Annotated in this window: 52 protein-coding genes, 1 pseudogene and 1 riboswitch (2 of these 54 cut by a window edge); of the genes and pseudogenes, 19 read left to right on the top strand and 34 right to left on the bottom strand. The window is 43.7% G+C overall.

Going from position 1 to position 57,671, the window contains the following annotated elements; genetic code table 11:
- A protein-coding gene (locus E2H97_RS18240) for an SURF1 family protein (protein WP_246029028.1) crosses the window boundary here: on the bottom strand, nt 1-287 show its start. It extends 541 nt beyond the left edge of the window; 287 of the gene's 828 nt are visible here — the first part of the coding sequence; its start codon is at nt 285-287; the stop codon falls past the left edge of the window.
- Between E2H97_RS18240 and E2H97_RS18235 the strand changes: the two genes are divergently transcribed.
- Nucleotides 235-453 carry a DUF2909 domain-containing protein gene (locus tag E2H97_RS18235; RefSeq protein WP_121839499.1) on the top strand — a complete coding sequence of 73 codons (219 nt, stop codon included), beginning with the start codon at nt 235-237 and terminating at the stop codon, nt 451-453. The genes E2H97_RS18240 and E2H97_RS18235 overlap by 53 nt on opposite strands.
- A 130-nt stretch (nt 454-583) precedes the next feature.
- On the opposite strand, the gene E2H97_RS18230 is transcribed toward E2H97_RS18235, so the two are convergent.
- The 6 genes and pseudogenes from E2H97_RS18230 to lexA all read right to left on the bottom strand — a co-directional run bounded on the left by E2H97_RS18230 (nt 584) and on the right by lexA (nt 6,495).
- Nucleotides 584-1,462, bottom strand: coding sequence for a cytochrome c oxidase subunit 3 (locus E2H97_RS18230; protein ID WP_133408439.1), 879 nt, complete (start codon nt 1,460-1,462; stop codon nt 584-586).
- Nucleotides 1,459-2,037 carry a cytochrome c oxidase assembly protein gene (locus tag E2H97_RS18225; protein ID WP_133408438.1) on the bottom strand — a complete coding sequence of 193 codons (579 nt, stop codon included), beginning with the start codon at nt 2,035-2,037 and terminating at the stop codon, nt 1,459-1,461. Before E2H97_RS18225 ends, E2H97_RS18230 begins: the two co-directional genes overlap by 4 nt.
- Before the next feature lies 1 nt (nt 2,038).
- A complete protein-coding gene (gene ctaD / locus E2H97_RS18220; RefSeq protein ID WP_133408437.1) occupies nt 2,039-3,655 on the bottom strand; it encodes a cytochrome c oxidase subunit I in 1,617 nt (538 codons plus the stop codon).
- Nucleotides 3,656-3,676: 21 nt separating this feature from the next.
- A pseudogene (gene coxB / locus E2H97_RS18215) lies at nt 3,677-4,786 on the bottom strand (cytochrome c oxidase subunit II); the annotation flags it as partial.
- Between the two features lie 621 nt (nt 4,787-5,407).
- A complete protein-coding gene (locus E2H97_RS18210; RefSeq protein WP_133408435.1) occupies nt 5,408-5,881 on the bottom strand; it encodes a cell division inhibitor SulA in 474 nt (157 codons plus the stop codon).
- Complete coding sequence (gene lexA / locus E2H97_RS18205; RefSeq protein WP_133408434.1) at nt 5,878-6,495, bottom strand: transcriptional repressor LexA; 618 nt, start codon at nt 6,493-6,495, stop codon at nt 5,878-5,880. Before lexA ends, E2H97_RS18210 begins: the two co-directional genes overlap by 4 nt.
- 253 nt (nt 6,496-6,748) lie before the next feature.
- Here lexA and E2H97_RS18200 point away from each other — a divergent pair, with 253 nt between their 5' ends.
- Both E2H97_RS18200 and E2H97_RS18195 read left to right on the top strand, forming a co-directional pair.
- Complete coding sequence (locus E2H97_RS18200; RefSeq protein WP_133408433.1) at nt 6,749-9,388, top strand: TonB-dependent receptor; 2,640 nt, start codon at nt 6,749-6,751, stop codon at nt 9,386-9,388.
- Between the two features lie 203 nt (nt 9,389-9,591).
- Nucleotides 9,592-10,083, top strand: a complete 492-nt coding sequence (locus E2H97_RS18195) for a hypothetical protein (protein WP_133408432.1) — start codon at nt 9,592-9,594, stop codon at nt 10,081-10,083.
- Between the two features lie 33 nt (nt 10,084-10,116).
- Here the strand turns inward: E2H97_RS18195 and E2H97_RS18190 are convergent, their stop codons facing one another.
- Nucleotides 10,117-13,704: an ankyrin repeat domain-containing protein gene (locus tag E2H97_RS18190; protein WP_133408431.1), complete on the bottom strand. Its 3,588-nt coding sequence runs from the start codon at nt 13,702-13,704 to the stop codon at nt 10,117-10,119.
- A gap of 259 nt (nt 13,705-13,963) precedes the next feature.
- On the opposite strand from E2H97_RS18190, the gene plsB reads away from it, so the two are divergent.
- Together plsB and E2H97_RS18180 are read left to right on the top strand one after the other, a co-directional pair.
- Nucleotides 13,964-16,402, top strand: a complete 2,439-nt coding sequence (plsB, locus tag E2H97_RS18185) for a glycerol-3-phosphate 1-O-acyltransferase PlsB (protein ID WP_133408430.1) — start codon at nt 13,964-13,966, stop codon at nt 16,400-16,402.
- Nucleotides 16,402-17,643, top strand: coding sequence for an aromatic amino acid transport family protein (locus tag E2H97_RS18180; RefSeq protein ID WP_133408429.1), 1,242 nt, complete (start codon nt 16,402-16,404; stop codon nt 17,641-17,643). The genes plsB and E2H97_RS18180 overlap by 1 nt, the downstream gene beginning before the upstream one ends.
- 225 nt (nt 17,644-17,868) lie before the next feature.
- Here E2H97_RS18180 and E2H97_RS18175 read toward each other — a convergent pair whose 3' ends face one another.
- The 4 genes from E2H97_RS18175 to rsmD all read right to left on the bottom strand — a co-directional run bounded on the left by E2H97_RS18175 (nt 17,869) and on the right by rsmD (nt 23,308).
- A complete protein-coding gene (locus E2H97_RS18175) occupies nt 17,869-21,000 on the bottom strand; it encodes an efflux RND transporter permease subunit (protein ID WP_133408428.1) in 3,132 nt (1,043 codons plus the stop codon).
- A 9-nt stretch (nt 21,001-21,009) separates the two neighbouring features.
- Nucleotides 21,010-22,224 carry a heavy metal-binding domain-containing protein gene (locus E2H97_RS18170; protein WP_246029027.1) on the bottom strand — a complete coding sequence of 405 codons (1,215 nt, stop codon included), beginning with the start codon at nt 22,222-22,224 and terminating at the stop codon, nt 21,010-21,012.
- Between the two features lie 63 nt (nt 22,225-22,287).
- Complete coding sequence (locus tag E2H97_RS18165; protein WP_133408427.1) at nt 22,288-22,656, bottom strand: hypothetical protein; 369 nt, start codon at nt 22,654-22,656, stop codon at nt 22,288-22,290.
- 73 nt (nt 22,657-22,729) lie between these two features.
- The gene (gene rsmD / locus E2H97_RS18160) at nt 22,730-23,308 is read right to left on the bottom strand and encodes a 16S rRNA (guanine(966)-N(2))-methyltransferase RsmD (protein ID WP_133408426.1); all 579 of its coding nucleotides are present in this window, start codon (nt 23,306-23,308) and stop codon (nt 22,730-22,732) included.
- 249 nt (nt 23,309-23,557) lie between these two features.
- Here rsmD and ftsY point away from each other — a divergent pair, with 249 nt between their 5' ends.
- The 4 genes from ftsY to rpoH all read left to right on the top strand — a co-directional run bounded on the left by ftsY (nt 23,558) and on the right by rpoH (nt 28,000).
- Nucleotides 23,558-25,162 (top strand): signal recognition particle-docking protein FtsY, encoded by a 1,605-nt coding sequence (ftsY, locus tag E2H97_RS18155; RefSeq protein WP_133408425.1) that lies wholly within the window; start codon nt 23,558-23,560, stop codon nt 25,160-25,162.
- A 188-nt stretch (nt 25,163-25,350) separates the two neighbouring features.
- Nucleotides 25,351-26,016 carry a cell division ATP-binding protein FtsE gene (ftsE, locus tag E2H97_RS18150; RefSeq protein ID WP_133408424.1) on the top strand — a complete coding sequence of 222 codons (666 nt, stop codon included), beginning with the start codon at nt 25,351-25,353 and terminating at the stop codon, nt 26,014-26,016.
- Nucleotides 26,009-26,986: a permease-like cell division protein FtsX gene (ftsX, locus tag E2H97_RS18145; protein ID WP_133408423.1), complete on the top strand. Its 978-nt coding sequence runs from the start codon at nt 26,009-26,011 to the stop codon at nt 26,984-26,986. Before ftsE ends, ftsX begins: the two co-directional genes overlap by 8 nt.
- A 150-nt stretch (nt 26,987-27,136) precedes the next feature.
- Nucleotides 27,137-28,000 carry an RNA polymerase sigma factor RpoH gene (gene rpoH, locus E2H97_RS18140; protein WP_133408422.1) on the top strand — a complete coding sequence of 288 codons (864 nt, stop codon included), beginning with the start codon at nt 27,137-27,139 and terminating at the stop codon, nt 27,998-28,000.
- A 64-nt stretch (nt 28,001-28,064) separates the two neighbouring features.
- Here rpoH and E2H97_RS18135 read toward each other — a convergent pair whose 3' ends face one another.
- Entirely contained in the window at nt 28,065-28,496 is a 432-nt protein-coding gene (locus E2H97_RS18135; RefSeq protein WP_133408421.1) for an Lrp/AsnC family transcriptional regulator, read from the bottom strand.
- A 213-nt stretch (nt 28,497-28,709) separates the two neighbouring features.
- Here E2H97_RS18135 and yjeH point away from each other — a divergent pair, with 213 nt between their 5' ends.
- Nucleotides 28,710-29,951 (top strand): L-methionine/branched-chain amino acid transporter, encoded by a 1,242-nt coding sequence (gene yjeH / locus E2H97_RS18130; RefSeq protein WP_133408420.1) that lies wholly within the window; start codon nt 28,710-28,712, stop codon nt 29,949-29,951.
- Between the two features lie 308 nt (nt 29,952-30,259).
- Here yjeH and E2H97_RS18125 read toward each other — a convergent pair whose 3' ends face one another.
- The 6 genes from E2H97_RS18125 to E2H97_RS18100 form a co-directional block, all read right to left on the bottom strand.
- Nucleotides 30,260-30,553, bottom strand: coding sequence for a DUF3325 family protein (locus tag E2H97_RS18125; RefSeq protein ID WP_133408419.1), 294 nt, complete (start codon nt 30,551-30,553; stop codon nt 30,260-30,262).
- The gene (locus tag E2H97_RS18120) at nt 30,547-32,088 is read right to left on the bottom strand and encodes a PepSY-associated TM helix domain-containing protein (protein ID WP_133408418.1); all 1,542 of its coding nucleotides are present in this window, start codon (nt 32,086-32,088) and stop codon (nt 30,547-30,549) included. Before E2H97_RS18120 ends, E2H97_RS18125 begins: the two co-directional genes overlap by 7 nt.
- Nucleotides 32,085-32,375: a hypothetical protein gene (locus E2H97_RS18115; protein WP_133408417.1), complete on the bottom strand. Its 291-nt coding sequence runs from the start codon at nt 32,373-32,375 to the stop codon at nt 32,085-32,087. Before E2H97_RS18115 ends, E2H97_RS18120 begins: the two co-directional genes overlap by 4 nt.
- Nucleotides 32,376-32,398: 23 nt before the next feature.
- Nucleotides 32,399-33,070, bottom strand: a complete 672-nt coding sequence (locus tag E2H97_RS18110; protein WP_133408416.1) for a Fe2+-dependent dioxygenase — start codon at nt 33,068-33,070, stop codon at nt 32,399-32,401.
- Nucleotides 33,071-33,179: 109 nt separating this feature from the next.
- Nucleotides 33,180-35,396, bottom strand: coding sequence for a TonB-dependent siderophore receptor (locus E2H97_RS18105; RefSeq protein WP_170308355.1), 2,217 nt, complete (start codon nt 35,394-35,396; stop codon nt 33,180-33,182).
- A gap of 320 nt (nt 35,397-35,716) precedes the next feature.
- A complete protein-coding gene (locus E2H97_RS18100; protein WP_133408414.1) occupies nt 35,717-36,343 on the bottom strand; it encodes an energy transducer TonB in 627 nt (208 codons plus the stop codon).
- 234 nt (nt 36,344-36,577) lie between these two features.
- Here E2H97_RS18100 and E2H97_RS18095 point away from each other — a divergent pair, with 234 nt between their 5' ends.
- From E2H97_RS18095 to glnG, 5 genes are all read left to right on the top strand, one after another.
- A complete protein-coding gene (locus tag E2H97_RS18095; protein WP_133408413.1) occupies nt 36,578-37,300 on the top strand; it encodes a hypothetical protein in 723 nt (240 codons plus the stop codon).
- Nucleotides 37,300-38,457: an iron-containing alcohol dehydrogenase gene (locus E2H97_RS18090; protein ID WP_133408412.1), complete on the top strand. Its 1,158-nt coding sequence runs from the start codon at nt 37,300-37,302 to the stop codon at nt 38,455-38,457. The genes E2H97_RS18095 and E2H97_RS18090 overlap by 1 nt, the downstream gene beginning before the upstream one ends.
- 183 nt (nt 38,458-38,640) lie before the next feature.
- Nucleotides 38,641-39,180, top strand: a complete 540-nt coding sequence (locus E2H97_RS18085) for a DUF4124 domain-containing protein (protein WP_170308354.1) — start codon at nt 38,641-38,643, stop codon at nt 39,178-39,180.
- Between the two features lie 84 nt (nt 39,181-39,264).
- A complete protein-coding gene (glnL, locus tag E2H97_RS18080; protein ID WP_133408410.1) occupies nt 39,265-40,317 on the top strand; it encodes a nitrogen regulation protein NR(II) in 1,053 nt (350 codons plus the stop codon).
- Nucleotides 40,314-41,699, top strand: coding sequence for a nitrogen regulation protein NR(I) (gene glnG, locus E2H97_RS18075; protein ID WP_133408409.1), 1,386 nt, complete (start codon nt 40,314-40,316; stop codon nt 41,697-41,699). The genes glnL and glnG overlap by 4 nt, the downstream gene beginning before the upstream one ends.
- Before the next feature lie 49 nt (nt 41,700-41,748).
- Here the strand turns inward: glnG and E2H97_RS18070 are convergent, their stop codons facing one another.
- Nucleotides 41,749-42,954: a multidrug effflux MFS transporter gene (locus E2H97_RS18070; protein WP_133408408.1), complete on the bottom strand. Its 1,206-nt coding sequence runs from the start codon at nt 42,952-42,954 to the stop codon at nt 41,749-41,751.
- A 347-nt stretch (nt 42,955-43,301) separates the two neighbouring features.
- On the opposite strand from E2H97_RS18070, the gene E2H97_RS18065 reads away from it, so the two are divergent.
- From E2H97_RS18065 to E2H97_RS18050, 4 genes are all read left to right on the top strand, one after another.
- Nucleotides 43,302-43,880, top strand: a complete 579-nt coding sequence (locus E2H97_RS18065) for a uracil-DNA glycosylase family protein (RefSeq protein ID WP_133408407.1) — start codon at nt 43,302-43,304, stop codon at nt 43,878-43,880.
- A 147-nt stretch (nt 43,881-44,027) separates the two neighbouring features.
- Nucleotides 44,028-44,747, top strand: a complete 720-nt coding sequence (gene ompR, locus E2H97_RS18060; RefSeq protein ID WP_133408406.1) for an osmolarity response regulator transcription factor OmpR — start codon at nt 44,028-44,030, stop codon at nt 44,745-44,747.
- Between the two features lie 5 nt (nt 44,748-44,752).
- Nucleotides 44,753-46,072, top strand: coding sequence for a two-component system sensor histidine kinase EnvZ (envZ, locus tag E2H97_RS18055; RefSeq protein ID WP_133408405.1), 1,320 nt, complete (start codon nt 44,753-44,755; stop codon nt 46,070-46,072).
- A gap of 580 nt (nt 46,073-46,652) precedes the next feature.
- The gene (locus tag E2H97_RS18050; protein WP_133408404.1) at nt 46,653-47,153 is read left to right on the top strand and encodes a hypothetical protein; all 501 of its coding nucleotides are present in this window, start codon (nt 46,653-46,655) and stop codon (nt 47,151-47,153) included.
- A gap of 60 nt (nt 47,154-47,213) precedes the next feature.
- Here the strand turns inward: E2H97_RS18050 and E2H97_RS18045 are convergent, their stop codons facing one another.
- The 14 genes from E2H97_RS18045 to moaA form a co-directional block, all read right to left on the bottom strand.
- Nucleotides 47,214-47,960: a class I SAM-dependent methyltransferase gene (locus tag E2H97_RS18045; protein WP_133408403.1), complete on the bottom strand. Its 747-nt coding sequence runs from the start codon at nt 47,958-47,960 to the stop codon at nt 47,214-47,216.
- 66 nt (nt 47,961-48,026) lie between these two features.
- The gene (locus tag E2H97_RS18040) at nt 48,027-48,596 is read right to left on the bottom strand and encodes a LemA family protein (protein WP_133408402.1); all 570 of its coding nucleotides are present in this window, start codon (nt 48,594-48,596) and stop codon (nt 48,027-48,029) included.
- Between the two features lie 211 nt (nt 48,597-48,807).
- Nucleotides 48,808-49,488: a TIGR01621 family pseudouridine synthase gene (locus E2H97_RS18035; RefSeq protein ID WP_133408401.1), complete on the bottom strand. Its 681-nt coding sequence runs from the start codon at nt 49,486-49,488 to the stop codon at nt 48,808-48,810.
- Between the two features lie 14 nt (nt 49,489-49,502).
- A complete protein-coding gene (locus E2H97_RS18030; protein ID WP_133408704.1) occupies nt 49,503-50,759 on the bottom strand; it encodes a sensor histidine kinase in 1,257 nt (418 codons plus the stop codon).
- Nucleotides 50,760-50,808: 49 nt separating this feature from the next.
- The gene (locus E2H97_RS18025; RefSeq protein WP_121838020.1) at nt 50,809-51,486 is read right to left on the bottom strand and encodes a response regulator transcription factor; all 678 of its coding nucleotides are present in this window, start codon (nt 51,484-51,486) and stop codon (nt 50,809-50,811) included.
- A gap of 8 nt (nt 51,487-51,494) precedes the next feature.
- On the bottom strand, nt 51,495-52,013 hold the full coding sequence (locus tag E2H97_RS18020) for a hypothetical protein (RefSeq protein ID WP_133408400.1): 519 nt from the start codon (nt 52,011-52,013) through the stop codon (nt 51,495-51,497).
- Between the two features lie 274 nt (nt 52,014-52,287).
- Nucleotides 52,288-53,358, bottom strand: a complete 1,071-nt coding sequence (locus E2H97_RS18015) for a sulfate/molybdate ABC transporter ATP-binding protein (protein ID WP_133408399.1) — start codon at nt 53,356-53,358, stop codon at nt 52,288-52,290.
- Nucleotides 53,351-54,019 (bottom strand): molybdate ABC transporter permease subunit, encoded by a 669-nt coding sequence (gene modB / locus E2H97_RS18010; protein ID WP_133408398.1) that lies wholly within the window; start codon nt 54,017-54,019, stop codon nt 53,351-53,353. The genes E2H97_RS18015 and modB overlap by 8 nt, the downstream gene beginning before the upstream one ends.
- A gap of 21 nt (nt 54,020-54,040) precedes the next feature.
- On the bottom strand, nt 54,041-54,826 hold the full coding sequence (gene modA, locus E2H97_RS18005) for a molybdate ABC transporter substrate-binding protein (protein WP_246029026.1): 786 nt from the start codon (nt 54,824-54,826) through the stop codon (nt 54,041-54,043).
- Complete coding sequence (gene moaE, locus E2H97_RS18000) at nt 54,827-55,282, bottom strand: molybdopterin synthase catalytic subunit MoaE (RefSeq protein ID WP_133408396.1); 456 nt, start codon at nt 55,280-55,282, stop codon at nt 54,827-54,829.
- A gap of 3 nt (nt 55,283-55,285) precedes the next feature.
- Entirely contained in the window at nt 55,286-55,537 is a 252-nt protein-coding gene (gene moaD / locus E2H97_RS17995; RefSeq protein WP_133408395.1) for a molybdopterin synthase sulfur carrier subunit, read from the bottom strand.
- Nucleotides 55,534-56,022 (bottom strand): cyclic pyranopterin monophosphate synthase MoaC, encoded by a 489-nt coding sequence (moaC, locus tag E2H97_RS17990; protein WP_133408394.1) that lies wholly within the window; start codon nt 56,020-56,022, stop codon nt 55,534-55,536. Before moaC ends, moaD begins: the two co-directional genes overlap by 4 nt.
- A gap of 5 nt (nt 56,023-56,027) precedes the next feature.
- The gene (gene moaB, locus E2H97_RS17985) at nt 56,028-56,552 is read right to left on the bottom strand and encodes a molybdenum cofactor biosynthesis protein B (protein WP_133408393.1); all 525 of its coding nucleotides are present in this window, start codon (nt 56,550-56,552) and stop codon (nt 56,028-56,030) included.
- A 23-nt stretch (nt 56,553-56,575) separates the two neighbouring features.
- Nucleotides 56,576-57,556 (bottom strand): GTP 3',8-cyclase MoaA, encoded by a 981-nt coding sequence (gene moaA / locus E2H97_RS17980; RefSeq protein WP_133408392.1) that lies wholly within the window; start codon nt 57,554-57,556, stop codon nt 56,576-56,578.
- Nucleotides 57,544-57,671: riboswitch (molybdenum cofactor riboswitch) on the bottom strand (it continues 33 nt past the right edge of the window). Its footprint overlaps the gene before it by 13 nt.

Below are 57,671 nucleotides of genomic sequence, written 5' to 3'. Positions count from 1 at the left end.
ACTTGTACGCTTAAGTTCGACCCCATTAAAGCGATTGGTTCGGTTTGAGTGAGTACCTCTTGAAAATTAAGTGGCGCTTGGAATTGACGTTGCTGTAGTGATTGTTCATAAGCCGCTTTAGATTGTGAGCGCTCTAATTGCCAAAAACCTAACTTGATTAATAAGATAAATAACGCCAAAGTAAATACATAACCCAGCAGTTGACAACTCATTTCCAACCAACGAGGTTTGCTTGTGACTACAACGTTACTGTTCAAAATCGTATTAGTATGCTTACTACTTTTCATTATTTTTAACCTTGGCCGCGCAATGATCATCATGGTTAAAAGTGATGATTCAGTTCCCATGAGCCGCTATTTAGGGCGTCGAGTATTAGTGTCAGTGCTGGTGGTTATTGCGTTAGTGGTGGCGATTGGACTTGGCTGGATCCATCCAAACCCAACGCCACATTAATGTTTAATCTTTACCGATGAGCAAAAGTGTGAACGCCAACAGAAGCGCACATCCATGTGCTGACGGTTGTCTATTCACGCTATTGCTCTCACCTATTTTCATAGAGTTTCCCTGTATTTCTCACATTGAGCTATAAAACGTAAACAAATACGAATAAGCACAACCACACCACATCAACAAAGTGCCAATACCAACTGCCCGCTTGGAATGCGAAATGTTGATCAGGCGTAAAGTGGCCTTTGAGAATGCGGAAAAAGAGTGTGATTAAGAAAATGGTTCCTATGGTGACGTGCATGCCGTGGAAACCTGTCAGCATAAAGAAGGTATTGCCATAAACCCCAGATTCGAGCGTAAGCCCTAATTCGGTATAAGCATGGATATACTCATGGGCTTGAAGGTACAAGAAACCGAGACCTAAAAGGATAGTCGCTGCCAACCAAGCTTTTAACGCGCTTCGTTTTCCTTTTTCTAAAGCCACATGCGCAAAATGCAGTGTCACCGAAGAGGTTAATAGAATGATGGTGTTATACAAGGGTAAACCGTGCCAAGGCATGGCTTGAGTTGTATCCCCTTTGGGCGTTTTGGTTAGTGGCCACTCAGCGACAAAATTAGGCCATAAAAACTCATGAGTGGAGGTTAAATGGAATTCACCGCCCAGCCAAGGTACTGAGAACATTCGAATGAAAAACAAGGCACCGAAAAAGGCACCAAAAAACATCACTTCTGAGAAAATAAACCAGCTCATTCCTTGACGGAAAGATCTGTCCATTTGTGAAGAATATAAGCCAGTCATTGACTCATTTATCACGGTTCGAAACCAACCTGTGATCATATAAAGGATGGTGGCAATACCGGCCAATAAAACATAAATTCCCCAGCCACCATGGCCGTAGGTATCAATCTGAGCAACATAATGCCCAGCGCCAAAGGCGATTAAAAATAAACCGATAGCACCGACAATCGGCCAGCCGCTTTGTGCGGGGACGTAATAATGTTCATGGGTACTCATGGAGTAACTCCTTGTACTTGTGGACCTGTTAACGCTTCACCTAGGGTTTTCTCTGTGATGTCATACAAAGTATAGGAAAGGGTTAAGGTGTGTATGTCCTTGGGTAGTTGTGGATCAACAAAAAAAACTAACGGAAAGTCCGCAGGGCTTTGACCATCTACTGGCTGTTGCTGAAAGCAGAAACATTCAGTTTTATGAAAGTACTTTGCCCCTAAACCGGGAGAAATAGAGGGGATGGCCTGTGCAATCATACGGCTTGAGGCATTATTTTTTGCCACAAACGCCGTTTTGATCAGTTCACCAGGATGAACTTCTAGAACATTGGTAGTGGGACCGAAATCCCACTGCATCCCCGGTTGAATATGAGCCATAAACTCAATTCGGACGGTGCGGCTTTTATCAATGACTTGTTGATCATAGGTTTGTGCTGTTGTGGCCGTTTTGCCATTAATCCCCAAGGTATCGCACATAATGTCGTATAAGGGAACCAAGGCAAAACCAAACCCAAACATTCCAAGGCAACCAAGCACCAAGTAGGTGATCAGTTTTTTATTGGATTGGGTTGAGGCCGTCATATCACTTCACCTCTGGCGGTGTGGTGAATGAGTGGTAGGGTGCAGGGCTTGGGATTTCCCATTCCAGTCCCTCAGCGCCATCCCACGGTTTTGCAGGTGCTTTTTCGCCGCCACGACAACATTTGATCACCAATGCCAAGAACAATAGCTGCGATAACCCAAAGGCAAAGCCACCGATAGAAACAATCTCATTCACATTCGCAAACTGAATGTTGTAATCCGGAATACGACGTGGCATACCCGCTAACCCTAAGAAGTGCATCGGGAAGAACAGCACATTCACTGAAATCACTGAACACCAGAAGTGCCATTTAGCTAAAGTCATGGAATACATGTGTCCTGTCCATTTCGGCAGCCAATAATAGGCCGCAGCCATGATGGAGAAGATGGCTCCAGTCACCAGTACATAATGGAAATGGGCTACTACAAAGTAGGTATCATGGTATTGGAAATCTGCAGGCGTCATCGCCAACATCAGGCCAGAGAAACCACCAATGGTAAACAACACCACAAAAGCGACGGCAAATAGCATAGGCGGCTCAAAGGAGAGTGAACCTTTCCACATGGTGGCAACCCAGTTAAAGACTTTCACCCCAGTAGGCACTGCAATCAACATGGTGCAGTACATAAAGAACAGCAACGCGACTTTCGGCATCCCTGTGGTGAACATGTGATGCGCCCAAACCACAAAAGATAAAATCGCAATACTGGCTACGGCGTACACCATTGAGGAATAACCAAACAGTTTTTTACGGCTGAAGGCTGGAATGATGGCTGAGACAATACCGAAAGCCGGTAGGATCATGATGTATACTTCGGGGTGACCAAAGAACCAGAAAATATGCTGGAACATTACTGGGTCACCACCGCCTGCGGCATCAAAGAAGCTGGTACCAAAGAATTTATCCGTCAGTACCATGGTCACTGCGCCTGCCAATACTGGCATAACCGCGATTAACAGGAATGCGGTTACCAACCAAGTCCAAACGAATAATGGCATTTTCATCCATGTCATGCCTGGAGCACGCAGGTTGAAAATGGTCACAATCACGTTAATGGCACCCATGATGGAGCTGATCCCCATGATGTGGATGGCAAACACAAATAATGCGGTACTGTCACCACTGTATTTGGTGGAAAGTGGGGCGTAGAAGGTCCAGCCGAAATCGGGGCCGCCTCCTTCCATAAACAGTGAACTCAGTAAGATCAAAAACGCAAAGGGTAAGATCCAAAAACTCCAGTTATTCATTCTAGGCAGCGCCATATCGGGTGCGCCAATCATCATGGGAACAAGCCAGTTCGCCAGTCCTGTAAAGGCAGGCATCACTGCCCCAAATACCATGATAAGGCCATGAACTGTGGTCATTTGGTTAAAAAAGTGTGGATCGACCAATTGAAGGCCCGGTTCAAATAATTCGGCTCGAATCACCATCGCCATCGCGCCGCCAATAAAGAACATGGTTAAACTGAACCACAGATAGAGAGTACCGATGTCTTTATGATTAGTGGTTAATATCCAGCGCATTAAGCCTTTTGGTGGATGACCATGATCATTATGAGCCGTTTCTTCATGAACCGCCTCAACGGCTTCATTGGTTTGAGGGTTTGCTGTAGTCATTGTTATCCCTTACTTTTCAACTTTTTCAACATCAGCAGCTTGCACCGCATCACCCACGTTGTTACCCCAAGCATTACGCTCGTAGGTGACAACAGCCGCAATTTCTTCAGCAGTCAGCTGTTTACCAAAAGGCGGCATGGCACTGCCGGGCCAACCAAATTTCACAATATGTATGTGCTTTTCTGCTGGACCTAAGACATATTCAGCGCCCTTTAATGCGGGGAATACCCCTGGAATACCTAAGCCTGTTGGCTGGTGGCATGCCGCACAGTGGGCGAGAAATATTTTTTCGCCTTTTTTGTAGAGTTCGTCTTTAGTGAGGGTTTTAGATAAAGCCGCTTTCGCTTTTGCTGCGGCTTGGAGTTGCGCTTGCTTTTGCGAGGCCAGCCATGTATCAAATTCTGGCCCTTCAACGGCTTTCACTACAATAGGCATAAAACCGTGGTCTTTACCGCATAATTCGGTACATTGACCTCGGTAAGTCCCCGGTTTGTCGATTCTAGCCCAAGCTTCATTGATAAAACCGGGAATAGCATCTTTTTTCACCGCAAACGCAGGCATCCACCACGAGTGGATCACATCGTCAGAGGTCATTAAGAAACGAATTTTACGGTCTGTGGGGAGAACTAATGGCTTATCGACTTCAAGTAAGTAGTGTTCTTGCTTGGCTTGCTTATTTTCGATTTGATCTCTGGGGGTGGCAAGGACACTGTAAAAGCCCACGCCTTTATCAAAATAGTCGTAATGCCATTTCCACTGTGAGCCAGTGATTTTAATCGTGAGGTCGGAGTTACTGGGATCCTCCATCGCCAATAAGGTTTTGGTTGCAGGGATCGCCATGGCAATCAAAATCACAAATGGAATGATGGTCCATAAGATTTCGACTTTGGTACTTTCATGGAAATTGGCGGCAACAGCGCCTTTGGATTTGCGATGCATGATCATGGCGTAGATCATCACGCCAAAGACAATCACCCCGATAACGCAGCAGATATAAAAAATAGTCATGTGCAGGTGATAAACTTCGTGGCTTATCCCTGTCACCCCTTGGGTCATATTCAGGCGCATCGACTCGGCCCAAACTGGCTGCACCATCAGTGCGCCCAACAAACAATACAACACTCGCTTCACTTGACGTCTCCTTTGCTAAACAAAGAAGAGTTACACAGTATCCCACAGCCCTATGCGAACTCTCCGGTTCCCAAAAGCTTGATGATATCTAAGAGCGTAGTGGTTAATTTCCAACAACTCCGAGGTGAGACGATATGACGTGTCTATTCCGGTACGACAATGGTAATGCTATTTCATACTGCTTTGGTGTTTCCACTTTGGCGCTTAACAGCGAATCAAATAGTACGACAGCTTTTCACTGGGACATTTCAACCTAATTCAGCGGATTTAATTTTCTGCCTTACTTTAAGCAAAGCATTCATATTGAATTTTGCTAGGTTTTTATGTCTTTCTTTTAATTAAAACAATTAAATGATAATAAATTGTTAATTTATTATTCAGGTTACCATACTTGGTGCTTACCGATTGATCAAGTTAAGGTTTTTGAAATTTTGCTTAAATTCAGACTAGAAGTGATGAAAAAATAATTGCAGTGACAATGAGAAATAGAAACTATGGAATGTTAGGAAGTCGCTGATAGGTTTATCTCTATAAAGAAGAGCTGCTGCTTCTCAGGCAAAGGTCATTAACTTCAGACCGATGCCGTAATAATTGAAGTTCGCCTCAAATACTACAGAAACCTTAGTGCGCGTAAGCCGTCATGGTTGACGTTTTGTGCATAGAGCTTGATATATCGGCTTCAGTTTCGAAAATAATGCCCATGGCGCGAGCACTTTTAGTGATCAACTGTAAGCGGCGCTTATCTTTCATGTCTAAGCTTGAGGTCCAACAAATCGCGGCGCTGCTGGTGCCTGAAGTCAGTGCCTTCTCCATTGCCCATAAGGTTTCGACTTCGTCTTTGGTATGAACCAAGAGTACTTTGTTTATGGCTATCCCTGCTTTTGCCAAAATCGTTTTGTAGTCATTGCTAGGCGGATTGATCAGTACTATCCAGCGCCCTTGATGGCTCAACTGAGCCAGTTGTGGACTAAGGGTTTGAAGTTCAGTGAGCCCATAAGACTGAGTTTGCACAGTGTTAATGGCTTGAGGCTGCCAAACATTATCACTTTGCCAAAGTCCAGGATGGTGTTGTGTTCCTATTGATTGCATACTCATAACCATTCTCCATTGCGTATCACACCGACTGCTAAACCTTCGATTTCACACTGCTCATAGGTTAAATCAACTTCTATAGGGGCATACTCTTCATTTTCTGCATGTAGGTAAACGACATTTCCCTTTTGTTCAAAACGCTTAACAGTCACTTCGTCTTCTAAGCGCGCTACAACGACTTGTCCATTGTTGGCTTGTTGCTGCTTATGTACCGCTAATAAGTCACCTTCTAAGATACCAATGTCTTTCATGCTGTCACCACGAACTCGCAGTAAAAAGTCGGCAGCAGGTTTAAATAGATGAGCATCAACTTGATAATGCTGCTCAACATGTTCTTGAGCGAGAATAGGCGCACCAGCGGCGACTTGACCAATTAAAGGTAGCCCTGTTTCTTGTTCAGTAACTTCTTGTGTTAGACGAATACCACGTGACGTTCCCGGCATGATCTCAATGTAACCCTTTTTGGCTAGGGCTTTTAAATGCTCTTCGGCAGCATTGGCACTTCGGAATCCAAGGCGGCGAGCAATTTCTGCGCGTGTCGGTGGCATGCCCGTTTCGGAAATATTACTTTTGATCAGCTCTAAAATTTCAGCTTGTCTTGGAGTCAGTGGTCTCATCGTAATGCCTGTTTGTCTATACAGTGTTACTGGTATTATATACAGTAATTACTGTAGCGCAAGAGTTAATCAATTAAGCATGGAACTCAAGAAGTTAAAATTTAACCGCTACAATCTAGCTCATTGTTTTTTATTGACTTAAAAACCTTGCGTTTTAAGTAGACATACCTCAATGTCGTTGATTGTTCTATATGTATTATTTATCATATTTAATGCTGTATCTTATAAAAATAAACATATATGGACATTGATAATGAAAACAAAACTGACTCCCACAGTGGTGGCAAGTTCTTTGTCACTGATTTTTGGTTCTCAATTGGCACTTGCAAATACGCCTACCGACAATCAATCTAATGAAGATGTTGAAAAAATCATCGTTACTGGGCTTCGTTCTAGTATCGTAAGTTCGATTTCACAGAAGAAAGATTCAAGTGAAGTGTCGGATGTGATCACCGCAGAAGACATTGGTAAATTCCCTGACATTAACGTTGCAGAGTCTTTGCAGCGTATTCCTGGGATTCAAATCACCCGTTCTCGTGGTGAAGCCTCTGGCATTGCCATTCGTGGTTTGGATGAAGTGGCAACCTTACTGAACGGCCGTAACTACTTTGGTGGTTCTTCGGATGTGAGTATCAACCGTTTCGCCAGCTTTGAAGATATTCCTGCTGAGCTGGTGGGCTCGGTGAAAGTGTATAAATCCATTTCAGCGGATTTGATTGAGGGCGGTATTGGTGGCGTAGTGGATATTCAACGTACTGATGCATTGAGCCTCGATGGTTTTACTTTTGCTGGTAGCGTTAAATCTCATTACAGTGAGCTTTCAAAAAAGTGGTCACCACGCGGCTCGATTGTTACGGGGAATGTTTGGGATTTAGACGGTGAAGATGAAAAGCTGGGGGTGATCCTTGGTGTTTCTTACTTAGAGCGTACCTTCCGTGAAGATCAAGTTCGCGTTTCCAAGTTTTCCAACATTACAGGTGACTTCCCGAGTGGCAAAGCGCCAGAAGGCGCTAAAGCAATTAAGTCTCTGAACTCTTCACCAGCGTGGGGTGATCGTGAGCGTAAAGTGTATTCCCTTGGTGTGGATTACGCGTTAGATGCTGATACCAAGTTTTATTTTGATGGTGGTTACACCGATTATACCTCTGTGCAAAAGCGTCAAGAGTATGTATGGGGTTTTAACGCTGCCAACATTATTGATGCCGACTTTACAGGCGTGAATGCTAAAAAGCCTTATGCAAAGAGCGTTAAGTTCAGTGATATGACGTTTGATGTACTGAGCATGATTGATGATCGTTATACCAAAACCTATGATGCCGCTGTCGGATTTGAAACCAAGTTTGATAATTGGGCGATCAGCACAGAAGCAAGTTATATCGATACCGACAATGAAACGGCGTTTCGTAACTCAAGGATCCGTGATAACTGGGACAAATTACCAGTAACCGTTAATCAAGGTGGTTTCCCTAACCAACCGCCAGCTGTCGACTTCGGTGACTTTAATGTGGCGGATAAAGGCAACTTTAATATGGTGCAGTGGCGTCACTTAAGTCGCCAGCTCAGTGCGAATGAAAAAGCCTTTAAGCTAGATGCTGACTACTTTTTTGATGAGGGACTCATTACCTCGCTAGAAGCTGGCATTCGTCTGGCAAAACTTGAAACCATCAAAAACACCCAAAATAACCATATTTTTGATGCTTCAGGTAAAACCTATGGCACAACGGATCCATTGGGATTAGTTGAGCCGAGTCGCTGGAACAATTTTATGAGCAAATACAGTGGTGCTCAGTTCTTTGGACAATATGTGGCGATTAACCCAACGTATTTATTGAGCAGAGATGCCGAAATTCGTAAGCACTATGGCTTTGGCTCGCAATCAACCATCCAAAATCCAAAAGATCACTTTGATTATTCTGAAGATGTGTCATCACTGTATCTAAAAGCCAATTTTGATACTGTGATCAGCGATATCTACGTTAGCGGTAACTTTGGCGTGCGTTATGTGAAAACCAAAACCACAGCAGATTATTTCTTTGATACGGGTAATAAAGACGCTGATAACAAGCCGATTTATGAAGATGTTACCGATAACAAAGATTATGCGGAGTGGTTACCTTCCTTCAACATCAATGCAGAGCTTACAGAAGAAGTGATCTTGCGATTTGCGGGTTCTCGAACCTTTGCAAGACCGCATTTAGGTGATTTAGCACCATCATTGGCACTGAACTATGAACAAGGGCGTGGTTCGGGTGGTAATCCTGACTTAGACCCATTTACCGCTGACAGCTTAGATTTGGCACTGGAATACTATTTTGAAGAAGGTGGGTTACTTTCTTCAGGTTTATTCTACAAAAAAGTCGATGGTTTCTTACAAACGATAGAAAGTAAAGAAACCATTGGTGGTCAAGAGTTTGATATTCGTCGTAAGCGCAATGGTGGTTCCGGCACGGTAAAAGGGATTGAATTAGCCTATCAGCAGTTTTTTACTTCTTTACCCGCTCCATTTGATGGATTAGGGGTACAAGCGAACTACACCTATGTGGATTCAGATGTACCTTCTCCTAACCCAGAATTGCCAAACATTGAGCTAGAGCGTTTATCGGACAACAGTTATAACCTTGTCGCCATTTATGAGAAAAACGACTTCTCAGGTCGTCTATCTTATAACTATCGTTCTGATTTCTTAGTCAGTTCAACCGTTAAGCAGGAAGGTTTCGGCCAGCTGGACGCGTCATTCTCCTATCAAATTAATGATCAATTTAGAGTGTCTTTAGATGCGCTAAATTTATTGCGTCGAGATCATTTGGAGGTGAGAGCCGAAGACAATGCTGATCCATTCCGTTGGATTGCCACTGAAAAGCAATTATTGCTGGGTGTGTCTTATAAATACTAATGGATTAATCCGTTAACTGATAAGCCCTTCTTATGATCACCGTAAGAAGGGCTTTTTTCTGAATATTTACTGAATAGTAAGAGGGTTATACTCGCTATGACATGATGGCTTTGTTAGCGTTTTACACAAATCAATCACCACTTTCTGTTATGAAAATATCACGCCTTTTTACTAGTCTATTACTGGTGTTCTCAACGCACTCCATGGCTATGCAACTTATACCTATGGCTATTGGTGGCAAACTTACTGTTCAAGGTGCAACCATTGCTGAAGAGGATACCTCAACTCCGGTAGAGCTCTATTATTCCAATTCATCACAGTTTTATATGAGTGGTGGTTTCAACGCCATAAAGCAGGATTCTCAAGGCGGCGATTATACGTTGGATTTCCATGTACCAGCCTCTGCAGATAACGATATTCCCACCTCAGCAACCACAGTGAATTTTCTGATAGGGTTCCAGCCCGACGGTGCAGCTCCCGATAAATTAGGAACGGCATTATGTACTATGGATATGTCGTACGCTGTGGCCAGCAAAGCGCTTACTCTGTCTAATGCTAACTGTAAGAACAGTTATGGATTGGATAATTACCAGTTCAATGTGAGCTTTGGCGGACAAAGTACGACAACGCTTGATGATATTTCCTCAAATAGTGCTCAATTACCGAGCTTTGATATTGCGGTATCAGCTAAATAAATAACACGTCCTCGGCTGAAACCAATGATCTGTTTATAGTTGAGAACGCCCCCTTGTTGTTGACCGTTCATGGCTTTGCCTATGAGTTGGTTTTCTATTGAGCCGTACAGCTAAATGGGCTTGCAAAATTCGAATCATCCCACGCTTTAATTCTTTGTTTTTAAAATTGAAACCTGTTGTAAAGGTGTTTTCTACATCAACTAGGGCGTCGGCATCACATTTTGAGAGTAATTGATTAAATTGGTGAAGTGTGTGACTGACATCAGGCGTAAGAGCCAGCCATTTAAATCTATAAGGAGCCAGCTCTGACTTGACATCCATAGGCGCTTCTCTGGAGGGATCGTGGCCACTGGTATGCACAATGGCATGATTGAGTCGTTCATCTGAAACTTTACCTTGAAGCTGTTTATAAATGAACAGGTGATTGTCTGCTTGTCGGAATAAGTCGATATGTTGATGAGTCAGTAATTGTTGGACATTGTTTATGTGTCCTCTTTCTAATGCAAAATCCAAGGCTGAATATGCACAGGGAGCGAGCTCATTGATTTTACAATAAGGCAGCATAGCCTTTATGACCTCGGGCGAATCACTCATATAGGCGGCTAACTGGAAGGCATTGCCACCTATAAGAGAGCAGAAAAGCGACACTTGCTCAGGAGCATGCTCGATAATTTTTATTGCAACCTGAGGTTGCTTGGCCTTAACGGCTTCGATTAGAGGAATAAATGGAAGCGACTGGGCAAGAGGGAGATTCTCATTCAGATGGACTAGCCTTTGTTCGACCAATTGGACATTCCCAGTTTTGATGGCTGTGAGAAGCAGTTGATGCTGTTGTTTTTGAGGGTAGTCCCTGTCAAAGCATTCAAGTGGAATTAACTCAGGGTGTTGACAAAGCCAATTTAATTCCTGATGGGTTACATGTTCAGTTAGATTTTCATTGAAAGAATGGATAATGATGGCAGCGGTTAGACTGTCGACATTCAATTGTTTGGCAAACTCTAGCCAGCAGGCAAGTAAGGGCTTTGGAATATTGGGTAACAAGCGTATATAACTACGAGTTTGTTCATCGTTGCCTTTGGGGTTTGCTATCCAACCTGAGCACTTAATACACCAAGCTAAATTTTTAAAATATACATGGGCTGATTGCCAGTTAAGAGCGGGGTGCTCCTTTATCTTATTGACGACGTCTGCAATTGAATGACAGTTAAATGAGAGATGGATAAGCTCATACATAACATTGATTTCGCCACAGCTCTCTACTTTTTCCCAGCTCTGTTCCCAATCATTTTCGGCTTGCTGTTCTTGTTGATAAATCGTTGTCTTGGGTCGTTCAGGCAAGAAACGCAATGCCTCTCTAGCTCGTTTTAAGCGCTGTGTTAACTCTGTTGTTAAAATTTTCAGTTGTTCGTTTTGAGCTAGTTCAAAATTGCATTTTTGCTCAACTTGTAATGGAAGAAACAAGCGCAGCCGCCCTTGTTGCAATAGTTGTAATAAAAATGGTTGGTACTGTGTGTGGCTCAAGGCCATTTGCAGAGCGGTGCCTTTGGCGGTCATTTGGTTTAGATTGATCGACTCACAGGCAATCAGAGCCTTAAATGCGTTGAGGTGGTTTGAGTGTATACATTGATGCAGTATTGAGCCATTTTCGGGAGCAATTTGAAGTTCTCGTTCGAGGGCTTCAGGTGGTAAAAGTTTGAGTACATGGGCTGTGAGTTTGAAGCTATTTAGCGTAACAACCCGCAGTAGTAACCGTTCAGGGCAACAATTGGTCTCTGCTTTGGCATCTAACGATGGGTTTTGCGAATGAATAAAGGACAACAAGATCTGGATAGCAAACGTATCACTTTCTTTGAGTAGAAAGCTGAATACTTGGTTTACGCCATCGGCGGCAAGTCTACTGTTATCTCTCAATATAAGTTCTAGCTTACCTAACCTACATATATGCATAGCTTGCTCGGAGGTAATGAGGATGCCTCTCCTCGCTTGCTCAACGACAATGCAAAGTTGTAACCGATTGTTTGACATCGATTTTAATGTTTGAAATTCAACCTTGGATAGATAGCGTAAAGGCGTTAATTTGTCATAATCTACGCTGGCTTTTTTAGAAGACCTGTTTTTCGCTAGCTGCTGTTGAAGCTCAATAAACTCATCTTCCAAGACGGTATTGAAAAAATTAAAGACGCGAAATTGTACTAAGGGATGATTATGGAGCAGCTGATGAATTGTCCGTGATTCAGGAAAAATGACAATACTCAGGCACTGCTTAGCTTCTTCTAATGAGTTAACTTCTAGTGCATTTAAGTAGCCAGTAAGAATGTTTCTGTTGGTTTCACGTCTTGCCAAATGAAGAATTTGATAAACATTGAGTCCTGTTTGTGTACCTTTATGTTGTACCCAAAAGAAATTACCCCAAGCTTGTTTAACGTTAAAGGTAGGTTTTACCGTCTGCTGTTGTTTTCTGTTATGTGGCGATGCCGTCAATGTACATACACTTGTTGCCATTGGAGCAAAATGCGCTCGATATTGCCGTTGAAGGATCCCTAACCAATGGAGGTTGAGTGAACGAACGTCTACTCCACTTGAAGAACCATCGTAATTAAGTAAATCGGACAGTTTTATTTTATCAAGTAAAAAGGAGTTGAATGGCTCTAACACTAATAAATTGATGTCTTGTAATAACTCTCCTTTAATTTGAGTAAAGTCCACCACTGAATTGGTCGCAGAAATCATTCGATGCCTTTGCAAGTGACCAGTTAGATTTTCAAAATAGCGTTCACAAATCGTACTCATGATATGTGAAGCGGTAAGCAAAGCTCCAACTTGTCGAGCAAAATGAGAATAATAGTGCTCAGGGTATTTTCTTCGATAACCGATACCACTGTCATCAGCAGCGGCTTCAATGGCAAACATCGGATCTACACTTCTGATGAGGTGATGCACAATATGTGATTCATATTCTCTTCCGAGGGAACGGTATGATGATCCTCGGTTTTGTTCCGTAAAATACCGCTGTGCTTCAACCTTGACCATTTCAGAACACAGGTTTTTTAACACGCCGTTGGCACCTAAATAGGAAAAGTGAAGTTTACGGTATGCTTCAGAAATTCGAGATTGTACTCCACCGGTACAGGTGTCGAGCCCATCGATCATGTCATCGATTAAATCGATTTGCATGGCGAACGGTAGTGGTGAACCTTCTACGAAATGAACCACTCGGTGAAACTCCAATCTTGCTTCACCATATAGGCAGCACCGATAATCGGGGACACTTTGATCAATAACCTTACAGCTATCACTTTTTTCGAATAAGTGATATTCGAAGGTTTCGATTTTTTGGAGTTTTGATTTTTGCTCTTTTTGAATGAAAAATTTCTCAACTAATTTTTTTAGTTTTTTTATATCGGCTTTGTAAGAATCTGAAAAAGCGACAAACGTATGTCGTGATTTAAATGAAGAGTAAGTATCATTTTGATGAAAACACAATACCGTTGAAAACGTAACTGCTTTGCCTGTTTCAGTGACTTGATACAGCTTTTGCGGACTGCTTTTAAACACGACCCTATCGGTGGCTCGGTAAGTGCCACGTACTTGAAAACGAAGTGAAACGTCAACTGCTAGCATAAACGTTTGAATAAAAACTGGAGTAGAGCATTATCCCAGTAAAAAAATGTTGTTTCATTTTAGTGAGATAAAAATCAGGTTAAATATTATTTACTCATCATGCCAAGGTTATACCCCCTAGGAATTGAGATAAGAACAAATTGATAATTTCAGTTCGTACAAAGCAAAGATTTATGTTGTTGAATAAAACAATTACTTATCCTCGCTTCGATAAATTGGTATTCTAGAGGGAATATTTAGATTTAGACGTCACGCTCCTATGCTCAAACATGATTCCTGGTTTTTTAAATCCTTGCGTTTTATTCAAAAGTGGTTTGTTCATACTATCGTCGTACCGCAAGAGCCATTTTCAGATTTAAACATTAAGGCTGACAAGCCTTTGGTTTATGTGATGAAAACGGAATCCGTCAGTGACTTTGCCGCGCTGAGTGAAATCACTGCCAAATACGGTCTGCCCGATCCTTATGAGCCCGTTACCATCAATGGGCAATCCGTTTCCAGAGTCGTGTGCTTACAAGGGGCTAAGCCTTTGTTTGGCTCAAACCAAAACGATCAAGAGTATTTGAATAATTTCAGTCAATTACTTGAATGGCATCATCAAGATCCGCAGTTGGATATTCAGCTTATGCCAGTGAGTCTGTATTGGGGACGTACGCCGGGTAAAGAAGATGACACCATGAAGGCGGCAGTACTGGAGAGAGAAACGCCAACTTGGTTGCGCAAGTGCTTAATGATCCTATTTTTAGGGCGCCATAACTTCATTCAATTTTCCAATGCCGTTTCATTGCGTTATATGGCGGATGAGCACGGTACTGATGAGCGCATCGCACATAAGCTCGCTCGTGTTGCTCGAGTGCATTTTGGACGTCAGCGCAAAGTGATGACCGGTCCTGACTTACCTAAGCGTCAAACTTTGTTTAAACAGTTATTAGCATCAGAAGCGATCCAAGATGCCATTGATGAAGAAGCGAAAAGTAAAAAAATCTCCCGTGAGCAGGCGAAAGCTCGTGCCGAAGAGTACCTAGATGAAATCGCTGCCGCTTATTCTGATAACTTAGTTAGGGTTTGTGAGCGCTTGCTAACTTGGCTTTGGAATAAGCTTTATAAAGGCATTAACATCAGAGGTGCGGAGTCGGTACGCCAGCTGCATCATGACGGTCATGAAATCGTGTATGTTCCTTGTCATCGCAGCCATATGGATTACCTCTTATTGTCGTACATTCTCTATTACGAAGGGATGGTACCACCGCACATTGCGGCGGGTATTAACCTCAACTTCTGGCCAGCAGGTCCTATGTTCCGTAAAGGTGGCGCTTTCTTTATTCGTCGTAGCTTTAACGGCAACAAACTGTATACCTCTGTTTTTCGCGCTTACTTAGATCAGCTGTTTGATAAAGGCTATAGCGTTGAGTACTTCACTGAAGGTGGACGTTCACGTACTGGTCGATTATTAAATCCGAAAACGGGCATGCTCGCCATGACGGTAAACAGTGTTTTGCGTGGCTCAAAACGTCCTGTAACCTTAGTACCAGTGTACTTAGGCTACGATCACGTAATGGAAGTGTCGACGTATCACAAAGAACTCAGCGGTAAGAAAAAACAAAAAGAATCCGTGTGGCAAGTGTTTGGTGCTATTCGCAAACTGGGTAACTTTGGTCAAGGCTATGTGAACTTTGGTGAGCCTATTCAAGTTCAGCAACACCTTAATGACATTGAGCCCAATTGGCGTCAGCAGATGGCGGAAGATCCGAATCAGAAGCCGCAATGGTTAACACCAGCGGTAAATACGCTAGCCACCAAAGTCATGAGCAACATTAATGGCGCTGCTGCGGTCAGCTCTGTAACTTTAGTGAGCTTGATTTTATTGTCATCTGAGCAAAAATCGCTAGATAAAGCCAGCCTTAAACGCCAGCTTGCTCTGTACTTGAAGCTGCTTAAAGCGGTGCCATATTCCGAGTTTACCTCTGTGCCAGAAGGCAATGAAGATACCTTACTTGAGCAAGCCTTAGAGCTTGAGAAATTCACCATTGAGCCGGATAAATACGGTGACATCGTGTCACTTGATGACACTCAAGCGCGAGAAATGACCTACTATCGCAACAACATTGTTCACTTGTTTGTGTTGCCAGCGTTGATTGCAAATTGCATTTTGCGTCATGAGCACATCAGCCGCGAAGGCATTTTAGAGCATATCGAGCAACTGTATCCATTGATGCAAGCTGAGCTATTTTTGAATGTTCCAGAGCTGACGGCTCATGTTGATGCCTTTATTGAACACTTTGAAGCCCAAGAGCTCATTAAGCTAACCGAAGGCGGCTATAAACACGTTGAAGCGAATATGTTGGCACTTAATATTCTGGCTCGCACCCTTGATGAGATGCTGCAGCGTTACGGTATTTTATTTAACTTACTTGAGCAGCAACCCGATATAGAGCGCGTTGATTTAGAAAGAGAAAGTTTAGCCTTAGCCAAACATTTAGGGACGTTGCATGGCATTGCTGCCCCAGAGTTTTACGATAAGAAATTGTATGCTACTTTGACCGTTAAACTGAAAGAATTAGGGTTTATCGGACAATCGGAGCCAAACATGTCACTTTCGTCACTTGTGTCTCAATTCAATCATTTGCTTGATCCTGCGGTTAAGCAAGTTCTCATTAACAGTGTAAAGCAGTCACAAACTCAAGAGCCTATTAATTAATGGCGGCGGCACAGGGCGTTACCTCACCCTCTGTAATTGGCGGAGCCATGATTGTTGCTGGCACCGCTGTTGGTGCTGGCATGTTTACTTTGCCCGTGGTTGGGGCTGGGATGTGGTTCAGCTACTCAGTGTTGATGTTGCTGGTGGCTTGGTTTTGTATGATGATGGCCGGTTTGTATCTGCTTGAGGTGAATCTGCATTACAAAGCTGGCGTTAATTTTGATTCTCTCACTAAGACGATTTTAGGTAATTTTTGGCGAACCGTCAGTGGTGTCAGTATTGCGTTTTTAATGTATGTACTGACTTATGCCTATGTCAGTGGTGGCGGCTCTGTCGTTAATCATAGCTTGCAGGCTATTGGTCTTAGCTTGCCGCAAGGCTGGGCAGGCCTAGTGTTTGCGGGTGTGTTGGCAACCATCGTCATCATTGGAACCAAGCATGTCGGGCGCATTTCCACCATTATGTTAGGTGGCATGTTGATCACCTTCTTTATGGCTACTGGTAATTTACTCTTAGACGTTGAACCCGCTAAGTTGTGGATGCCAAATGGTGATCCTCACTATTCCCTTTATATCCTTGGTGCCTTGCCCGTTGGTTTAGCCAGTTTTGGTTTTCAGCAAGTGGTGCCAAGTTTAGTGAAATACTATGATAAATCGGCGTCACATGTGCTCAAGGCAATACTGATCGGCACCGTATTGGCTTTGGTGATTTATATCTGCTGGATGATGGTTACCATGGGTCATATTGCCCGCAGTGAGTTCTCTCATATTATTGCCTTGGGGGGCAATATGGGGGCGCTGATTGAGGGAATGTCAAAAGTGGTGTCCAGTGCTTGGTTATCGAACTTACTGACCTTATTTGCCAATTTAGCGGTTGCGTCATCTTTCTTAGGAGTGAGCTTAGCTTTATTTGACTTTATAGCCGATTTATTTGGCTTTGATGACAGTTGGTCAGGTCGAATTAAATCTGGCTTAGTCACCTTTGTACCACCAACGGTGTTAGGAATTTTCTTACCTAATGGGTTTATCATGGCCATTGGCTTCGCGGCGTTAGCTGGGGCTATTTCTGTGGTGATCATTCCTTGTCTGATGGCTATAAAAGTACGAAAACTTAACCCTGACAGTCATAGTTTTCGTGTGCCAGGCGGCAGTGGATTATTAGGAGTGGTGTTCTTATACGGTATCGCCGTTATGGTATGCCATTTACTCAATATGGCAGGATTGCTGCCTATGTTTGGTTGATAAGTACCTGACCATAAGCTTCTCAAGATTTTCTTGTGCTCAGTTTTATCACTCTACTGCGTTGCAATTTCGGTTACATAGCTATGGCTATGCGACCTTCATTGCGCCTTGTATTGCACTAAACCTGAACACAATAATTTTCAAAGAACTTATCGACAGGCACTTAAGCCCCTATTGTTTGATTTCAAAAGCCAGCTTGAACGCTGGCTTTTTTATCAGTGCTTATCAAGATTTCAGTTGTCGCTGATACCATAACCAATAAATTGCAGGTAGAACAAACAGCGATAACAAAGGAGCGGTGATCATGCCGCCAACCATAGGTGCTGCAATGGCTTTAAGTACTTCATTACCTGAGCCCACGCCCCATAATGCTGGCAACAGTCCAAAGAAGATGGTGGCCACCGTCATGGCTTTAGGGCGGATACGCATCAAAGCGCCTTGCATGATGGCGTGGCGTAAATCAGACGTGGTAGACAATTGCTGTTTGGCTTTTGCATCACTGATGGCATTGTTCAAGTAAAGCAACATGATGACGCTAAACTCAGCGGCTACCCCCGCCAGAGCAATCATGCCGATGATCACTGCGGTAGAAAACTGAATGCCCATCGCATAAATCAGCCAAGTACTACCGACTAAAGCGAACGGCAGTGACAGCATCACCATAGTGGCTTGGCTTGCTTGCTGAAAAGTCATTAATAGCAGAATGAAGATCACTACCAGTACTACTGGGATCACAACAGACAAGGTGTTTTGTACGCGCTGTAGATACTCATATTGACCCGCAAACTCGTAAAAATAACGTGGTGGCAGAGCTAAAGACTGATCCAAGGCTGTTTGAGCCACATGAATATAGTTTCCGAGCGCAATATTTTTGATATCTACAAAGACCCAGCTGATCAGCTGTCCGTTTTCACTTTTGAGCATGGCGGCATCAGAGCGCAATGTGATCTCAGCAAGATGTGAGAGTGGGATCATTTGCCCCTGATTACTGGTGACGGGTAATTGCTTGATGGCTTCAAGGTTATCCCTTAATTCACGTGGGTAGCGCACGATGATGGGATAGCGCACATTGCCTTGAATTGACTCACTGATGGTCATGCCGCCAATTGCAAAGCGTACTACGTCGTGCAGTTGTTGCTGACTGATCCCATAGCGAGCTGCAACATCGAGTTTGGGCTCGATATCTAAATAACGTCCGCTGCTGCTGCGTTCGGCGTATACCGACTGTGTGCCGTCAAGTGGCGCTAAAATGGATTCTATCTGCTGACCAATGTTCTCAAGCTCTTTTACATCTTCACCGCTGATCTTGATACCAACAGGGGTTTTAACACCTGTCGATAACATATCAATGCGAGTTTTGATGGGTTGTACCCAAGCGTTGGTTAGCCCTGGTACTTGAACCTTTGCATCCAGCTCAGCAATGATGCCATCTAAGGTCATTCCACTGCGCCATTGATCTTTAGGCTTAAGTAAAATGGTGGTTTCCAGCATGGTCAGTGGTGCGGGATCGGTCGCGGTTTGCGCGCGTCCCACTTTACCAAAGACACGCTTCACTTCAGGCACGGTTTTAATGAGCCTATCGGTTTGCTGTAGCAGCCGCCCGGCTTTGGCGGCACTGATCCCCGGCAGTGTGGTGGGCATATACATCAAATCCCCTTCTTCTAACTCAGGCATAAACTCAGTGCCCGTATGAGCGATGGGGTAATAGCTGCTGGTTAAAATGGAGATAGCCGCTACTAATGTCAGTTTTGGATGTTTGAGTACTTGATTAAGCAGAGGGCGATAGCTTGCCATCAAGCCACGGTTTAATGGGTTTTGCTGCTCAGAAGGGACTTTCCCTTTGATCAAAAAGCCAATCACCACAGGAATAAGGGTGATCGACAGTAAGGCGGCGACTGCCATGGTAAAGGTCTTAGTGAATGCTAGCGGGCTGAACAGTCGACCTTCCTGTGCTCCTAGAGCGAACACAGGTACAAAGCTAAGCGTGATGATCAGCAGCGAGAAAAACAGCGCGGGTCCCACTTCTACACAGCTTTGTTTTATCAGCTGCCAGTGTTCAGTATTGCTGGGTGTTCGCTGATGTTGCTGCTCAAAGGCTTCGAGATGTTTATGAGTGTTTTCCACCATCACAATTGCGCCATCGACCACGGCGCCAATCGCAATCGCAATGCCACCCAGACTCATAATGTTGGCATTGATCCCAAGATGGTTCATTAAAATGAACGCACCTAATATCGACAGCGGCAGTACTAAAATCGCTACGAGTGTCGAGCGAGCATGGAATAAAAACAGCAAACACACCAGCGCCACAATCAGCATTTCTTCGCCAATTTTGACGAATAAATTATCGACCGAATTATTAATGAGCTCGGAGCGATCGTAGGTAGGCACAATCTCTACGCCTTCAGGTAATCCTTTTTTCAATTGCTCTAGACGAGCTTTCACCGTTTCAATCGTGGCTTTGGCATTATTTTGATAACGCATGACAATAATGCCGCCCACCACTTCACCTTTACCATCAAGCTCGGCAATACCGCGGCGGCTGCTTGGTCCTAAGCGGACGGTGGCGATGTCTTTTAGCAACAGAGGTGTGCCCGAAGGCGATACCTTCCCAACAGGTAAGTGCTCAATTTGAGCGATGTTGGTGAGATAACCTTTAGCACGGATCATATATTCCGCTTCTGCCATTTCTACCACAGAGCCACCAACCTCACGGTTGTGCATCTTGATGGTGTCGATCACTTGCTTGAGGGTTAAGCCAAAATTTTGCAGTAAACTTGGATTCACCACGATTTGATAGCTTTGCTTCATGCCGCCAATCGTAGCTACTTCGGCAACGCCTTCAATGCTTTGTAGAGCAGGCTGTAAGTACCAATCTTGTAAGCTGGTGAGCTGTGATAAATCATGATTGCCAGAATGGTCGACTAACGCATACTCATAAATCCAGCCTACGCCAGACGCATCAGGCCCCAAAATGGGCTGTACGCCTGAGGGTAATAGGCTTGAAGCTTGAGATAAGGTTTCTTGTACACGACTCCGCGCCCAATAACTGTCGGTGTCATCATTAAAAATCACATAGATGTAGGAATCACCAAACAGAGAAAAACCACGAACGGTTTTTGCCCCAGGGACACTCATTAAAATGTTCGACAGTGGGGTGGTGATCTGCTGCTCCACCAATTGTGGTGATTGACCTGAATATTGGGTTTTCACAATCACTTGCACATCCGATAAGTCAGGCAAGGCATCAATAGGGGTACGCTTAAGTTCAAGCACACCCCATCCGGTCATCAATAAAGCTAACATGATGACGATTAAGCGCTGCTCCAGCGCGAGAGAAATAATACGTGCTAACATTCTTCCCTCCTAGTGCTGGTGAGCGCTAGATAAACGCTCTAAACCACCGCGTAGACTGGATTCTGAGTCCAATAGGAATTGCCCTGACACCACTACCTGATCGCCTTCTTTTACGCCTGACAGTACTTCGACTAAGCCTTTGCGTTTCAGCCCAGTGGTAACGCCTCTGGCTTCAAAAGTGTTATCTGAGGTTTTCACAATAACGCGATTGTCAGTACCGGTTTGGATCAAAGCATGTTGTGGAATAGTCAGCACATGGTGTTTTGCACCACCAAGTAGCTCAACATCGACCAAAGCATTATGTTTTAGCGGTACAGAACTAGACTCAAACACAATACGAGCACGACTGCTTCGAGTCACAGGATCTTGATCAGGATACAGATACTCAACCTTGCCGATACGTGTTTCCCCTGCGGTGGTGACAGGTTTCACTCTGGCAGTGATACCTGTTGTTAGCCAAGGTTGATTGGCATCGTAAATATCGGCGACGACCCAAATGTCATTGGTACTGGCAATGGCAAGCACTTCGGTTTTAGGCTCAATATACATACCTTCGCGAACGTTAAGGGCTTTAATAACGCCCGCTTGTTTGGCGTAGTAATTGACTAAAAATTGGCTTTGCTTTTGCTTTTGAAGCTGCTGAATTTGCTTTGGACTGATCCCAAGCAATAACAAGCGAGTGCGTGATTTTTCAAGTAGTTCTGCATATTTACGACTGCTTGGATTTTTCTCGTAGGTATTCAGTGTCAGCAAAAAATCATCTTGAGCGGTGATCAGCTCTGGTGAATAGAGCTGATACAACAGTTGCCCTTGCTTGATTTGCTCACCAATGCTGCTTACCGCTAACTTCTCAATCCAGCCACTAACACGGGCGTGTTGGTGATGAATTTTACGTTCGTCGTATTTGGCGATGCCAGTGGTTTTCACGTATTGCCATAAGGTTTGGCGCTTTACTGACGAAACCTTAATCGACAGAGCTTGTTGCATATCGCCAGACACGCTGATGGATGGCGTGTTAGTGTTTTCACTGGCAACGGATTTCACCAAGTCCATCCCACAAATCGGGCACGTACCCTCGTGATCTTTTTTGATATGGGCATGCATTGGGCATACGTATTGTGCTTTAGGTGCAAGCACTTGGTGCATTGAATGATCGTGATTGGCCGCAAATGCTGATGCCAACGTGCCCAGCCATAGCAGGGCAATAAAGGAATAACGCATCATAATTTCCTATTGTTAATTCAGAAAAATGCCCCGAATAATTGGGGACAGAATAATTAAGCTGAATTAGGCAATAGGAGGGCGCAGACTCGGATCGGGATGGTATTGATAGAAAAAGCGGTTATGAAATGCCATTGCTTGAGTAGATCTCGGTAACGACATTTTTAAGGCACTATAGGTTAGGCTGACGCCAGCCACAACGCCACAAGGCTCACAACTGCCTTGGCAATCGTGTTGCTCTGTTTGGCAACAGTCATGAGTCATGTTGGAGACTTTGGTTTGCATCACCTTGCTGTCATGATGGCAATGCTCATCCATCGTCATAGATTGACTCATTGGTGCTTGAGAGGAATTCAAGGCAGGCAAGGTCGCTGCCGACACGCTTTGCGTGAGCAGAAAACACACACTGATGATGATCAATAGAGCGTATTTCATCTAACCTAATTTAATTCCCATAACTCATTGCCGCTGAATCTAGCATAAAAAGACCCGCAAAGCCGAGCTTTTGTTACGAGCTTTGATGAAAGTATAATCGAGAGTCCACTTGTCCAGCTACTTTTTGTTTGAGTAGTCGCCAGTGTTGAGGTACGGTTAATTGAGTCGCATCTGATTCTAATTCTACATAAATTAACGCTTCATCCGTTAACCATTGGTTTTCAATTAACAGTTTGATACTAGGCTCAAGCAGGTTTTTGCGAAACGGTGGATCAAGGAAAATTAAATCAAAAGGCTTTTCTGGCACTTGCTTTAATAACGATAAGCTATCCCCTTGGCTTACTTTAGCACTGTCACATTTTAAAGTATCGAGGTTTTGCTGAAGCTGTTTTGCAGCTTTTTTATCGAGCTCAAATAACTGTGCGAATTCAGCATAACGGGATAAGGCTTCAAAACTCAAACTGCCGCTGCCTGCAAAACAATCCAATACTCGAGCACCACGTACATCTGCCATTAACCAATTAAACACCGTCTCTTTGATACGGTCTGTCGTGGGGCGAAGCCCTTCAACATCATGGATAGGTAATTTTCGCCCACGCCATTGCCCTGAAATAATACGAACTTGGCTGCTTTGTGACTGTTTTTTCGCCATGATATTCCTATGTTGTGCTGAAAGAGAAAATGGTAAACTCTGGTGTTTAACAGAATTTTAAATGAAACGGCTGCTTGGTTTAAGTGAAATCATGCGGCTTTCAACCTAAAAACATCAATTGGCTACGTTTACAAGCGTTTCACCCATTCGGTGAGTGATGAAATCATAAAAATTGCGCCTTTCAGATAGTTATTAACTTAACGAGCGTTCAACTGATGTTTTTAGGTTCACTGATTGCTGGGAAATAAAATGGCAAAGAAAGGTTTTTTCTCTTGGTTCCGTAGGGATAAGTCAAAGGCGAAAGACGAGCCTAAACAAGTAGAAACACAAGAAGAAGTACAGACAGTTGAAACTCCAGAAGCTGAAGTTGTTGAGTCACAGCCAGCAATTGAGAGTAAGCCAGTAGAAGTAAGCGTTGAATCTACAGAGGTTCAAGATCAACAAACACCTCAAGATAGCCAAGAAAAGGTTGTTGAAACAGGCACAGAGGTCGAAAATCTTGCAGAGCCAGAGCCAGAGCCAGAGCCAGAGCCAGAGCCAGAGCCAGAGCCAGAGCCAGAGCCAGAGCCAGAGCCAGAGCCAGAGCCAGAGCCAGAGCCAGAGCCAGAGCCAGAGCCAGAGCCAGAGCCAGAGCCAGAGCCAGAGCCAGAGCCAGAGCCAGAGCCAGAGCCAGAGCCAGAGCCAGAGCCAGAGCCAGAGCCAGAGCCAGAGCCAGAGCCAGAGCCAGAGCCAGAGCCAGAGCCAGAGCCAGAGCCAGAGCCAGAGCCAGAGCCAGAGCCAGAGCCAGAGCCAGAGCCAGAGCCAGAGCCAGAGCCAGAGCCAGAGCCAGAGCCAGAGCCAGAGCCAGAGCCAGAGCCAGAGCCAACAGCCGAAGCTCAGCTGGAACCACAAGCAAAGCCAAAAAAAGAAGGTTTTTTTGCACGTCTAAAACGAGGCTTGCAACGCACCAGTGAAAACATTGGTAGTGGTTTCATTGGCTTATTCAAAGGCAAGAAGATTGATGATGAGCTGTTTGAAGAACTTGAAGAACAGCTATTAATTGCCGATGTGGGCGTCGAAACCACCACACGCTTAATCGATAGCTTGACGCAACATGCGTCGCGTAAACAGCTGAAAGACGGTGAAGCCTTATATGAGTTGCTTCGAGAAGAAATGCAACAAACGCTTGAGCCAGTATCAGCGCCACTTATTCCTGAGGTTCCAGAAGGGCAAGACGGTCCGTTTGTGATCTTAATGGTGGGCGTAAACGGTGTGGGTAAAACCACTACCATTGGTAAGCTTGCCAAACAGTATCAAAGCCAAGGTAAATCGGTGATGTTGGCGGCAGGAGACACCTTCCGTGCCGCCGCGGTTGAGCAGTTGCAAGTGTGGGGACAACGTAACGATATTCCAGTGATTGCACAACACACAGGAGCAGACAGTGCTTCAGTATTATTTGATGCCTTGCAAGCGGCGAAAGCGCGTGGCGCTGATGTACTGATTGCTGATACCGCAGGACGTTTGCAAAACAAATCGCACTTGATGGAAGAGCTGAAAAAAGTCGTTCGCGTAATGAAAAAGCAAGATATGAACGCACCGCATGAAGTGATGTTGACCTTAGATGCCAGCACTGGGCAAAATGCCATCAGTCAGGCACAATTGTTCCAAGATGCGGTAGGGGTAACGGGCATTACGTTAACCAAGCTTGATGGTACCGCAAAAGGCGGGGTGATTTTTGCTATTGCCGATAAGTTCTCAATTCCAATTCGTCATATTGGTGTTGGTGAGCAAATTGATGATCTACGCGCTTTTGATGCCAAAGACTTTATTGATGCGCTGTTTAATCAAGAAGAGCAGAATCCTAATCAGTCTTGATAGACTGGATGAATGTTTAACATTCAATGTCATATGATAGGGGTCATAATGTGGTAAGACAACCGTCCATGACAGGATGTCACGGTCGTCAGTACATGGACGTGCGTTTCTGTTGTTGTCCATATTATGACTCCTTAGTTAAGGCTCAACCTCTGAGAATATTGGGCAAAAATAATTAACGGAATACTATGATTGAGTTTGAGCAGGTAAGCAAAGTTTATCCCAGTGGTCAAAAAGCCTTAACTCAGGTGAATTTTGCCCTAGGCTCTGGGGAAATGGCGTTTTTAACTGGGCATTCGGGGGCTGGTAAAAGTACCTTGCTCAAACTGATCACCGCGATTGAGCGAGCCAGCGCTGGTCGAGTCATTGTTAATGATTACGATGTCTCGGCTCTCAAACCCAAGCAAGTGCCGTATTTTCGCCGTAACATTGGTATGATCTTCCAAGATCACCACTTATTGATGGACAAAAGTGTGTTCGATAATATCGCGCTGCCTTTGATCATCGAAGGCTACTCTATGGGCGATATAAAAAAGCGGGTTGCGGGTGCGCTGGATATGGTGGGGTTATTTGGTAAAGAAAAGCACCTGCCAATCATGCTCTCTGGTGGTGAACGCCAACGAGTAGGGATTGCCCGTGCCATCGTCAATAAGCCTTCATTATTGTTGGCGGATGAACCTACGGGTAACTTAGATCCTAAACTGTCTATGGATATTTTAAGGCTGTTTGAGATCCTCAATGATGTCGGCACCAGTGTCTTGATTGCCACCCATGATTTGGGCTTGATCGCTCGCATGAAATATCGCACTTTGACTTTAAAGCAAGGTAGAATGTTGGGAGGTGAGCATGACTAAGCCAACTTCCAGCCTTAATGCTCTTAATCACAGTAAGTTGCCATTGTCAGGTCGAATAGTGATGTTTTTTGTTCGTCATATTCAGCAGGCGCTTGCCAGTGTTGGCGAAATTTGGCGAACACCAGTCTCATCGTTAATGACCATGATCGTATTGGGCGTCAGTTTAAGCTTACCTGCCGCGTTGCAAGTACTCGTTAAAAATGCCGCTGTGATCACCAACTCATGGGACAATGCGGCGCAAATTTCACTTTTTATTGATTCTCCTCGTAGTGAAGCTAGCATTCAGTCTTTACTCACTCGTATAAAGTCCGATCCAGATGTCAGTGAGGTGCAATACATCAGCCGCAAACAAGCCTTAGACGAGTTTCAAGCGTTATCAGGCTTTGGCGATGCGTTAGCTTATTTGGACGACAACCCGCTGCCAGCTGTGGTAAGCGTTACCCCGACCACTCAAGCCTCAAGCCCAGCTAAAGCCAAAGCGCTGCTCAAACGTTTAGAGCAAGAGCAACAAATCAGCTTTGGGCGTTTAGATATTGAGTGGCTACAGCGCTTACAAGCCATCGTATCCATCATTCAACGAGCGGTGTTTGCGGTTGCACTCTTGCTGATTTTGGCGGTGACCTTAGTGATAGGCAATACGATCCGTTTATCCATTGTGAATCGTCAGCGAGAAATCGAAGTGATGAAGCTGGTGGGGGCAACTGATGCCTTCATTCAACGTCCATTCTTATATTCTGGTCTGTGGCTAGGTATTATCGCTGGTGGATTGGCTGTCATCATAGTGCAAAGTTTGGTGTGGTATCTTGATGGTGCTTTAGTCGGTTTACTACAATTGTATGACTCGCCGATGTCGCTATCCATGTTGTCACTTAAAGAATGCGGTTTTCTCTTGTTATTTGCGGCGCTTTTAGGTTGGTTAGGTGCTTATCTATCAGTAAGGCAGCACTTAAAGGCGATTGAGCCTAGATAGAACTTTTAACTGGTATAATAGTCTTATACCTTGTTGCAAGCTTAATAAGAATTAACTTGATGGTTGACATATTCTGTCAAATAATGAATATTGTTCAATCCGAGCTTTTTATTGTTTCACTTTTTTTATTTCATTTAGGAGCTTACTTAAATGACCCAAGACAAACATTCGATGGCACTGATGGCTGTCCCACAAGGGAGCAGCAGCCTAGAGTCTTATGTTCAGTCCGTAAATGGCATTTCAATGCTGGATGCGCAGACGGAATATGAACTTGCCAAACGTTTGCAGGAAACGGGTGATTTACAAGCGGCTAAAAAGCTCATTATGTCGCATCTTCGTTTTGTGGTGCATGTGGCTAAAGGCTATTCTGGCTACGGTTTGCCACAAGCGGATTTGATCCAAGAAGGTAATATTGGTTTGATGAAAGCGGTAAAACGTTTTGATCCTACCGTAGGTGTTCGTCTCGTATCTTTTGCTGTGCATTGGATCAAAGCGGAAATTCATGAATACGTACTGAAAAATTGGCGTATCGTGAAAGTGGCGACTACCAAAGCACAGCGCAAGCTGTTCTTTAATCTGCGAAAAGCCAAAAAGCGTTTAGGCTGGTTCAGTGACGATGAAGTCTCTATGGTGGCGGATAATCTCGGGGTGTCGAAAAAAGACGTGCTAGAGATGGAATCTCGTATGGCCGCTCAAGATCCGGCGTTTGACTTAGCCTCTGATAATGACGATGACTCTACCGATTTTGCACCTGTGCAATATCTAGAAGATCACAGTTCAGATCACGCTCAAACCATTGAACAAGATAACTGGGAATCACAAGCGCAAGCACGACTGCTATCAGCGATTAAAACCCTTGATGAACGTAGCCAGCACATTCTGCAAGCCCGTTGGTTGAATGAAGACAAATCAACCTTGCACGACTTAGCTGCACAATATAATGTTTCTGCTGAGCGTATTCGTCAGCTTGAAAAAAGTGCCATGAAAAAGCTGAAGGCTTGTATGGCGGCTTAAGCGCTGCTTCCAATTAATTCACTAAGCACCTGCCTCGGCAGGTGTTTTTGTTTGCGAAACAATCTTAACTTCCCAAATTATTGATCCATTCACTCATCACTACATGAGTTTTAATCGACTTTATGGTGTCTTGGGCATCAATAAATTCACGAATTTCATGTAAACGCTGCATGGAATCAGCTTTGACAAATACCAGTAAGTCCATGTTGCCACTGATCCCAAAACAGGTTTGAATTTCTGGAATAGCTTGAAACGTCGGAATGATCTCATTACTGCGAGCACAAGTATGCTCGATTTCAAAATAAGCACAGACGCCTTGTTTCTGTGATTCGCTCAATAACACTTGATAACCACGGATAGTGCCATTTTTCTCAAGACGTTTAATGCGATCAGTTACGGCACTACGAGATAAACTCACTTGATCAGCAATATGAGAGATGCTCTGACGGGCATTTTTTCTTAATTCGTTGATGATAGCTTGGTCAAATTTATCCATACCGCGGCTCCGATTTTCCCTGTTTCCGACATTCTGACTGAAAAAAAGCAAAATTCCGACACTTTGTCTGTGAAAGAGTCAAAATTTGTTAGTAACTCCAACACATTGTTTTTTGCTTATCTCTATAATTCAGCACCATAGATTTTATTGGAATATACCGACTGGCAGCCTGTTCTGCCAGAGTTTTAATTGTGAGGCTAGGTAAAGAAATTGATGAATGCAAAAATTGGGCGTTGGCAAGGGGCTGGATTAATGGCCACCACTTTGTTGGGGACAGGGGTTTTTATTTTACCGCAGGTAACCGTTAAGTTAGCAGGTGCTGGAGCCTTGTGGGCTTGGGCTATCCTGACGTTAACCATTATTCCGGTTACTTTGATATTTGGTAAATTGTCAGGTCGCTACCCTCATTCTGCAGGACCTGCGTATTTTGTCGAAAAAGCCTTTGGTCGAACCTTAGGGCGCACCATTGGTTTGATTTTTTTATTTGTGGTGCCTTTTGGTGCACCAGCGGCAATATTAATGACCTTTGAGTTTGTGAAATCCATACATCCCGTTGAAGGAACAGCGGAATTGATGTTGCAGCTTCTGGTGGTACTTGGCTTGTTTTTGGTGGGGCGTCAGGGATTACAATTATCTGCCAAAGTTCAGTTTGCACTTACGCTGACGGTTGTAGCGATTGTCATCGCGCTATTTGCCGCCAGTGGCGTGCATTTTGACAAACTGGATTGGCAGCCAATGGATGAGATTGCAATTTCGCCAATATTTGCGGCTATGGGTATTGCCTTTTGGAGTTTCCTTGGTGTTGAAGCCATAAGTCATTTAGCCAATGATTTTGAAAATCCCAAGCGTGACATGCTACCCGCGATGATCATTGGTGTGGTACTGGTGGGCATCATTTATCTGGCGTGTACGACCTTGATTTTATTAGTACCAACGGAATCATCGTTAGCGATGGCGGGAATTTTCGATAAGTTACTCGGCGGTTATGGCGCAATCGTTATCGGCATATTAGGGATTTTAAGCGGTTTAGCTACGGTGAATGTTTACAATGCCAGTGCCGCACGTTTGGTTCGTAGCTTTAGTGAAGAAGGGTTATTGCCGAGCAGCTTAGCTAAGGTGAATAACAACGGCGTGCCTGAGCGAGCTTTATCGGTGATTTTAGGTTTTATGGCAACGATTTTAGTACTGACCTTTATTAGCGAACACGATCTAGAAAGCTTGATTGCTTGGACCAATGGCGTATTTGTGATCATCTATTTGATGGCGATGTTAGCGGCGTTAAGATTACTCAGTAAGCGAAATCTACCACTGATCATCACTGGTTGTGGATTCTGTTTGGCGATGGGTTATGCCTTGGGCGCAAGCATGAGTTATGCGGTGGGGCTTGCGTTGGTAAGTATTCCATTGATTTGGCGTCAAAAGAAATATCTGGCGGCTAAACAGGCTTCAATCTAGATATAACTAGGGCGTGTTGATCTTTCTTGATTGTTTTTGCAGCGATAAATTGGTTATCTTTTGCAAGGCGGAGCTTGTGAAGTGTGGTACTCCACATGAACAAGCGATAACGTAGTAAAAGTGACCAATTTACGCTGTCTTCGATGCTTTGAGCGCTTCCTGTTCTGTGTTGTGACCAGTTCACTTAGATTGCTAAGCTTCACTGCTCACGCCTTAAACAGAAAAGCGCTCAAATAGCACAAAATTTAATCCTGAAAGACCAACACGCCCTAGCAGTAGAGGCTTTCGCTTCTACTGCTGGATACTTCTTATCTTCTCTTCGGTCGTGCTTTGCTCTTTTTATGATGAAAGTAGCTTAACGACATTCCGGTTAGCACTATCCACATCGAGATCCCACATAGCCAAGAAACATAGTTTACTCCCATATGTGGTAGTTGAATTAACAGCCATTGAGTAGCAACTAAGGCTAATATGCCACTCACTTGCATCACTTTTGCAGATTTATCCGATAAGCGTTGATTGAACACCACATTAAAATGCTTACTTTGGCTGAATGAAAAGCACAAGATAGCAATTGCAGAGAGTAAGTGAACGATTAGCATGAGGCCGCCTTTTTCATTGTCGCTTTTACAGGTTTCTTATGTGATGCTAACTGACGTTGGGACAAATAGCGCCTTAACACTAATGCCAATAACGCCGAAGTTACAATACCCATTTCAACACCTAAAAAGGTCAGGTTTCCTGTTTGAATGGCTGTGATCAGATACTGCCCTGAACCAACGAGATCAATGAGGGGTAAACTTAGCAATAATATCGCTAATAGTAGTAAATTATGTTGCCAATATTGGCGGGCTTTAAACGCCATGGCGAGCAGTAAGCATGAGCCCCAGCCACCAAAAAAGCTCAGCCATTCTAGCTCGTAGCGACCATCAATTTGAGCGGGTAATAATCGGTTGGCTAAAAATAAACAGGCGATACCAATGGGTAATCCACCGAGCAAAGCTTTGTTGCTCCAGTCTATTAACTTGGTGCCTGAATGACTGACATTGCGTTCGATACGATTATTCAGCCATAAAATCGCGCCGGTTGCGATAAGCGCTGAGCTTAAGGTTCCTAGAATAAACAATATGAAGCGCAGACCGTCACTGGCAAATTTACCCTCGTGGAGACCTAAAAAGACATAGCTGATCAGCTTTGGTACGCGTGGTGCTTGGGTTTGATGAAGCAGTTCACCTGAGCTGGCATCAAAGGTTAAGGTTTCGCTTTGACGTGATAAGTCACTTTTATTGCGATAAAACATCAAGTAACCGTTTTGATCATAAGGATGATAGTAACTCACCCAACTGATGCTGTTTGGCTCAGACCACTGTGATTTCACTTGGTCTAATATTGGCGTAATATTTTGGATTGGCTGGGCTAACTCACCAGATGCTTTACGGTCAAAGCCTTTAGGGCTCACTTGTGATGACAATTGGCGATAGCCTTTATCATAGTGATAGTTGGCTGATGCGGGGACATAGAGTGAAAAGTAAAACATCATTCCGCTTAGGCAGATCACAAAACAAAACGGAATGGTGACAATACCTATGATGGCATGTGCATCAATCATGGCACGTTTTAGATTCTGCCAACGCAGTAAAAAGAAGTCTTTGAAAAAACGTCTGTGAGTGAAAATACCAGTGAAGACACCTATCAACATGGTAAAGGCGGCAATCCCAGTGATATAACGACCACCGTATTCTCTTAGCTCAAGCGTATAGTGAAAGTGGACAAAAAAACTGCCGCCAACGGTTTCTCTTGGCTGCACATCAGTTGAGGACAGGGATTCTCTTTGACCGTCACGGCGACCTTGTCCCGGCATTTGCCAACGAATTTCGGCTTTAGGGTCGCGCTCGTTACCTAGGTTGATGTTCCAGCGGCTGGCTCCTTGAGCTTTTTGATTGAGAGCTGCAATGGCTTGTGGGATCACTTGCTGCTGAGCTTGCTGTTCAAGCTTTTCGGGTTGCATCCATACATCTAGCTCATCAGCGTAGTAACTGAGCGTTCCAGTCACAAATACCGCAAACAGCAACCAGCTTAAAAGAAGCCCGCTGTATGTATGCAGCCAGATCATCGAGCGTCTAAAATTTCCCTTCATGACATTACCTCGACAGGAAACAAATAATACAAACCCATTAGGGCAATGCTAGCAATACCTAAATCGCGGACAGTATGGATGGTTTTCTTGCAACAAAAGCACCAAATAAAGGCAATAAAGGCAAACAGGTAACTGAACATTAAACCAATGAAAATGGCATCATGGACATTATTAGTGAATAGCCACAATGAAACAGGGATCATGCCGAAACTGGCACAGATCCCAACCCCGTAGCCACCAAAGATAGCCATTAAGGTTCGAATAAAAACTGGAAGAGAAAATGTCATGGTCTTTAATCTAACAATCGGTTCTATGTGATCGCCCAACGGCGAAGTAAATTAGCATGAGACTTGGTGATCAAATCAAACTCGGGGGTTTTACCATGTTGTTGCATGATTGTCTTCCTCGCCGTGTCCAAATCGTACAAAATTTCACGTTTTTCTAAACTTGACACTAAACTTTCAATCCAAGTTAATACCGCTACCCTTTCTCCACTGGTAACTGGGTTGACTCGGTGCAAAGTCGTACTTGGATAAACAATGGCGTCTCCGGCTTCCAATTTGTACGCCATTTCGATACCGCCTAGCGTCATGGTCAATTCACCGCCTTCATAATCCTTAGGATCTGAAAGGAAAATTGTGCACGAGATGTCGGTACGTATCAGTTCTTCATGGTGCATGATGGCATCATCGATGTGATCACCATAACCACCTTGGTCAGTAGATTTACTGACAATAAACGGCATCATTTTTTTAGGGTAAGTCAGCGCAGTAAATTCGGGGTTTGCACTAAGAGCAAGGGTGACAGCTTGATTTAGCTCATCAGTAAGTTGCTCATTGGCAGTCCATTGCAAATTGGTTTTTACGCCCTTTGCATGCCAGCCTGCGGTATTTTTTCCATCTTCAAATTGCCCTTGGCTAATAAGTTGGCGAAGAGCGTTGACTTGCTGTGGAGTCAAAAGATTCTTTATGGGTCTGATCATTGGCTTGGCCTTTTAATCATTCATTCTAATCGCGATAGAAAATTATAAATTCGTTAAAACCCCAAAAGCCTTCAATAATGACGGCTTGATTTGGAGTAAGATTATTAAGTTAGAAGGTATACTTCACTTTCATGTTCAATGCACGAGGAGCATTTGGCTGAACCGTTACCCAGTTAGCACCGCCTTCTGCACGGTTTTTATCAAGTGCGTTGGTCAGTGTCATTGAGAAATCCCAGTTCGACATTTTGTAGAATGCACCTAAGTCCATTTCCACATAGCTCGGAAGAATGTATTTTCCGTCAAAGCGCTCAGAGTTGTACTTTAAGCCCATGCCAAATGACAATTCTTCATTAACTTTGAAATTGTTCCAAATAGATGCAGAGTGTTTTGGCGCATTATTGGCTTGCTTGCCTTTGTTATCACCAATGGTGTCATAGGCGCGGTTAAAGGCGTAGTTAAAGTTGGTATTAAAGTGATCGTTAAAGTGGTAAATCACTTCAAGGTCGGCACCTTTAGACTGGAAGCTTTTCCCACTCAGCTGTTCAAGCTTGTAACCTTTACTGGTACGAACGAATTTAGTGCTATTTTCACGATCCATTCGATATAAAGTTAGTGAGGTTGCTAGATCGCCATTAAGCAAGTCGGCTTTCATACCTACTTCATAATTGTAACCTTCAACAGCTAGGTAATCGGTTTTTCCTTGACCATATTGTGCAATCCATCTTGCATTAACAGGCTGGTAAGCGCGGCTATAAGTAGCAAATACATTGATGTCATCGGTTAAGGCTTGAACAACACCAAAGTCCCAAATGAAGTCATTGTAGGTTTTGCTATATACCTTATCACCTCGAGTTTCTTTTTGCTTTTGCTCTACATAACCTAGGCCTGCAATTACTGTCGTTTTACTCGTTACTTTAATTCTGTCTTTTAAGTACGCGTTAGTATCTTTTTGAGCTCTAGGGGCAAACTTAACCTCAAGTATTGAAGCTGGTACTGGACCTACAATTTGATTGTCTGGGTTTGAAGCTGAAATCCAGTTTTTACCCTTTGCGTCATCTGAACTTTGGAAGTTACGTTCAAACAATACATCGGCATCACGGAAGTTATAACCAAGAAGAATGTGATGTTCCATTCCCATTAGGTTAGCAAAACCTTGGATATTGGCATCAAATAAACGATATTTATCGTCGCCTTTAGTGAACACCCATTTACGGTTAACCTTATCTTTACCGATTTCATTGTCCAAGCCTTTACTATCAGAAATGTACAAATCAAGCGCTTCAGATTCAGTCGTACTATAGCGGTACTGAGCTAATGCACTCCAGTCGGAATTAAAATCATGATCCAGTCTTAAGCCATAGCTTTTCGTTAGGTTTTTACCTTTATCGTTTTTACTACCGTAATACTTACCACGGTTGATTGGTTTGCCATATCGCTTAAATTCACCTTTTGAAAAGTTTTCAGTGAATACGCCGTCAGCATAGCTACTGCCACCGGTTAATTCACGGTTAGCGTACTCAAAACGTGGCATTAATGTGGTGCTTGGAGATAGGTTCCAGATGAAGGACAAGTCCACTTGCTTTTCATCTGTTTTACGACCTTTTTGGAAGTGATCACCTGATGGGGTGTATTGTGCCAATAAGCGATATAGGTAGGTGTTGTCGTTATCAATGGCGCCCGTGGTATCTAAGTCTAAGCTAGTGCGGTTTTGTTTAAAGTTACCCGTATCGCCAGATACATAGCTACGATTTTTAACGCTGATGCTAGTTTGAGCAATTTCTTGCGGCTTTTTAGTGATAATGTTGATGATGCCGCCACCAATACCAGCACCATAAAGTAATGCTTCTGGACCGCGCAAAAATACGACTTGCTCTGCGTTAAACGTGCTTGGAGAGCGAGAACCTGTTCCGCCCTCACCACCCTGAAGTGAACGCATACCATCAATCATGACCATATCAATGCTAGTGCGGATACCGCGAGCGGTATAAGTACGATCCGCAGGACCATTAGCACGTACACCTGCCACATAACCAAACGCTTCTTTTACGTCTTCAATGGCGCGTTTATCCAGATCAACAGCATCTAAGACAGTAATCGAGCGACCTACATCTTTAAGATCCACATTCATTTTAGTCGCTGTATTGTCTTTAATGTGTAATTGGTTTGGACGGTGACCATGAACCTCAATGCGTTCGATGTCTTCTTTGGCTTTGTTCGATTGGGCATCATCAGCCAATACCATTGGTGATGTTACTGCAAGTGTTGAAATTAATGCACTGTTTAGCATAGCCGCTTGATTAAGCTTTGAGGCTTTCCTTTTACTCATAAAATGAATTCTCAGAATAGTAGGGTTAATGAATGTCATTGAGACGATTTGGAATTGGCGCGAATGATAATGAATATCATTTGTGTTGTAAATAAGTTTTAGTGAAAAATATTTTTTATTTAAAATAGATAGTTAAAGTACTTTTGATACTCGGTATTTTGTTTGCTGGTACGATGAGCTGGAATTGAGTTTGGCGAAACCGTTTAGATAAGTTGTATTTTTGTTTACAGAATGTTGCGCTTTTGGCCTGGAAATTCTAATGATAAAGGCAGGTAAAAAACGATAGTCATATCGTTTTTTACCTGATCCAAATTTTGATATTATTTCTCTAAGGTAAAATCTAATTTCACTTGCTGATTACTTTGAGCTAAGGCGACACCGTTTTCACTTCTGGGCTTATAACGCCACTTCTTGATCGCTCTTAACGCCGCCTTATCAAAGGTACGTTTGGGGTCGGCATCAATGACTTTTGCATCAGTGACTTTGCCTAACTTATCGATATTAAACGCGACTAATACCCAACCTTCTTTACCATCTCTCGCAGCTTCTGGTGGATACATAGGTTGCACCTGTACTATGGGGGTTGCACTACCATCGGTACTAGGAAAAGCCGGGATCTTTTCTTTTGTTACAGTAGGAAGAGTGGGAAGCTCAGGTGTTTTCGGACCAACTAAGACTGTCGTATTCGGCGTTTCTGACGTTGGCACAGGAAACTTGGGAGGTTTAGGTGGCTCAGGTTTATCCTTAAGCTCTGGTTTTGGGGGCTTAGTCAGAGGTTTTGGCTCTTTGAAATCTCCTGCAATGGAGGTTGGTGGTACAGGTTCGGCTGACTGTGGCGTAGGCGCATCGTCAATTAACTTAGACATGAAGTAAAACAAGCCAAGTGTCACGATGACTGCGGATAGACTCAGTAGCGCTGTCTTACTTAAAAAACCTTTGCTTTTCATAACGTGTTCCCTCCGTTGTAGACACCCTTTTAGAATTACCAGTAATTGAAACAAATGCAAAACATTTTGTTACATTTGGTAATGAAAAACGAATCAGAAAAACAAAAGTGAGTTAAATTTCATCAAAATGCAGACGGTATCACGCAATTGATAACCTCTGCTACGGTGCAATGACAGTCGATTTTGGGTATCCTTAGCAGCAATCACAATTTATTAACTGGGCTTTGAAATTTCATGTCATTGTCAGCCACATTTACAGAAGCATTTAATTTTTTTAAAAATCATTTTAAGCAGTTAGCCATTATTACTGTGCCATTCATTTTGATCATGAATGCGATACAGATGTGGATTGGTACTCAGATCAAAGCGGTTACGCAAGATAATCCTGAATTTAGTTCCATGACCTTAGCGGCTGTGATGGCGTTAGTGATTGTATTTTCATGGTTGTTTTCATCTCTGACTTTGTTCCTTGAAGTTCGCTCACAAGGGCACGAGCCCAATGCTCGCCAGATCTGGTTTAATGCACTGCATTTTATCCCTGCGATGCTACTTGCCGCTGTGTTCAGTGGTTTGGCGATCGCAGGACCGTTTTTTGTCTTAATTGCGGCGTTGAAAGAATTCGGTGCGCTTATTGGCTTGGCTATCGCCTTGTTTATCGGCACGCGTTTGACCTATGTGAATTTTATGGTGGTGTCGGAGCGATTAACCCCAATGAAAGCTATATCAAGCAGCTGGAAGTTGAGTGGGCCAATCATACTCCCGACACTTGGAATTGTGATGTTATATCTGCCATTATCACTGATTGGTGGAGCGCTATCACAAGTGACGTCACAAGTTGGTATGCCATTGCAGCTTATCGTAGAAACTGCAGTTGCTTTCTTTGGTTTATTTATCAATATCGCTCTATTCCGTTTATATATGCTCAATCGTGGAAATCTTTCTGAAGGTGAAGACTAATGCAAAATTTTGATTTCTATAATCCAACGCGTATTTGCTTTGGAGAAGGACAAATTGCTAAGTTAGCAGACTTGGTTCCGCAGGATGCAAAAGTACTGATTCTTCTTGGTGGCAGTAGTGCTCGCCGCAATGGAACGCTTGATGAAGTTAAGCAAGCTTTAGGTGAACGACAGCAATTTGAGTTTGATGGTATTGAGCCAAATCCAACTTATGAAACCTTGATGAAAGCGGTTGCCAGTATTAAAGAAAATGGCATCGACTTTTTGTTAGCTGTTGGCGGGGGCAGTGTCATTGATGGCACTAAGTTTGTGGCTGCAGCAGCACATTATGAGGGGGAACCATGGGAGATCATGCAAACCTTTGGCGCTAAAGTCACTTCAGCTATGCCGTTTGGTAGTGTGTTGACGCTACCGGCTACGGGCTCTGAAATGAACTCAGGCAGTGTGGTCACTCGTAAGTCTATCAAGGCAAAGCTCGCCTTTATGAGTCCTCATGTCTTTCCACAGTTTTCAATACTCGACCCTGTGAAAACCTATACCTTGCCTAAACGTCAAATTGCTAATGGTGTAGTGGATGCGTTTGTGCATACTACAGAGCAGTATTTAACTTACCCTGTGGGTGCCATGGTGCAAGATCGCTATGCCGAAAGTTTATTAAAAACTTTGATTGAAGTGGGACCAAAGGCATTAGCTAACCCAGAAGATTACAATGTGCGCGCTAACTTAATGTGGACGGCGACTTGTGCATTAAATGGTGTCATCGGCGCAGGTGTGCCTCACGACTGGGCGACACATATGATTGGTCATGAGCTCACGGCGCTGCATGATATCGACCATGCTCGTACTCTGGCTATCGTTTTACCATCATTATTACGTCACACAAAAGCAGAGAAAAAAGCAAAATTACTGCAATATGCAGAGCGCGTGTGGGATATTACCGAAGGTGATGACGATACTCGTATTAATACCGCGATTGATAAAACTCAAGCGTTCTTTGAAAGCTTGGAAATTGGCACTCGTTTAGGTGATTATGAGCTAGACGAGTCTCATGTCGATGCTTTAGTTGGTCAGCTGGAAACCCATGGTATGGTGGCGTTAGGTGAGCACCAAAAGATTGACCTTGATGCCAGTCGTGCCATATTAAAAGGAGCGTTGTAGGTTAAGCATCCTTGTTTGAGCATACAGTTAAGGAAACGCTGACACGCTGTGAACCCATCCATGGGCGCTCAGCCTCGGCATCCATGCCTCGGATGGTCAGCTTATTCCTTACCTGTATTTTTGATGCTGATTCAATGACAATTTACACAATGAATTAAGCCTTAACACCATAAGGAAATGAATATGCGTAATGGACTGGTTTTGTGTTTGCTTTTATTAAGCTTGCCAGCAATGGCTGCTGTCTATAAGTGGATAGACAAAGACGGCAAGGTTCATTACAGCGATAAACCCAGACCCGGTGCCGTTGAAGTCAAGCCAAGTGTTCGTGTCCTTAATGAGATGTCCTCTTCTGTCATTACGCCTAAAACTCACGGTTCAACTGAAACACAAGATAAAGCGATAACTGCAACAGTAAGTATTGTCTCACCGCAAGATCAACAAACCATTCGAGATAATAACGGTCAGTTTGAGGTGGTTGCGGTAGCACAAGGTACAAGTGACAACTTTATGTGGCAGTTGATGGTGGATGGTCAGCCTTATGGTGATTTTCAGTTAAATGGCCGTTTTCAATTGAATAACCTCGATCGAGGTGAACATCAATTACAAGTCATTGCATCCCCACGAGGCAGTGATAAACAGATAAGCAGCGATAAGATCACCATTTATCTGCATCGCCATTCTAAAAATTTTCCTAACTCTCCATTAATTCGTAAAAAACCTTAATCCCTCAGAATTTAGATCGTTGCAGCTAGGCTAAACATCAGGCACACTGTCTGCACTACTTTGGTGCAAATGTATCGCTAAGCCATGGACTCGACACTTATTCTTGAAAACTTAAGTACTGCCGTGATGGTGGTGAATGATGAGCTGAAAATCAGCTACATCAACACAGCCGCATCTCAACTTTTGGGGTTAAGAAGCAGTAAGCTACAACAAGTATCACTTAATCAAGTGGTCGATAGCTCTGATATTGAGTGGCAAACCTTAAAAACAACCGTGGCTCAAGGGCAAAGTTTAGCGGTGAATCGTTGTCAAATTACAACGTTTGATGGCGAAATTCATACTGTGGATTTTATGCTGTCGCCGTTAATGCCAAGTGATAAATTAAGTGTACTTGAACTTAGAAAGGTAGATCAGCAACGACGTATTTATCAGCAATCTCAACAAGATGCACAGCAACAGGCGGCTCGATTTTTAGTTCGAAATCTCGCTCACGAAATTAAGAATCCGCTGGGAGGACTCAGAGGAGCTGCCCAATTATTAGAGCGTGAACTTAAGGGGAATGAGCTCACTGAATTTACACGTATGATCATAGAGCAAACGGATCGAATGGGAAATTTAGTGGATCGGTTACTTGGTCCTCAACGACCAGTGGCTCATAAGGTTTACAATATTCACCAAGTGTGTGAGAAGGTTTTGAATCTTGCTCAATTAAGCTTACCTCCGCACATAACGTTTAAACGTGATTATGATCCTTCTCTGCCTGATTTTGCGATGGAGCCAGAGCAAATGCAGCAAGCACTGCTAAATGTCATACAAAATGCGATTGAGGCGATGGGAGAGCAAGAAGGGCAAATCATTGTAAAAACGCGCACGCGGCATCAAGTCACATTAGGTCAAGTCCGGCATAAACTGGTGCTTGAATTAAGCGTTATCGATGATGGCAAAGGTGTGCCTTTTGAGTTACAAGACACCTTGTTTTATCCGATGGTGACAGGGCGAGAACAAGGAAGTGGTCTTGGATTATCCATTGCCCAACAAATTGCTCACGTACACCAAGGTCGGTTGGATTTCGAGTCTAGACCCGGACAAACCGTGTTTTCTTTTTTAATCCCGATTGCATATAAAGAGCAACAATGACAGAACAAGTTTGGATAGTTGATGATGACAGTGCCATCCGTTGGGTACTGGAAAAAGCCTTAACCTCAGTAGGAATTAGCTGTTGTAGCTTTGCTACGGCCGATAGTGTATGGCAAGCCGTAGAATACCAGCAGCCACAAGTGATTTTGTCTGATATCCGTATGCCGGGCACAGATGGCTTGGTTTTACTTGAAAAACTGTCTCTGAATTATCCTGATTTACCCGTGATCATCATGACCGCTCATTCGGATCTCGATAGTGCCGTTAACGCCTATCAAGCAGGTGCCTTTGAATATTTACCTAAGCCATTTGATGTCGATGAAATGTTGGCATTGGTTGAACGAGCGTTAGCAAAAAATTCGAGTAAACCCACTGCCCAAAAGCCAGAAATGTTAATTAATACACCAGAGTTAATTGGTGAAGCGCCGGCAATGCAAGAGGTCTTTCGTGCAATTGGGCGTTTGTCCCGTTTCTCGGTAAGTGTGTTAATTAATGGAGAATCAGGCACGGGTAAAGAATTAGTCGCTCAAGCCTTACATAAACACAGCCCTAGAAAGGAGAAGCCGTTTATTGCACTTAATATGGCGGCGATCCCCCATGAGCTGATTGAAAGTGAACTATTTGGTCATGAGAAAGGCGCTTTTACTGGCGCTCAGCAAACTCGGCAAGGTCGCTTTGAACAAGCCAATGGTGGAACCTTATTTCTTGATGAAATCGGTGATATGCCACTGGATGTGCAAACACGGTTATTAAGAGTGTTGGCTGATGGCACCTTTTATCGTGTTGGAGGTCATCAAACGGTAAATGTTGATGTTCGTATCATTGCTGCGACCCATAAAGATCTAGAAACATTGGTGGCAAACGGTAAATTTCGCGAAGATTTATTTCACAGGCTAAATGTGATCCGCATTCCGTTGCCGTCGTTGGCAAAACGAAGTGAAGATATTCCTAAATTGGCTGAGCACTTTTTAAGAATGGCGGCCAAAGAAATGGGAGAGCCTGTAAAAGTCTTAGCAAAAGACTGCATTAAGTGCTTACAAACCTTACCTTGGCCGGGAAATGTGCGCCAATTAGAGAATGTCTGCCGTTGGTTGGCGGTGATGGCAAGTGGCGAAGAAGTATTAGAGTCGGATTTGCCAGAAGATATACTGCGAGTAAAAACCTATGACAGTACAAGCAATAGTGAAAACTGGCAGCAACCGTTAAAACATTGGGCCATGCAGCGATTACAGGCAGGAGAAGAGGGCTTATTGTCTGAAGCACAACAAGCCCTTGAGCAAATTCTGATCCAAGCTGCACTGGAGCACACTCATGGTCATAAACAAGCCGCGGCTAAATTGTTAGGCTGCGGCCGCAATACCATTACTCGCAAGTTGAAGTAAGTACGTTTTAGTTGTCGTTCACACTATTACGCACAGCTATCGCAGCAACTCACACATCTGATGACTGCTCATAATGCCAGTGTTTTAAATTGGGTCTTGCCATGATCAACAAGTGCATTGCGGGTAATACTAAGCAAATTAACGCCACTGCATCTGGCGCTTGTAATGATGTATGTTGTAATCCGCCAGCGATAATGGCAGCGCCACTCATCTGAATACAACCCAAAAGTGCAGTGGCCGTGCCGGCTCGACTACCAAAGCAAGACAATGCCATCGACGTAGCTGGGCCTAACAAAAATGCAAAGCCAATACACAAGCCAAGCATCGGCAGCATAAAGGCCAAATCAGGTGCGATACTGTCAGCCAGTGCTGTATGGTGTAATACAAACGTCAGCAGAGCCGTTGCCACCAATAACCCTAAAGCCACTAGCACCGTCGGACGGTTTCCTAAGCGCTGAATAATTTTAGGGGCTGCAAAACACGCAATGATATTGATGACAGCATTAAAACCGAATAAAGCACTGAACTTCAGCTCTGACACCCCTAAATTGCCAATGAGCCAAATCGGAGAATACGCCACATAACTGAGGATGGCAGCCATACAGCTCATGCAGCACAGGGCATAAAACATGAATCTTGGCTCAGAAAGGATCGGTAAATAGCGCTCCCAGTGGTACAGCTTGCCATCAATAATCGTGTGTTCTGGTTTGGTTTCCTTAAGCTTTAAGCTCAATACCACAAGCATGATTACGGCAAACACAGTCATAAAAATAAAGGTAGAACGCCAACCAAATTGCAAAGCCAACAGCCCACCAAAACTTGGTGCAAGAGCCGGAATGACACATATTGCGCCATTCAAGTAACTGTATATTTTGGCCATTTGTTTGGTATCAAAACAATCTCGAACAACGGTAAACGCGACAATACTGGTTGAACAGGCGGCCAGCCCCTGTAATAAACGAGACAGAAGTAATACATCAAAATGGGTTGCCAATGCAGCAAGAGTACTACTTAATCCGTAGACGCAAGCCCCCGCTAACGCGACGGGTCGACGTCCAAATCTATCGACTAATGGCCCAATCAGTAATTGCCCTAATCCCATAGCAAACAGGAAAATAATTAAGGTAGACTGAATTTGGCTATCGGAAACAGCAAATTCAGCGGCCATAGTCGGCATAGATGGCAAGTAGATATCAATCGCCAAAGGGCTAAAAACCACCAATAACATCAGAATAGGTAAGGATACTTTTGACATACGGCCTTTTACCTTGAAAGGAGTGTGTGAGCAGGGGCGCAGATCCTACTGGAAAAGCGATGTTGAATAAACTAAAAAATCGTTAATTACCTTAAAAATAGTATGGTTTTATAGTTAACCTCAGCTCTGCATAAACCAACCTCTACAGTACAGCTACTTATGCGTATTTCTGTGTTAGAACAGCCCGAAATAGAAACGCAGTAACGACAGTTTTGTATGTCGGTAACGGCTATTACGAACTGTTCTGCCTTGAACTACACATTATTAGCCGCACTGTAGATAAAAATTTAAGGTTTGTGGTGTAAATCATAACGTTATTGATTTTGTTATACAGAGCTGAGGTTACTATGAAATCAGAATTAGAACAGCTACTTGAAAAAATTGCTCGGTGCCAAATCTGTGCAGAACATTTGCCCTTTGAACCTAAGCCTGTTGTACAAGCAAGCACTCAGGCAAAGATACTCATCGCAGGTCAAGCGCCGGGCATGAAAGTACAGCAAACTGGGATACCCTTTAATGATCCCAGTGGCGATAGATTACGGTTATGGCTTGGCGTGAGTCATGAGCAATTTTATGATCCTGATCTGTTTGCCATTGTGCCGATGGGATTTTGTTATCCGGGTAAAGGTAAGTCTGGGGATTTACCGCCTCGGCCAGAATGCGCAAAAACATGGCGGGAGCCCTTGCTATCTTTGTTGCCGAACATTGAACTGACGTTAGTGATAGGTCAGTATGCACTGCAATACCACTTGGCAGCAAAACAAACGGTTACTGAGCAAGTTAGGGCGTGGCAACAATGTATTCCTGCTTATTTGCCTTTACCTCATCCGAGTCCTAGAAATAATCGGTGGCTTCGGCGCCATCCTTGGTTTGAACAAGAAGTGATCCCTTATCTTCAACAGCGGATCGATCAACTTATCAATTAGTATTTATTTACAATTCATAGCTTCACAAGCCATTCAAATAAACTTATTGTTTTTCAATTTACTAAATCACCAGTAATGCTAGCCTTTTGAACATTTCACAAGGTATATTAATGCGATAAAAATACAGCACTGGGATAAGGACAGGCCATGGGACAAGAAACTTCAAAAATACTCGTCGTTGATGATGATGTTCGGTTACGCTCACTTCTTGAGAGATACCTCGTCGAGCAAGGGTTTTATGTTCGAACGGCGGCTGACGCTGAGCAGATGGACCGTCTGCTTCAGCGTGAAAATTTTCATCTCATGGTCTTAGATTTAATGTTGCCCGGTGAAGATGGCTTGTCTATTTGCCGCCGCTTACGTCAGCAAGAAAACAATATTCCGATTGTGATGCTTACCGCCAAAGGTGATGAGGTCGATCGTATTATTGGCCTTGAATTGGGCGCTGATGACTATATGCCTAAGCCCTTTAATCCTCGTGAGTTATTAGCACGTATCAATGCTGTGATGCGTCGTCGTGTTCAAGACATTCCTGGCGCGCCTTCGCAGCAAGAAGAAACCATCAGCTTTGGTAAATTTACCTTAGATTTAGCCACTCGAGTGATGTATGAGGGCGATAACGCTATTAATTTAACCAGTGGTGAATTTGCTGTGCTAAAAGTGCTTTCCACTCATCCAAGAGAACCCCTTTCCCGCGATAAACTGATGAACCTTGCACGTGGTCGGGATTATTCTGCCCTAGAACGCTCTATTGATGTGCAGGTATCTCGTTTAAGACGTTTAATTGAAGAAGATGCCACTAATCCAAGATATATCCAAACGGTTTGGGGTATTGGTTATGTCTTTGTACCCGATGGAAAAGGCTAGCCACGTTGAAACTGAGGTTTTTTCGCCAATTTTTACCCCGTAGTGCATTCAGTCAAACGGTATTATTGATTGGCAGTTTGCTGCTCATCAATCAGCTGGTGTCGTATTGGACAGTAGCCGTGTACTTTATCAAGCCCAGTTATGAGCAAATTAATGAGCTCATTGCGCGTCAAGTAAAGTTACTGTTTATTGATGAAGTAGATATTGATCGGCAACACCTGACATTAGTTGATGCGCTAAACGCCAAAGTGCGTAATGATGGCATGCGTGCCTATAGTCAAAAGCAAGCACGAAACGCGGGCGTGAATGATGCCACTTATTATGGCTTTTGGTCTCGTCAAATGTCGGAATACCTTGGTGGACAAACAGAAGTACGAGTTAGGCAAGCCCAATATTTGCAAATTTGGATCCGCCCCCCTCAAGCGCCTGACATCTGGATTAAGGTGACACTGAACAGTGGTATTAACGAAGATGAACTGTCTCCGTTAACGTTATATTTGCTGGTGATTGGTGCATTAAGCGTCATTGGTGGCTGGGCATTTGCTCGTAAGCAAAATCGACCGTTGAGACGACTGCAACAGGCCGCCACCTCGGTTTCCCGTGGCGATTTTCCAGAGCCGCTGCCTCTGAATGGCTCAACCGAAATTGTAGAGGTTACCAAAGCCTTTAATCGAATGTCGGGCAGCATGAAACAGTTAGAGCAAGATAGAGCCTTGCTGATGGCTGGTATTTCCCACGACTTACGTACACCGCTCACTCGAATACGTCTAGCTTCTGAAATGATGGTAGAAGAAGATCAATATCTCAAAGAAGGCATTGTTAATGATATTGAAGACATGGACGCCATCATCAATCAGTTTATTGCCTACATTCGTCAAGATCAGCAAGAACTTGTGCAACCACATCAAATCAACTCGATTATTCAAGATATCGCTGATGCTGAGATTAACCGCCAAGGTGAAATTGAATTAGAGTTACAGTCTTGTCCAGCTATACCGATGAAAGCGATATCGATAAAACGGGTGATCAGTAATTTAGTGGAAAATGCATTTCGCTATGGTAATGGCTGGGTCAAAATCAGTAGCTTTTACCATAAACGCTTCATTGAATTTAGTGTAGAAGATAATGGCCCCGGTATTGATGAAACGAAGATGGAAGCACTATTTCAGCCGTTCACACAAGGTGACAGTGCCAGAGGCAGCATTGGCTCTGGGCTTGGCTTAGCTATCATTAAGCGGATTGTCGAAAGTCATCTTGGGAGAGTCAAGTTAGCGAATCGCCCTGAAGGGGGATTGAAAGCGACGGTAAGATTGCCGATTGAGTGATCATACTCTTAATCAATGGATTAATTAACTCTTTAAGTTAACCTCAGCTCTGTATAACGAAATCAATAAGATTATGTATTTACAATACAAACTTTAACCTTAATCTACAGTACTGCTAACAGTGTGTAGTTCAAGGCAGAACAGATCGTAATAGCAGGTCTATTTCGAGCTGTTCTAACACAGAAATACACATAAGTAGCTGTGCTGTAGAGGTTGGCTTATGCTGAGCTGAGGTTAAGTTAGCTCTATAGAGTATCAAATATTGTATAGACAAACTGACAGCTTTTCCTTTTGTCCTTTCGAAATGAACTACAAATTTTAAATTAGCAATTTGTGATTGAACATAGTTATAAGTGTTGAATAGATATTTTTAATCTTTACATAAGATTAAATGTATTAAATCAAAGTAACAATCTGAATCAACTCAGGCTATTGTTTATACAACAGATATGTATGGATTGCATGCAACTCTTATGCAGTTGGAGTTAGAGGTCGTCATTTGAACTTATCTAGGTGACGTATGCTCCAACAAAGTTATTCATTTCCGTCTTCAATAAGACCGTAGCATTTGGATGGTCAAATGGCAGCTAATCAAGTTTCACTGGCAAGTCGAACTGAAATAATCCCATTAGGGACTTCTCAAGCCTCTCTATCAACAATAGATGTTGATGGTGTGAAGTGGAATCATTCTGGCTCTAAATTGATACGTCAGTGTTGTTATTGTACAGATGCGATTGGAGACACCTTTTTTTGTAATGACGGCCATACGGTTTGTAAACCGTGTTATAAAGATTTACAAAAGCAAGGTTATTCTGTCTGCCCCGAATGTCAAAGTTCTGAAAAATACAGTGGTAATAGTGCTAAGTTAAAACAAGCGTTAAAAGAGCTTTATTTGACTTGCTCTGAATGTAACGAATCCTATTTTTACGATAGTTCTCAAAGAAAAAATCACAGTAAACATTGCCTCAAAGATACCAACTTTGAAGATAAAGAGTTTCAAGATTATGTCTCTATAGAGAGGCCTGCATATTTGCCTCCAGTGAGAACAAAGTCCCGATTACCAAACTGTTCAATTCAATAAGTTCTCTTTATTGAAAATAGCGGATTCCTATGGAAAATGTGAGTCTTCATTAATATCAAATCACATTGCCTTTTTTACATACACATCAAAGCGATTTTTCTTAGTGGCGATAACCGTTGAGGGTTTGCGTCCTTCTAAGTTTTCAGCGTAATCAGGTCGTTTGACTACGACCCGTGTGTTGGCTATCTCTAGTGCAGGAGCAAGTAATTCATCGGCATCAAGATCACTCCCCACCAAGCTTTGAAACACTCGCATTTCTTTTTTAACGAGGGCGGACTTTTCACGGTGAGGATACATAGGATCCAGATACACCACATCGGCATTAAGCTCTAAAGCTGATAATTGTTGCTGACTGGCACCATGGTGAAGTTGCATGCGCTGTTGCACCCATTCACCTATTTCAGGGTCGTTATAGGCTCGACGTAAGCCATCTTCTAGTAAAGCCGCAACCACCGGGTGACGTTCGATTAACGTCACTTGGCAACCAAGACTCGCCAGAACAAAAGCGTCACGTCCCAGTCCTGCTGTGGCATCAATGACGCTAGGAGTTTCCCCTTTTTTAAGCCCTACCGCTTTGGCAATCGCTTGACCTTTACCACCACCAAACTTGCGTCTGTGAGCGCTCGCGCCACTTACAAAGTCGACTACAATACCCGATAACTTGGGTTCGTCGCGTTTAAATAATTTAAGTTGCTCTTGTTCAAATTTGAGTTCGAATAACGAAGATTCATCATGAGTCAGTTGCCACTTTTGGCTTAGCTCACAAAGAGAGGGGGATTGTTTTTCAAAATAAATGGCAAAAGACACAACAAGCTCAAAGGTATGGAGTTTAATTAGAGACGATTATACGAGGGGAGGCTGTCTACGACAATCTTATGCCGATAACTTAAGCTTTTCGTTGGCGGTAAATGTACTGGGCTTGAATGCAGTATGGGGCTCAAAAAACGGTAAAGAATGAATGTTGGTAAGCTGGGCGACGACATTATTAGGGAACAAACGAAGAGTGTGATTGAGCTCCGTGACGGCCAGATTGTATTTACGGCATAAGGTTGAAAATAGGCTGTGGGTTTCTCGGTAGTGCCCTAAAAAGACGTTATCTTCTAGTGCCTTATTCTGCTCAAGATTCCACTGCACCTGATTAAGGTGCTGGCTCAACCTTGCTGTTTGCTTTAAATGCCAGTGCAACATGCGGCGATTATGAATGGCATAAGGCTTTAAGAATTCATGGCGATAATCGTTAGTAACACGAAGTATGATGTCTTGTTCTGCAGCACTTAAGGTACTTTGTTGTAAAAGCTGTTTGAGTAAATGAGTTTGATGTTCTAAATCGATGTCGAGCTGGGTTAGCAGCCTAAGCGCTGTTTGTCGCTTTGACTTTAATCGTGCGAAATCTGTGATGGTCCAAAATACAACGGCAACAATGACCAGAAGCAGTAAAGACATCCTTGTATCAACTCTCCTTATTGATTGATATAACTTTAGGACAGGCTCAATGGGAAAGCGAGAAATTGCCTTTGAAATTCTTTAAATTGTCATACAGTCAGCCAAGGTTAAGTTGATAAGAGTAGTATCTGATGGGCAAGATTAGGGCAACCAATTGCTCGTGAATGCAGGACTCGTAAGAGTCCTTTTTTTTGCTTATTCAGGGCTGAAGTTATTTTATCTTTGGCCATTTCAAAGGTTGCTGCCATAGGTTTAGTTGATCACAAATGGCTTGTGAATTAAACAACTCACCAACTTTTGGATCTGAGGTAAATTTATACTGCTCCCCAGAATCTTCAAACTCCAATTGATAAGCATGTAGATAACAACGATCTGCGGAATGTTTGCCGTATAACGGGTCGCCCAAGATAGGGCTGCCAATACTGGCAAGGGCGACCCGTAATTGGTGTGTACGTCCGGTGAGTGGCTTTAGCAAATATAAGCGTACCCCTTCCGCAATACTTTGACTAAAAAATTGGGTCATGGCAGGGTTCTCTGTCGAACGTAATAGTTTGTGCATACCTCGCCTCGATTTCGCCATATCTCCGATAATACTGCCTTGCTTCTTTTTCGGCTTTCCTTTTGCTAACGCGAGATAATATTTTTGGATTTGATGCCGTTTAAACTTTTCAGCCAAACGTGCAGCGGCGGCTGAAGAGGTAGCGAGTATTAATAATCCTGACGTTGGGGTATCAAGCCGATGCACTGGATAAAGCTTTTTCTGCAGCTGTTGTTCAACTTGCGCAACAACGCCAGCGCTGCCATCTTGACTATGAAAATGAACGTTAGGGGCTTTATCAATCACGATAAAATCGTCTGCTTGATGCAGCAAAGTAAAGGTTTTGGAACTCATCGTTATCGCTATATTTAAAAATCGATACTGACAATCAATCCAGGATGATTATCGGCCAAACTGATGTTGGCATTGTGACGGGTTAGAATAGCTTTTACCATAGATAATCCTAAACCCGTGCCTTGGTGATGGCGACTCGGGTCGAGTCTGACTAAGCGTTCGAAGACTTTTTCTTTAAATTCATCGGGGATCCCTGGGCCATTATCAATGATTTTCAGATGGCGACCATCCTGTTGAATTTCAATAGTGGCATTTTCCCCTGAATACTTTATCGCGTTATCAACAAGGTTGAATAAGGCTTGAAATAACAAGTGCTTATCAGCACTTAATGTATAGTCATTGCCCAATTCTATGTTCAGCTTTTGTTGGTTCATTTCGGCAAGAGCTTCGGCCATATCTTGCAGATCGTGGCAAATAGTATGAAGGCTCACAGGCTGGCGTTCTAATTCTAATTGGCCTTCTTCGATGCGAGTGAGAGAAAGCATGGCATCAAAGGTGCTCAAACAGTGATCTAACTCTTCTAATAAGTTTGCACAATGTTCATGAATATTATCAGCCGGTTGGTTAATAAGCTGCTCAATACCGATGCGTAGATGAGAAAGTGGTGTGCGGAGATCGTGAGCGATATTGTCGGTGATCCCGCGAATCGCCATCAAATTATTCTCAAGGGTATCGAGGACCTTATTAAATTGATTGGCAAGCACATCGAATTCATCATTGCGCCAACTGAGTGGAAATCGAGTGTCATAGCGTCCTTGTTCTATTTCTTCGCTCAGACGGTTGTAATGAGTTAAGCGACTTAAAATGGTTTTGGAAAATACATATCCCATAGCCAGTGCAACGATGATGGTTACCATGATTGCTGTAGCCGAAGCGCTGACAAATTTATCGAGCATGGCCGTAAAATGATCGGTACGATTGGCGATGAGGAGGTTGCCATATTTGGTATGAACGATACCACCAGTCAAAATATGCAGTTTATCTGGGCCTGTGGTGAGAATGGGAAAATCTTTGGTTTTCGGTAGAAAGGGCATGTCATCAGGCATAAAACTTAATGCGCCGATGACATTATTGCCATTTTTCCAAGCGACGAGTACGGCCTTGGAGTCTGCACGACTGATTTGTTCAGCAAATTTAGTTCGTGAGACAGTGCTGGCTAATTGTTGATAATGCTGAGCTTGGCTTTGTAAATTTTCACTGACTTGATAATTTTGCTCCATATTGAGCTGTTTGTAGAGACCAAACAGCAAAGCACCAATGATAAGGGTCACCAATATGGAGAAAACAATCGTTATCCGCCATGCGCTACTTTGATAAGGATTAATTCCTCTGCCGTAAGCGATAACCTGCACCTCTGACTGTTTCGATCAGCTCACCATGACCCAGTTCTTCAAACTTGCGTCTGAGTTTGGCGATGTGGACATCAATCACATTGGTTCTAGGATCAAAATGATAATCCCATACTGCTTCAAAGAGTAAAGTTCGGCTTATCACTTGATTGACGTGTTCCATCAAATACTTAAGCAACTGAAACTCTTTGGGCTGTAACATGATTTCTTGCCCGTCTAGAGTGACGTTACGGGTCAGAAGTTCCATTTCCAACGGTCCGGCTTTAAGGTGAGTTTGCATTGGCTGGGTATGACCACGTTGCATCAATTTTTCACAACGAACCAAAAGTTCTGAAAAGGCGAATGGCTTGGTCATGTAGTCATCACCACCGGCTCTTAAGCCTTTTACTCGCTCATCGACATGGCTTAATGCTGAGAGGAGCATTACTGGGGTTTGATTTCCTGTTGCTCTGACTGCGGCCAGTAACTTCAATCCGCCAAGGCTCGGTAACATTCGATCTAAGATGATCAAATCATACTGGTTGCTTGTGGCGAGCAACAGACCTTGATGGCCATCGTTGGCGGTTTCAATATTGTGGCCTTGCTCAGTAAATCCCTTGACAATATAGTCAAGTGTTGTTGCATCATCTTCAACCAATAAGACTTTCATATTACTCCTTAGTACCATCTTAACAACGGTAACGGGCGCAGTGTTTCTACATCAAATGCTAACCGATAAGGTCCATTGTCATCGATTAACTCTAATTCAAGATAGCTAATGCCCAGATCATGATCCAGCTCAGCTTTCAATAAATGCACTTGGCTTTTATCGATGGCTAGATCGACCAATTTAGAAAACAGTAGCTTATTTTTTTCAATAAATCTGACTGCTTCTAACTCTGAGTGTTCTTTAGGAACCAAAGTGGAAATATACCGTTTGAGTAAATGACCATCTGTTCCCCGATACTCAAAGTGTGTCACTGTCCCGTTGCGCAAATTGACCAGTGTGTATATATATTGCAGTTTCTTCTTGTTCAAGTTGACGCTGAATGAGGAGATCACTCCAGGTTCAGAACGTTCAATCTGCCGCATCGTTTTGATGGGATCTTGATTATTCTCATCTGCAAGTAATGTCACGACATTTGGTGCCGACATTGCTGCACTACTGAATAACAATAATCCAAGCAGCCAACGCATATCTTCCCCCACATACAGTTGCAATACTGTAAACCGTAGAATGAATGACGTTTGCTGAGATAAATCCAATTGCCTGTGGATTATCGGCTGCTTATAACGATTGAGATCCAGTTCCCATCAAATTTGCTACATCAAAGTATGGTTGAGGATTTGGATTTATCAAAAAATTCAGCTGAGACTGTGGCAAACGCCGTTTTTGGAACGAACTCGGTTAACGAAGTGTACTCAACCGTTGCTTAAATCCTAGTGTCGACAGCATTAAGATTTGATCATCTTAGAGTAAAGTTATGTCGTTAGTGGATATGCGCCAAAGCAATTGGGAGGTGCTTGACGTTTCGATGGTACTGAGATCACAGTTGAGTGTTAATGGTGTCGTGTCACCTGCAATGGTGGCCAATACTTGACGATAGTGACCATGTTGATAGTGGCTGTAAATATCTAATGTGATAGATATGGCTTCAGAGGCTGTTGATTTTTTTAATTCATATGGCAGTAGGCATTCAACACGCTCACCAACTTGCCGAACTTTATGATCACACAAATGAAGCTGATGATGACCGAGTTGTAAAGAAGTGATCAGTGAAGATGAGTCTTGGTTGATCACTGTGGCATAGACTAGGTTTTGATGATCCAATAAATGAGCTGCCGCTGCTGAATTTGGCCGAGCAAGCACCTCATCAGTTGTCCCCTGTTGCAAAATACCGCCATTCTCCATCAAGAGTAAATGGTCGGCTAACAATTGAGCTTCTTGGATATTATGGGTCACCATTACCACTGGGCAGTGGATTCGGGATTTAAGCTTGAGCAATTGTAGGTGTAACTGTTTGCGCGTTTGGGGATCGACGGCGGAAAAGGGCTCATCTAAGAGTAATAAGTCGGGCTCTCTGGCGAGAGCACGAGCGAGTGCGACTCGTTGTCTCTGCCCTCCTGAAAGTTGTGATGGTCTTTTGTGCTGCTCTTTGGCTAAGCTGACCAAATGAAGCCACTCTTCGGCTCGAATATGGCGCTGAGATTTAGGTAAATGGCTGAGTCCCGAAATGACATTTTCTAGTGCCGTTTGATGCTCAAATAGGCCAAAATGTTGAGGAACGTAACCGATATGGCGTTGTTGAGGTGTTAAATGAAAGTGCCTGTTATCATCAAACCAAATTTTATTGTTTAAGCTGATCTCACCTTGCTGTGGTTTGATAAGGCCAGCGAGTATTTTCAGTAACGTGGTTTTTCCTGCGCCAGATGCACCAAGTAAGGCTGTTATTTCACCATTTCTGCAACCAAAACTCGCTTTTATGGGAGTGGGGAATGGTGTTTCTATCTGGCACATCAATCCTTGAAATGACTCAGTCACGGCTCACTCCCACTCTTTTGGTTAGATGAGTCGTGAACGCTAAAGTGCTCACGGCAAAAATAAGCAAAATTAATGACATAATGCCTGCGGCGTCAAAGTCAAAGGCTTGAACTTTATCATAAATAGCAATGGATAAAGTTTTGGTTTCACCCGCAATGTTACCGCCTATCATCAGCACCACACCAAACTCACCTAACACATGAGAAAAACACAACACGATGGCGGTTAAAATTCCAGGCCACACGAGGGGGATCTCTACTTTCCATAAGGATTGCCAGCGATTAAGACCACAGCAAGCGGCGGCATCACGGACATCATCTGGAATGGCTTCGAAAGCTCGTTGAATGGGTTGTAGTGCAAAGGGGATATTCACCAAAAGAGACGCCAATACCAAACCTGATAAATGAAATACGATGGGAGTGCCCAAGACCGTTTGTAAGGTTTGACCAAGCCAACTTTGTTGCCCAAAGCCCACCAGTAAGTAATAACCGATCACTGTAGGTGGAAGGATCAGCGGCGTCATAGCTAAGGCTTCAACCCATGCTTTGCCTCGAAATTGATTAAATGCCAACGCCCTTGCTACCAAAATCGAAATGGGGATCAAAATTAAGGTGGTGATCACACTCAGTTTTATTGAGAGCAGCAGCGCTTGCCAATCCATAAGGCTCCTTTGCGAGGTTAATTATTTTGGAAGATCAAACCCGAAGTCTACCAAGGTTTGCTGTGCTTTTGGAGATTGCAAATAAGCATAAAAGGCTTTAGCGGTATCTGACGCATTGTTGAGCAACACCATAGCTTGAGTCAATTTTGGATGCAGCTTGGCATCAATGGCAACTACATTAGCCTTATTACTAAAACCTTTTGCTTTAGTAAGAGATAAAGCCACAATTCCGCCTTGGGAAGCATTAGAAAGCGCAAATTGCGCCGCTTGCGCTACGTTTTCGCCATAGAGCAACTTAGGTTGAATTTGTTGCCAAACGCCAATGGCTTGCAATACATCTTTAGCACGAGCGCCATAAGGTGCATGATCAGGGTTCGCAATGGCAAAGCGCTGAATTTTGCCTTGTTGCAGTTCTTGTTTCAGATAGGCTAAATCGCTACTCAGTGGTAGCTTAACATGCTTGTTATGCATAATGGCTAAGCGACCAATGGCGTATACCTTAGCGGGTGGAGGCGCCAGCTTTGCCTCTACGATTTTCTGGGCATAATCGACATTGGCACTTAAAAAAATTTCAAACGGTGCCCCATGTTTAATTTGTTGCATCAGTTGCCCTGAAGAGCCGTAACTGATCCTGACTTGCTTGCCCGTATCATGCTCAAACTGCTGTTGGATTTTATCTAACGCAAAGCGCACATTGGCCGCCGCCGCTACGGTAGGGATATCTTGAGCAAAACAAGCGGGCGCGAATAGCAGCAGAAACAAAATCACTGAGCGAAATCGAGTCATGGTTGAGGTCTCTATAGTCATCTATTGCCAGAGGCTGGTGGCGTGCTGATCCGTCTCACGAGCATCAACCCATTTATCACCCTTATCCGTGGCTTCGAGTTTCCAAAACGGGGCTTTGGTTTTCAAGAAATCGATTAGGAACTCACAACCATCAAACGCAGCTTGGCGATGCTGACTGGTGACGCCAATAAACACGATTTGCTCACCGAGCTCCATAGTGCCAACGCGATGAATGATGCGAATATGATTAAGCGACCAGCGTTCTCTTGCTTCTAGTGCCAATTCTTGCAGCACTTTTTCGGTCATTCCTGGGTAGTGCTCTAGAGTTAGCTGGCTGACATCATTACCTTCATTGCGATTTCGTACTTTGCCGACGAAAGTGACAATGGCTCCATCGCTGTCGTCTTGGCTCAGTTGGGTGTATTCATCTGCAACGTTAAAATCGGCTTGTTGAACAAGAATGTGCGTGTTTTCCATTGCTTACCCACCCGTTACTGGAGGGAAAAACGCCACTTCGGTGTTATCTTTGAGTGGTGTTTGCCAATCACACATGGTTTGATCCACGGCTACCAATAACTTATCGGCGCTGAGGACTTGTTGCCATTTTTCATCTCGCTGGGCTAAATGTTGTCGTAAGCTCTCGGCTGTTGTGACTTCATCATTAAATGGCACTTCGATTTGCGCGCAACCCAGACGTTCACGTACTTGAGCAAAAAATAAAACCGTGATCATAATACTGTTTCTCCTGCTACAAAGTGTCCTGATTTACCGCCTTGTTTTTCCAGCAGACGAACATCTTTGATGATCATGTCCTTTTGTACGGCTTTACACATATCGTAAATGGTGAGTGCGGTGACGGATGCGGCGGTGAGTGCTTCCATTTCAACGCCGGTTTTCCCTTTGAGTTTACAAAGGGTGGTGATGCGAACTTGGTTTTGTTCTGGCTGCGCTTCAATATCGACTTCAACCTTGGTGATCATGAGCGGGTGACAAAGTGGGATTAAGTCAGACGTTTTCTTCGCCGCCATAATGCCTGCAATACGCGCGGTAGCAAACACATCCCCTTTGTGATGTTGACCGGATAAAATCAGCTCTAGAGTTTCAGGTGCCATGTCGACAATCGCTTCAGCACGAGCGGTGCGTTCGGTGACGTCTTTGTCACCAACATCCACCATATGGGCATCGCCGCTGGCGTTAATGTGTGTCAGGGTATTCATTCTTTTTATTGCTTTCCTTTCAAAAGGTGTCCGACAAAATTACAGGGACGAGTTCGCGCATCCAATTGTGGTTTGATGATCTGCTCCCAACCTAAACGACAAGCGCCCGGTGAGCCGGGTAAGCAAAAAATGGCAGTGCGATTGGCTAAACCGCCGATAGCACGTGATTGCACACAAGACGTGCCAATATCGTCAAAGCTCAGTTGACGAAACAATTCACCAAAGCCTTCCATGGGTCTATCAAACAAAACGGAAACTGCTGCAGGGGTGTTATCGCCTTCGGTGAAACCTGTGCCACCGTTGATGATGATGGCATGAATCTCATTATTAACGATCCATTGGCTGACAATCGCGCGGATATGATGAATACAATCTTTGCTGATCTGACGCTCAACGCAGTGGTGACCCGTTTCAGTGAGCGCAGTGTTTAAATCACTGCCTGAAGTGTCGGAGTCAAAAGTGTGCCGATCAGAAACGGTTAATACCGCAACACCTAATGGCACAAATTCTTTAGTCGTACATTTCGCCATGCTAGTACCTATTATTGTGGGTTTTACCCGCCGATGGATGCCAGATGTTTGGTGATGCCGGTGATCCCATGATGAAGATCATGAGTGGCTTTTTTCTGGTGCAGTTGCTGGTGCAGGCGTTCGATTAACTCTTGCTGCTGGTGATCGTGCTGTAATAAATCACGCAGGATTACCCCAGCCTCAGTAAACAAGCATAAATGCAATTTACCGGTGGCGGAGACTCGAAGACGATTACAGGTACTGCAAAAATCTTTCGAGTACGGCATGATAAGCCCAATTCGACCTTGATGATCAGGATGACAAAAATTCATCGCCGGTCCATCGGTGGCTTGCGGCAATTGATGAAACCAACCTTGTGCCAGTAATTTTGCCTTGATGGTATTTCCGCTTAGATGGTGCTCTTTGAAGTAATCACGACCGAGTCCCGTTTCCATCAACTCGATAAAGCGCACATCAATAGGGCGGGTTTTCAGCCAAGATAAAAACTTCGGTAGGTCGTTATCATTGAGTCCTTTGAGTAACACCGCATTAATTTTGATGCGTTCAAAACCGGCGTCTAAGGCGGCATCAATTCCACGCATCACCTGATGAAATTTATTCTCACCCGTAATTTGCTGGAATTGCCTAGGATCTAAACTGTCCATCGACACATTGATGCGTCTAAGACCGGCATCAAACCACTCTTTTGCGTGTGTTTCTAAGCGATAACCATTGGTGGTGGTGGCAATGGTTCGAATACCGTCGGTGTCATTGGCGGCACGAATGATGTCAGTAAAGTCTTTACGAAGTGTAGGTTCACCACCAGTGATCCTAACCTTTTGGGTTCCAACACTGGCAAAGGCACCTAATAAACGCTGAATTTCATCTAAACGCAAGAATGAAGGTTTACCATCGGGCTTATAACCATCGGGTAAGCAGTAGCTGCATTTAAAATTGCAAACATCGGTTACCGATAGGCGCAAGTAACTAAACTTACGGCCGAAGTCATCGACTAATTGGGACATGATCACCTTTCCAAATTCGGGAGGCGGTACCATTTCTGAGACCACCCTGGTAACGATTAGACCGTTTAATCCTGATCTATTGTTCGTTACGGCCAGTCATTCATATTTGTCAAAA

Origin of the sequence: Parashewanella tropica, from assembly GCF_004358445.1 — a bacterium.
Classification (GTDB): domain Bacteria; phylum Pseudomonadota; class Gammaproteobacteria; order Enterobacterales; family Shewanellaceae; genus Parashewanella; species Parashewanella tropica.
Note: the sequence above shows the minus strand (reverse complement) of the source record. Positions and strands in the feature narration are given on the sequence as shown.

Bases quoted from the DNA above. Each gene is read 5' to 3' on its own strand.
- E2H97_RS18195 (WP_133408432.1), top strand. From the start codon at position 9,592: ATGGCTATGCAACTTATACCTATGGCTATTGGTGGCAAACTTACTGTT.
- glnG (WP_133408409.1), top strand. From the start codon at position 40,314: ATGACAGAACAAGTTTGGATAGTTGATGATGACAGTGCCATCCGTTGG.
- E2H97_RS18190 (WP_133408431.1), bottom strand. From the start codon at position 13,704: ATGCTAGCAGTTGACGTTTCACTTCGTTTTCAAGTACGTGGCACTTAC.
- E2H97_RS18120 (WP_133408418.1), bottom strand. From the start codon at position 32,088: ATGAAGGGAAATTTTAGACGCTCGATGATCTGGCTGCATACATACAGC.
- E2H97_RS18050 (WP_133408404.1), top strand. From the start codon at position 46,653: ATGGCAGCTAATCAAGTTTCACTGGCAAGTCGAACTGAAATAATCCCA.
- modB (WP_133408398.1), bottom strand. From the start codon at position 54,019: ATGGATTGGCAAGCGCTGCTGCTCTCAATAAAACTGAGTGTGATCACC.
- moaE (WP_133408396.1), bottom strand. From the start codon at position 55,282: ATGGAAAACACGCACATTCTTGTTCAACAAGCCGATTTTAACGTTGCA.
- ctaD (WP_133408437.1), bottom strand. From the start codon at position 3,655: ATGACTACAGCAAACCCTCAAACCAATGAAGCCGTTGAGGCGGTTCAT.
- rsmD (WP_133408426.1), bottom strand. From the start codon at position 23,308: ATGGCGAAAAAACAGTCACAAAGCAGCCAAGTTCGTATTATTTCAGGG.
- plsB (WP_133408430.1), top strand. From the start codon at position 13,964: ATGCTCAAACATGATTCCTGGTTTTTTAAATCCTTGCGTTTTATTCAA.
- E2H97_RS18090 (WP_133408412.1), top strand. From the start codon at position 37,300: ATGCAAAATTTTGATTTCTATAATCCAACGCGTATTTGCTTTGGAGAA.
- lexA (WP_133408434.1), bottom strand. From the start codon at position 6,495: ATGAGACCACTGACTCCAAGACAAGCTGAAATTTTAGAGCTGATCAAA.
- E2H97_RS18135 (WP_133408421.1), bottom strand. From the start codon at position 28,496: ATGGATAAATTTGACCAAGCTATCATCAACGAATTAAGAAAAAATGCC.
- E2H97_RS18210 (WP_133408435.1), bottom strand. From the start codon at position 5,881: ATGAGTATGCAATCAATAGGAACACAACACCATCCTGGACTTTGGCAA.
- E2H97_RS18085 (WP_170308354.1), top strand. From the start codon at position 38,641: ATGCGTAATGGACTGGTTTTGTGTTTGCTTTTATTAAGCTTGCCAGCA.
- E2H97_RS18170 (WP_246029027.1), bottom strand. From the start codon at position 22,224: ATGATGCGTTATTCCTTTATTGCCCTGCTATGGCTGGGCACGTTGGCA.
- ftsY (WP_133408425.1), top strand. From the start codon at position 23,558: ATGGCAAAGAAAGGTTTTTTCTCTTGGTTCCGTAGGGATAAGTCAAAG.
- E2H97_RS18200 (WP_133408433.1), top strand. From the start codon at position 6,749: ATGAAAACAAAACTGACTCCCACAGTGGTGGCAAGTTCTTTGTCACTG.
- E2H97_RS18065 (WP_133408407.1), top strand. From the start codon at position 43,302: ATGAAATCAGAATTAGAACAGCTACTTGAAAAAATTGCTCGGTGCCAA.
- E2H97_RS18110 (WP_133408416.1), bottom strand. From the start codon at position 33,070: ATGATCAGACCCATAAAGAATCTTTTGACTCCACAGCAAGTCAACGCT.
- E2H97_RS18225 (WP_133408438.1), bottom strand. From the start codon at position 2,037: ATGACGGCCTCAACCCAATCCAATAAAAAACTGATCACCTACTTGGTG.
- moaB (WP_133408393.1), bottom strand. From the start codon at position 56,552: ATGGCGAAATGTACGACTAAAGAATTTGTGCCATTAGGTGTTGCGGTA.
- E2H97_RS18095 (WP_133408413.1), top strand. From the start codon at position 36,578: ATGTCATTGTCAGCCACATTTACAGAAGCATTTAATTTTTTTAAAAAT.
- E2H97_RS18125 (WP_133408419.1), bottom strand. From the start codon at position 30,553: ATGCTAATCGTTCACTTACTCTCTGCAATTGCTATCTTGTGCTTTTCA.
- E2H97_RS18175 (WP_133408428.1), bottom strand. From the start codon at position 21,000: ATGTTAGCACGTATTATTTCTCTCGCGCTGGAGCAGCGCTTAATCGTC.
- E2H97_RS18035 (WP_133408401.1), bottom strand. From the start codon at position 49,488: ATGAGTTCCAAAACCTTTACTTTGCTGCATCAAGCAGACGATTTTATC.
- E2H97_RS18230 (WP_133408439.1), bottom strand. From the start codon at position 1,462: ATGAGTACCCATGAACATTATTACGTCCCCGCACAAAGCGGCTGGCCG.
- E2H97_RS18180 (WP_133408429.1), top strand. From the start codon at position 16,402: ATGGCGGCGGCACAGGGCGTTACCTCACCCTCTGTAATTGGCGGAGCC.
- ftsE (WP_133408424.1), top strand. From the start codon at position 25,351: ATGATTGAGTTTGAGCAGGTAAGCAAAGTTTATCCCAGTGGTCAAAAA.
- rpoH (WP_133408422.1), top strand. From the start codon at position 27,137: ATGACCCAAGACAAACATTCGATGGCACTGATGGCTGTCCCACAAGGG.
- E2H97_RS18100 (WP_133408414.1), bottom strand. From the start codon at position 36,343: ATGAAAAGCAAAGGTTTTTTAAGTAAGACAGCGCTACTGAGTCTATCC.
- E2H97_RS18105 (WP_170308355.1), bottom strand. From the start codon at position 35,396: ATGAGTAAAAGGAAAGCCTCAAAGCTTAATCAAGCGGCTATGCTAAAC.
- moaA (WP_133408392.1), bottom strand. From the start codon at position 57,556: ATGTCCCAATTAGTCGATGACTTCGGCCGTAAGTTTAGTTACTTGCGC.
- E2H97_RS18040 (WP_133408402.1), bottom strand. From the start codon at position 48,596: ATGTCTTTACTGCTTCTGGTCATTGTTGCCGTTGTATTTTGGACCATC.
- E2H97_RS18025 (WP_121838020.1), bottom strand. From the start codon at position 51,486: ATGAAAGTCTTATTGGTTGAAGATGATGCAACAACACTTGACTATATT.
- modA (WP_246029026.1), bottom strand. From the start codon at position 54,826: ATGACTATAGAGACCTCAACCATGACTCGATTTCGCTCAGTGATTTTG.
- E2H97_RS18020 (WP_133408400.1), bottom strand. From the start codon at position 52,013: ATGCGTTGGCTGCTTGGATTATTGTTATTCAGTAGTGCAGCAATGTCG.
- ompR (WP_133408406.1), top strand. From the start codon at position 44,028: ATGGGACAAGAAACTTCAAAAATACTCGTCGTTGATGATGATGTTCGG.
- E2H97_RS18115 (WP_133408417.1), bottom strand. From the start codon at position 32,375: ATGACATTTTCTCTTCCAGTTTTTATTCGAACCTTAATGGCTATCTTT.
- moaD (WP_133408395.1), bottom strand. From the start codon at position 55,537: ATGATCACGGTTTTATTTTTTGCTCAAGTACGTGAACGTCTGGGTTGC.
- E2H97_RS18070 (WP_133408408.1), bottom strand. From the start codon at position 42,954: ATGTCAAAAGTATCCTTACCTATTCTGATGTTATTGGTGGTTTTTAGC.
- yjeH (WP_133408420.1), top strand. From the start codon at position 28,710: ATGAATGCAAAAATTGGGCGTTGGCAAGGGGCTGGATTAATGGCCACC.
- E2H97_RS18165 (WP_133408427.1), bottom strand. From the start codon at position 22,656: ATGAAATACGCTCTATTGATCATCATCAGTGTGTGTTTTCTGCTCACG.
- moaC (WP_133408394.1), bottom strand. From the start codon at position 56,022: ATGAATACCCTGACACACATTAACGCCAGCGGCGATGCCCATATGGTG.
- glnL (WP_133408410.1), top strand. From the start codon at position 39,265: ATGGACTCGACACTTATTCTTGAAAACTTAAGTACTGCCGTGATGGTG.
- ftsX (WP_133408423.1), top strand. From the start codon at position 26,009: ATGACTAAGCCAACTTCCAGCCTTAATGCTCTTAATCACAGTAAGTTG.